Source organism: Citrobacter sp. JGM124 (assembly GCF_018257795.1).
In the GTDB taxonomy this organism is placed as follows: domain Bacteria; phylum Pseudomonadota; class Gammaproteobacteria; order Enterobacterales; family Enterobacteriaceae; genus JGM124.
This window is the reverse complement of the sequence record NZ_JAERJD010000005.1, coordinates 1-57,671: the sequence shown is the minus strand read 5'-3', so window position 1 is coordinate 57,671 and position 57,671 is coordinate 1. Positions and strand designations below refer to the sequence as shown.

Sequence of the window (57,671 nt, the reverse complement as noted above, 5' to 3'; positions counted from 1 at the left end):
CCGTCCATCAGAATGGTTGAACGGCTCGCCAACCGTGGGTTCAGGCCGCGGATACCTAAATTAAGTGCCAAGTCGTGGCTACCTGTACCGCTGTTTTCCGGCGCATTAACCCCAGGGATACGGTTGAGAGCTTCCCGTAACGTTGCAGCCCCCGTTTTGGCAAAATCTTCACGACGAACCACATCGCGGGCACCAGCATGCTCAAAGACATCATTTTCACGAGCATCCCCCAGCCAGTCCCCGACAACGGTCATTGAATCTTCTTTGGACGCTGGAATAACTTCCAGCGTCCAACTGTTATTCCCCAATGACTTTACCTGCAGGTCACTTCCCTTCAGCAATTGTTGCAGGCCATTTTCCACCGGATAGTCGCCGTGTAAGCCGTTGCTTTGCTTACCACGCGTCAGGCTGGCATCTACCGATAATATCGCCCCACTCTCGGCAGCATACTGATTAAGCGCTTTATCAAGAGGGCCTGCAGGAATGTTAACCAGTACGGCAAAAGAGGATAACGGGAACCCGACCAGCGATAGCATGCTCAGGCGAACTACATTAGCCAAAGGCGTTGTTTTACGAAAACCACGTGCAGGCGTCATACCTTCTCCATCATCATTTTTGTTGTATTCAGCGATGAGTCGAACGGGAAGGATAAAAAGGACAATCGAAATGAGAATTATTTTTCTTACCGTGGAAGGATAGTCACTAAATATCTTGTAATGTATTGAATTTTAACCGGTAATGTTTGTGAGATAATATTAAGCGTGCCGTCAGGGTCCCTCAGTGAGAAAGTACCGCTTAAACGTAAGTCAGCAACGGCCGGATCACAACGTAATACCCCACGGCGGTAACGGCCCAGGGTGGCAACTACCTCTCTCAGGGGCTTATCACTAAAGCTCAGACTGCCCTGCACCCAGCTGCTCCGTTCTTCATCCAATGGTGTGACGGAACCAAATGCTGATGCGCTGAACAACAAGCTCTCTCCGGCCTGTATCACTCGTTTCCTGCCCATGTCATCAGCGAGAGCAACTTCCACCGCATGCTGTTGCACATCCAGCTGTGTAACATCATCCTGCTGCTGAACCGTGAATTGGGTGCCTAATGCCGTCAGTCGCCCCTGACGGGTAATCACGCGGAAAGGACGCTGCTGGGTATCTTTCCCCGTAGTGATGGCGATTTCACCATACCAAAGCAGCACCGTTCGCTGGCGTCCATCAAACTGCACATTGGCTGCACTTTGGGTATTCAGCATCAGCCGGGATCCATCTTCCAGCCTTAACTGACTCACTTCACCTTTTGCAGTACGGTAGTCGGCCCGTAGCCCTTCGCCCATTTCAGATTGCCAAAGACGCCAGCCGCCGCCAATACCCAGTAACAGCAATAGCCCTTTCATCACATGGCGTCGAGTGATCTGGGTATCTTGCAGCGCCCGGCTTGCGATATTGCCAGGGACATGACTGAGCTGGCTACGCAAATTTTCTACTTGTTGCCAGGCCCACTGATTATCCTGATCCTGTTCATACCACTGTTGCCAGCGTGCTTCCTGCTGGGGATTAGTTGGTTCACCACTTAACACAGCATACCAGTGTGAAGCTGATCGTAATGCCTGACGACGGGAGTCAGTCAACGACGAGGTCATAAGCCATGCTCCAGGCGGAATAGCAGGCAATGTTCAACGGCTTTCGCAACATACTTTTTCACGGAGCTCACAGAAACGCCAAGCTTTAACGCAATCTCCCTGTAACCAAGTCCATCCAGTTGCGAAAGCAGAAAAGCCTGCCGAGTTTTCATATTAAGACCATCGAGCATATTATCGATAAGCTGTAGTGTTTCCAGCTGACTTTCACGATCTTCCAGTGAAGGTGCCAGTGATTCTGGTAGCTGTACCAGCATTTCCAGGTAAGCTTTTTCCAGCGCATTGCGACGGAAAAGATCGACCATCACCCGTTTGGCAATAGTGCAGAGAAAAGATCGTGGGTCACGAATGGCTGACAGTGAATCACTCCCCATAACCCTGAGGAAGGTATCCTGGGCAATATCATCTGCATCAAACGCTGACTGGAGCTTACAGGTAAGCCAACTTTTTAACCAGCCGTGATGAGTGCCATAAAACGATTCAAGTGCTACAGAGGCCGTGGTTGCGGTGCGGTCAGACATACTGGAAAGTATCGAAAGTTAATTATCACGCAGCCATATTATTATGAGAATAGTTCTCATTACAATTGAAATTTTCTTATCCCTTACACTGCGCTTTTAAATATTTTTAGCCTTTGGGGTACTGTTCAATGACGAACATTAAAGATATGTTATTACATATCTTTAATGTTCAGAGTATTTTCTATGAAAATTAACAGTGTTATTGCCATGTCACTGGCAGTATCCTCCTTCGGTTGCCTGGCATTCAGTTCACAGCCGAGCGTGATGGCTGGTGAGGGTATTGATAACGTCCGTTCACTGGAGAATCATATTCTGGGTAGTTTTTACAGCCAGAACAGTGTGACCGGACCAACGAACCTGTTCGGTACTTGTGATGCTTCCCCAGTCCCTGGCTGTGCCTGCTCTTTCTGTACCATGCTACGTAGTCATAATCGCTGAGAGTCGGTTTAATCCTTTGCTCCCAGACAGGGGCAATGTGTCATCCTCACTCAGAAAAGATGTTCCTGATGCACCCAGACGGCGGCCTCCACCCGGGATTTCAATTTCATTTTTTTCAGCAAATGCTTCACATGAACTTTTACCGTACTTTCAGTAATATCCAGGCGACGCGCGATCATTTTATTGGGTAATCCCTGGGCGATAAGCTTCAGGATATCCCGCTCGCGTGGCGTGAGCTGATTAATATCCCGGTCTGAAGTGACGCGGTTGGCACGTAAACTGGCAGCCAGCACAGGCGTTAATGCTTCGCTTAAAACAATTTCACCCGCTGCGGCTTGTTGTAGTGCTTTAAGCAGTTCTTCTGGCTCCATGTCTTTCAGAAGATAACCATCTGCGCCTCTTTTAAGGGCATTAACAACATCCTCTTCATGATTTGAGACGGTAAAAACCACAATACGACCGGAAAGGGGTTTCTCACGCAGGCAGTCCAGAGTTTCCAGCCCGTTCATACCGGGCATATTCAAGTCCAGCAGGATCAAGTCCGGATCAAATGCCTCAGCCAACTGTACGCCCAGCTCTCCATTACCTGCCTCACCAATAACCGCCAGTTCGGGGGCCATGCTGATCAGCTGTTTAACACCAGTACGTAACATAGGATGATCGTCAATCAGCAAAATAGTTGAAGCTTCCGCATTACTCATGATGTGCTCCTGTGTCTATTTCAGGAATAAAACTTACGATGATTTCAGTCCCCCCATTGAGGCGGGTTCGTACCAGACAATCACCTTGCAGACTTTGCGCACGGTCCCGCATGATAATCATGCCGTAGTGGTTCTGACGTTCAGCGTTGTCAGATATCCCTCGCCCATTATCCCATACTGTTAAGGTCACTTGGTCTTCACAAAATAGGACGCTGACACCGCACGCGGTTGCCCCCGCGTGTTTCAGGCTATTATTAAGTGCCTCACGCGTGATTTGTACCACGTGAATCGCCTGAGCTGATGATATCAGCCGCGGCGGGAGCTGATAATCCAGCGTCACAGGGAACCCTAGCTTTTCACTGAATTCCCGGCAACAAGCCTCCAGTGCAGGGCGCAGACCCGGCTCAGTAAGTTGTAAGCGGAAAGTAGTCAGTAATTCCCGCAGCTGTCGCCAGGATGTGTTCAGTTCACTCCGCATTTGCCCCAGTAACGTTTGCATCTCTTCTGGCAGTTCCGTGCCTTGCATCTGTAAGCAACTGAGCTGTATTTTCAGGCAAGAAAGCGACTGCGCAATGGAGTCATGCAATTCCCGGGCGATGGCTGAACGCTCCTCCATAACCACCAGCTGCTGTTGCCGTTCGTATTGTCTATCAAGTGCCAGTGTGACGGTCAGTTGCTCCATCAGCGTCAGAATAAGCTGCCGCTGATCACGAGTCAGTTTACAGCCCTTGGGCAACAGACCCAAAACCAAGCCATACTGCATATGCCCATCGGCCAAACGCCATTTCTGGGCCGTAGTTTCACCCGGTGGTAAGGTGGTTTCAGCGGTGCAAAGTTTGCAACCACTCACTTCACAGTGGCGATCCGGTTGAAAGATATGCTCCTCATAATGTTCTTCATCCTGATATCTGTTAATACGTAGTTCAAGATTCCGTAAGGGTGTTAAGTGTTGTAACTCATTCAGAACGGAAGAGAGACGCTGGCATAGTGGTGCGGGTGAATGCAGCCGACGATTTGCCTGGTAGAGAAAGGAAAGTATCTGATTTTTTTGCTCAAGCCCGGCCGTTTTTTCTGATACCCGTTGTTCAAGGCTGGCATAACTTTCCGCCAACTCAGCCGACATGCTATTTAACGCAATGCCCAGGGTCGCCATCTCATTCCCCCCTCGAATATTGCAACGACGAGTGAAATCCCGCTGCCCAATGGCCCGGGCCATTGACAGTAATGTTTTCCAGGGTCTTATCAGGTGAGAGCGTAACCAGATAATAGTGAAAATAATCAACAACCCCATAAGCACAGCCATGCCCAACTGTAGCTGGATAATGCGCAACAAACGCATTTCGGTCATATCATCAAAACGTGTGACTAACTGATCAATACGCCCGACAAAGTCCGTCACATGAGACTGAACTTGCTCAATACTGTTTGCCTCTCGCAGTGCGGGCTCAAGCTCATCATGCCAGTAGTATTGTAACGCGGTTAATCTTGCTTCCTGCCCCCCTTCTTTTGCCGCCAGCTGTAAGTCAGGACTCGAGATGATAGTTTCCATCTCTTGTAACAGGGGGATGTCCTGTTCACCCAGAGGAATGGCGGCAAGCAGACGATAACTTTGCATGCGCATCGATCCGGCTTTATTGATGGCATGTGCATTCCCCTGAATGCCTTGTGCCATCCAGCCAGAAAGGCTCATACCTGCCACACCCAACAGTGCCAGCAACAGAACAATTAATGCCAGCTGGTTAAACAATGTGATTGGCGATAGCAGACGTTTAAGCATCGGCAGTGAAGCTCCTGAATAAAGGGAAAGCCAATCAAACATTTTCAAACATCATTCGGAGTATACATATACTCCTTAAGGATTACCCATTAATTGCTGGCTGCCACCTGTGGAGATAACAACCGAATAGTGATGGGTTTTAGTTGTTTGAAAAACCAACCTATTCATCGTTTTTAATCTTACTCATAAAGGATAACGAGCATTTTTCCACCGTTGATCTGATGGTTTGTCCCTTGATTCATATCAATTGTTATTCCTGATTAGCCTCTAAGGTGACGATAATTACCACCACTGTTATTGAGGTTTCTATGTCTCTGCCACCAGATAGTCCCCAGAAAATACGATCGCTTATCACCGAATGGCGACCGGAAGAACCGGCATTCTGGCAACGTAAGGGGCACCACATTGCCAGCCGTAATCTATGGATTTCTGTTCCTTGCTTGCTGCTGGCATTCTGTGTGTGGATGTTATTCAGTGCGGTTGCCGTCAATCTGAATAAAGCAGGCTTCAATTTTACGCCTGACCAGTTATTTATGCTGACTGCACTGCCCTCTGTTTCTGGTGCCTTGTTGCGGGTACCTTACTCCTTTATGGTACCGATCTTTGGCGGACGTCGCTGGACGGCATTCAGTACCGGTATCCTGATAGTGCCTTGCATATGGTTAGGTGTTGCGGTGCAAAACCCGGCAACGCCATTCAGTGTATTTATCATTATTGCGTTACTGTGCGGGTTTGCAGGGGCGAATTTTGCCTCCAGTATGGGGAATATCAGCTTCTTCTTCCCAAAAGCAAAACAGGGTGGAGCGCTAGGTATTAATGGGGGGCTGGGTAATATGGGGGTCAGTGTGATGCAACTTGTTGCCCCGCTGGCCATTTCGCTTTCCATGTTTGCCGTCTTTGGTGGAACAGGTGTCGAGCAGGCTGACGGCTCCATGATGTATCTGGAAAATGCTGCATGGGTTTGGGTACCGCTACTGGCTATTTTTACCCTTGCGGCATGGTTCGGGATGAACGACCTCGCCACCAGCAAAGCGTCTTTAAAAGATCAGCTACCCGTGCTTAAACGAGTCCATTTGTGGATTCTGGGTATTCTGTATCTGGCAACCTTCGGTTCGTTTATTGGGTTTTCTGCGGGGTTTGCTATGCTGGCAAAAACCCAGTTCCCGGACGTTAATATTCTGCACTTTGCTTTCTTCGGACCACTACTTGGGGCATTGGCTCGTTCTGCCGGGGGTGCAATTTCAGACCGTTTTGGTGGGACGAAAGTCTCGCTAATCAACTTCATCTTTATGGCGATATTCAGCGCATTGCTTTTTGCCACCTTGCCAGATAAGAGTACCAACGGCAATTTCATTGCTTTCTTCGGCGTGTTCTTGATGTTGTTTCTTACCGCGGGTATGGGGAGTGGTTCCACCTTCCAGATGATCTCAGTCATCTTCCGTAAATTAACCATGGATCGGGTGAAAAACCAGGGGGGGAGTGACGAGCAGGCATTGCATGAGTCTGCCACGGACACGGCTGCCGCACTAGGCTTTATCTCTGCTATTGGTGCCATTGGTGGGTTCTTTATTCCTAACGCATTCGGTATCTCACTTTCACTCACTGGCTCCCCAGCAGGGGCAATGAAAGCCTTCCTCGCGTTTTATATTATTTGCATCGTGATAACCTGGGCAGTTTATGGCCGTAAAAAAGTAAAATAATACGGTGTTCTATTGCTCTTGGTATTATCCCAGGCGTGGCTTCAGCCACGCCTTTTTTATCTGAAATCATCCCATTTAAGAACCCGGTTGATACGCTTGCTGAACCGCTTTATCGGAGTTACCCCTTAATACCCTGCCCCTCACGGCAGCGGGGGAAACCTTCACCATTAACGATATAAAATCTTTTATTTTCAATTAATTAAAAGCCTACTCCCCTTAATACTTTGGTGGTAGATCGCCCCGCGGTAACTGACCGCGCCTCATCGGCAATTGATCGTTATCAATTATCCACACTGTTATACGGGATACCGTGCAAACCAAATCAGCAATGTCGTATTGATAAGACAGAGCCACCAGGCTCCACATCAGGAGAATCCCGATGAGCAAATTTCTTGACCGGTTTCGCTACTTCAAACAGAAAGGTGAAACTTTTGCCGATGGACATGGCCAACTGCTTGATACCAATCGTGACTGGGAAGAAGGTTATCGCCAGCGGTGGCAGCATGACAAGGTGGTCCGATCCACGCATGGTGTGAACTGCACGGGCTCCTGTAGCTGGAAGATCTATGTAAAAAGCGGCCTCGTCACTTGGGAAACCCAACAGACGGATTACCCGCGAACCCGCCCTGATATGCCTAACCATGAGCCACGCGGTTGCCCACGCGGCGCAAGTTACTCTTGGTACCTCTACAGCGCCAATCGGCTGAAATACCCTTTGATGCGTAAGCGCTTAATCAAACTGTGGCGGGAAGCAAAGAAACTGCATAATGATCCAGTGGATGCCTGGGCCTCAATCATCAACACCCCGGAACAGGCTAAAAGCTATAAGCAAGCACGCGGCCGTGGGGGATTTGTACGCTCAAGCTGGCAAGAAGTGAATGAACTTATCGCCGCTGCCAACGTTTTTACCGCAAAAACGTTTGGTCCCGATCGTATTGCTGGCTTCTCACCAATCCCCGCCATGTCTATGGTCTCTTACGCTTCTGGCGCTCGCTATCTTTCCCTGATTGGCGGCACTTGCCTGAGCTTTTACGACTGGTACTGTGACTTACCCCCCGCATCCCCCATGACCTGGGGTGAGCAAACGGATGTCCCGGAATCGGCTGACTGGTATAACTCCAGTTATATTATTGCCTGGGGCTCTAACGTTCCCCAGACACGTACACCTGATGCCCACTTCTTTACCGAAGTACGCTACAAAGGCACCAAAACCGTTGCAATAACCCCAGACTACGCAGAAATTGCCAAGCTGTGTGATCAGTGGCTGGCACCAAAACAAGGTACCGATGCAGCACTGGCCCTTGCCATGGGCCACGTTATGCTGCGGGAATTCCACCTTGATAATCCCAGCCAGTACTTTATTGATTATGTGCGTCGTTATACCGACATGCCGATGCTGGTCATGCTGGAAGAACGCGATGGCTTCTATGCCCCTGGCCGCATGTTACGCGCTTCTGACTTGGTTGATGGCCTGGGACAGGAGAACAATCCGCAATGGAAAACAGTGGCAATAAATAATCAGGGTGGGGAGCTGTTAGCCCCCAATGGTTCTATTGGTTACCGCTGGGGCGAGAAAGGTAAATGGAATCTGGAACAGCGTGATGGCACCAGCGGTGAAAATATTGAGCTACGTCTGAGCCTGCTTGGCTGCCATGATGATGTGGCTGAAGTAGGTTTCCCTTACTTCGGCGGTGAAAGCAGTGAACATTTCAACAAGGTAAAACTTGATAACGTCTTGATACATAAATTGCCAGTAAAAAATATTCTGCTGGCAGATGGCTCTACCGCGCGAGTCGCCACCATTTATGATCTGATGCTGGCAAACTATGGCCTGGAACGAGGGCTTAATGACGAAAACTGCGCATCGAACTACGACGATGTGAAAGCTTATTCCCCAGCCTGGGCCGAGAAAATCACTGGGGTTTCACGCCATAACATTATCCGTATTGCTCGTGAATTTGCTGATAACGCGGATAAAACCCATGGCCGCTCGATGATTATCGTCGGTGCAGGTCTGAACCACTGGTTCCATATGGACAGTAACTACCGTGGCTTGATTAATATGCTGGTATTCTGCGGTTGTGTCGGTCAGAGTGGTGGGGGCTGGGCTCACTATGTGGGACAGGAAAAACTTCGCCCGCAAACCGGCTGGACTCCCCTGGCATTTGCACTCGACTGGCAACGTCCGCCACGCCATATGAACAGTACCTCATTCTTCTACAACCACTCCAGCCAATGGCGTTATGAATCACTGACGGCGGAAGAGTTGCTGTCACCACTGGCGGATAAATCTCGCTATAGCGGTCACTTGATTGACTTTAATGTCCGTGCCGAACGCATGGGCTGGCTCCCCTCTTCCCCCCAGCTTAATACCAACCCATTAACGATTGCAAAACAGGCGCAAGCCGCCGGGATGAGCCCGGCTGACTATACCGTTCAGCAGCTGAAAAATGGTGATATCCGTTTTGCGTCGGAACAACCCGATGCGGGCAACAACCACCCACGTAACTTATTCGTCTGGCGCTCTAACCTGTTGGGCTCTTCCGGTAAAGGGCACGAGTACATGCTCAAATATCTGCTGGGTACCGAACACGGAATTCAGGGCAAAGATTTGGGCACCGAAGGCGGCGTAATGCCAGAAGAAGTCGAATGGGTCGATAATGGGCTGGACGGAAAGCTGGACTTAGTGGTGACCCTGGATTTCCGTCTGTCCAGTACCTGCCTGTACTCGGATATTGTACTGCCTACCGCAACCTGGTATGAAAAAGACGATATGAATACCTCGGATATGCATCCGTTTATTCACCCTCTTTCTGCCGCGGTTGACCCGGCCTGGGACTCAAAAAGTGACTGGGAAATCTATAAGGACATTGCAAAGACCTTCTCAGAAGTTTGTGTTGGTCATTTAGGCAAAGAGACCGATGTGGTGACCATGCCCATGCAGCATGATTCCGCCGCGGAACTGTCACAGCCACTGGAGGTGATGGACTGGAAAAAAGGCGAATGTGACCTTATCCCCGGGAAAACAGCACCACATCTGGTGACAGTTGAACGTGATTACCCAGCCACTTACGAACGTTTCACCTCAGTAGGCCCGTTAATGGAAACCCTGGGCAATGGTGGGAAAGGTATCGCCTGGAATACCCAGAGCGAAATGGATCTGCTCCGCAAGCTTAATTACACCAAAGCAGAAGGCCCCGCCAAAGGTCAGCCGATGATTAACTCGGCAATTGATGCCGCAGAAGTGATTCTGACCCTGGCACCAGAAACGAATGGTCAGGTCGCCGTAAAAGCATGGGCTGCCCTGGGTGAATTCACCGGCCGTGACCATACCCATCTTGCTATCAACAAAGAAGAAGAGAAAATCCGCTTCCGTGATATTCAGGCCCAGCCACGCAAAATTATCTCCAGCCCAACCTGGTCAGGCCTTGAAGATGAACATGTGTCCTACAGTGCAGGCTATACCAATGTTCATGAGCTGATCCCATGGCGAACCCTTTCTGGTCGCCAGCAGCTTTATCAAGATCATCCCTGGATGCGTGATTTTGGCGAAAGTCTGCTGGTATATCGCCCACCGATTGATACCCGTTCGGTGAAAGGTGTCATGAACAAAAAACCTAACGGTAATCCGGAAAAGGCGCTGAACTTCCTGACTCCGCACCAGAAATGGGGGATTCACTCCACTTACAGCGATAACTTACTGATGCTGACTCTGTCACGCGGTGGTCCGATTGTCTGGATGAGTGAAATCGATGCCAAAGCATTGGGTATCGAAGATAACGACTGGATTGAAGTCTTTAACAATAACGGGGCACTTACCGCCCGCGCAGTCGTCAGCCAACGGGTACCGGAAGGCATGACGATGATGTACCACGCCCAGGAACGCATTGTGAACCTGCCAGGCTCTGAAATTACTGGCCAGCGTGGCGGGATTCATAACTCAGTGACCCGCATTAGCCCGAAACCGACCCATATGATTGGGGGATATGCACAGCTGGCATATGGCTTTAACTACTACGGCACCGTCGGTTCAAACCGTGATGAGTTTGTCGTGGTACGTAAAATGAAAAATATTAACTGGCTGGATGGTGAAGGCAATGACCAGAAACAGGAGAGCGTAAAATGAAAATTCGTTCACAAGTCGGCATGGTGCTGAATCTTGACAAGTGCATCGGCTGTCATACCTGTTCGGTGACCTGTAAAAACGTCTGGACTAGCCGTGAAGGTACGGAATATGCGTGGTTTAACAACGTTGAAACCAAGCCTGGCCTCGGTTACCCCAACGACTGGGAAAATCAGGAAAAATGGAAAGGTGGCTGGATCCGAAAAATAAATGGCGCGTTACAGCCGCGCATGGGTAACCGTGCATCACTGTTAGGTAAAATCTTCGCTAACCCATATCTGCCGGGTATTGATGATTATTACGAGCCTTTCGATTTTGACTATCAGCGGCTGCATAACGCCCCGGAAGGAAAGCATCAGCCTATTGCTCGCCCACGATCGCTGATTACTGGGCAGCGCATGAACAAGATAACCGCCGGCCCAAACTGGGAAGAAATTTTGGGTGGGGAGTTTGATAAACGCTCCAAAGATCAGAACTTTCATGATCTCCAGAAAGCGATGTACGGCCAGTTCGAGAATACCTTCATGATGTATTTGCCACGCTTGTGTGAACACTGCCTGAATCCGGCCTGTGTGGCAACCTGCCCAAGCGGGGCTATCTACAAGCGCGAAGAAGACGGTATCGTTCTGATTGACCAGGATAAATGCCGTGGCTGGAGGATGTGTATTACTGGTTGCCCGTACAAGAAAATTTACTTCAATTGGAAAAGCGGCAAATCTGAGAAATGTATTTTTTGCTATCCCCGAATCGAAGCCGGAATGCCGACTGTATGTTCCGAAACCTGCGTCGGCCGCATTCGTTATCTGGGCGTGTTGTTGTATGACGCGGATGCCATTGAACAAGCTGCCAGCACTGAAAACGAGAAAGATCTCTACGAACAGCAACTGGGTATTTTCCTCAATCCTCATGATCCCGCCGTGATCGCGCAAGCGCTAAAAGATGGCGTGCCACAAAGTGTTATCGATGCGGCTCAAAAATCGCCGGTATATAAAATGGCGATGGACTGGAAGCTGGCTCTGCCACTGCACCCCGAATACCGTACCTTGCCCATGGTTTGGTATGTCCCGCCATTGTCTCCTATCCAATCTGCGGCGGATGCTGGCGAATTGCCGCATACCGGTATTCTGCCGGATGTAGAAAGCCTGCGTATTCCGGTGGAATATCTGGCGAACTTACTCACTGCAGGTGATACCGCCCCAGTGCTACAGGCGTTAAAACGCATGATGGCCATGCGCCACTATAAACGTGCCGAGACGGTAGAAGGGATTATAGATACTCGCGCCCTGGAAGAGGTCGGACTGACGGAGGCCGAAGCTCAGGAGATGTATCGCTACCTGGCAATAGCTAACTACGAAGATCGCTTTGTGGTGCCATCCAGCCACCGGGAGCTGGCCGCAGAGGCTTTCCCTGAGCGTAATGGCTGTGGTTTCAGCTTTGGGGATGGCTGCCATGGCTCAGACAGCAAATTCAACCTGTTCAATAGCAAACGGATTGATGCCATTGATGTGTCCAGTAAGACGGGGTCACAGTCATGATTGAACTTCTGGTCATTTCCCGGTTGCTTGAGTATCCGGATACTGCCTTATGGCAGCATCAACAGGAGCTGTGTGAAGCAACAGCCACAGGAGGGGCGCTCAATGCCCAACAAGCGGCCCAATTGCATCATTTTATTTCTGTTTTTTGCCAGCAAGAGGTGCTGGATGCACAGGCAAATTATAGCGAACTGTTTGACCGGGGCCGGGCAACCTCATTGTTATTATTTGAACATGTGCATGGTGAGTCCCGGGACCGTGGGCAAGCCATGGTCAACCTAATGAACCAGTACCAACAGGCAGGTATGGAGATCGGTAGCCGTGAGCTGCCGGATCACCTCCCGCTGTACCTGGAGTATCTCTCTCAATGTAACGAGCCAATGGCGCGTAGTGGTTTGCAAGATGTCGCCCCGATTCTGGCGTTACTGTCAGCACGCCTTAAGCAACGTGAAAGTGATTATGCCGTGCTGTTTGATGCCCTACTTAGCCTGTCAGAAAGTGACGTCGCCGTTGAGCGTGTCAGCCAGCAAATTGCCGGGGAAGTCAGGGATGACACACCACAGGCTCTCGACGCCGTCTGGGAAGAAGAGCAAGTGAAATTTGTTGCGGATGCCGGGTGTGGGGAGTCTGAGATAAGTCGCCACCAGCATCGCTTTGCCGGTGCCGTTGCACCGCAATATTTGAATATTGGAGGACAGTAACAATGCAATTTCTCAATGTGTTCTTCTACGACATTTATCCGTATATCTGTGGTACCGTCTTTCTGGTGGGGAGCTGGCTGCGTTATGACTACGGCCAGTATACCTGGCGAGCCAGCTCCAGCCAGATGCTGTCCCCCAAGGGCATGAACCTGGCTTCAAACCTGTTCCACATCGGAATCTTAGGCATCTTTTTTGGACACTTCTTTGGCCTGCTGACACCACACTGGGTATATGAATCTTTCCTGCCCATCGAAATGAAGCAAAAAATCGCGATGGCGGCGGGCGGGGTTTGTGGAGTAATGACCTTGCTAGGCGGCTTGTTGCTACTGAAACGCCGGTTGTTCAACCCCCGTATCCGGGCAACGTCTTCCACTGCTGATATTCTTATCCTCAGCCTGCTGATGATTCAGTGTATCCTGGGCTTGCTGACCATTCCGTTCTCTGCACAGCATATGGACGGGGGGGAGATGATGAAGCTGGTAGGCTGGGCGCAAGCGGTCGTTACCTTCCATGGTGGCGCCTCTGAGCACCTGAATGGGGTCGCTCATATCTTCCGGATCCATTTGGTTCTGGGCATGACACTGTTTCTGCTCTTTCCTTTTACCCGTCTGGTACACGTCTGGAGCGCGCCCGTTGAATATCTGACCCGCAAATATCAGATTGTTCGCGCCCGCCGCTGATCATCTCGGCTGTCCTGAAAATATCTGGCTACGTCCAGATATTTTTTTGCCTGTAATATACAGCACGCAGGCAGATCACCTGATCCGGGTGCAATGCCTGTTACAGGTTCAGGCCAGTACCGGCTCCCTCCCAGTCACCTGCCCACTATTCCATGACAGTGGTTCCTGATTCAGGGAATACATGACAAGCCAAGTAAAGCTGATACCACACCGGTGACATATCTGGGTTAATAGCCTAATACTTATAGCATCGGGCCTGTACTTGGCACTGGGCGGGCTACCATCTTCGGGCGATCAGGCCAGCAACAACGTTACAGCATCAAAATGCTTCATCGATCACAATATAGTAATTTTAACGGGCTACATATTTCCAACCCCACTGTTACGCGTATACAGTTATGCGTAACAGTAAAATGAAAAGAGGCTCTATGAACAATTTATTTGATCTGTCAGGAAAACGGGCACTGATCACGGGTTCAGCCCGAGGTATCGGCAATGTCCTGGCCAAAGGTCTTGCCCAGTATGGTGCAGAAATTATCATTAATGACCGGGATCAACAGAAAGCTGACATGGCCGCACGTCTGTTAGTGGCTGAGGGATACTCAGCAACAGGTTATGCATTTGATGTTACTCAGTCCGTACAAGTAGAAACCGCCATTGCAGAAATCGAAAAAAATATCGGCCCAATTGATATATTAATTAATAATGCCGGGATTCAACGTCGTCATCCATTTATAGAATTTCCTGAACAGGAATGGGATGATGTTATTGAAGTAAATCAGAAAGGTGTTTTCTTGGTTTCGCAACAGGTCGCTAAATATATGATAAAGCGATCAGCCGGTAAAATAATAAATATAGGTTCAATGCAAAGTGAACTGGGACGTAAAACTATTACGCCTTACGCGGCAACAAAAGGTGCCGTAAAAATGCTCACGCGTGGTATGTGTGTTGAACTGGCAGAACATAATATTCAAGTGAATAGCATCGCCCCCGGATACTTTGATACAGATATGACTGAAGCGCTGGTAAATGATGAAGCATTCTCTTCCTGGTTATATCAGCGAACACCTGCCGCACGTTGGGGTAAGCCGGAAGAGCTCATTGGTGCCGCCGTATTCCTTGCATCCTCAGCATCTAACTATGTTAATGGACATATGCTGTTTGTCGATGGAGGAATGCTGGCCGCAGTATAATTAATTACGTAACAATTTAAATCTCAATAATTAATTACTGACGTTATTACAACGTCAGTATTCACCTGTGTACACCAAGGATTAAATATGCAAACGCCCGTGAAATTACCCGCTCGTCGTTGGTGGTATTTGATGCCCATTATTTTTATTACCTATAGCCTGGCTTATCTTGACCGTGCTAATTATGGCTTTGCAGCTGCAGCAGGTATTGAAAATGATTTAGGTATTACAAAAGGTACTTCTTCATTAATTGGTGCACTCTTTTTTCTTGGCTATTTTTTCTTTCAAGTTCCCGGCGCAATATATGCAGTAAAACGTAGTGTAAGAAAAATGATTTTTTTCAGTCTCATCTTATGGGGACTCTGCGCTACAGCAACAGGATTCGTCAGTAACATTCCGATGCTGATGGTGATTCGTTTTACGCTCGGGGTGGTTGAGGCAGCCGTCATGCCCGCCATGCTGATTTACGTAAGTAACTGGTTTACTAAAACAGAACGATCACGGGCCAATACCTTTTTAGTTCTTGGAAACCCGGTTACCGTGCTGTGGATGTCCATTGTTTCTGGTTATCTGATTCAGTCCTGGGGCTGGCGGGAAATGTTTATTATAGAAGGCATTCCGGCTGTACTTTGGGCCGGCATCTGGTGGCTTCTGGTTCGGGATAAACCTTCTGAAGCATCATGGCTGAGCAAAGAAGAAAAACAGACGCTCCAGCACGTTATGGACAGTGAACAGGGGAATATCAAACCCGTTCGTAATTACGGTGAGGCCCTGCGGTCGCGTAATGTCATTATGCTATGTGCGGTACATGCACTCTGGAGTATTGGTGTATACGGTTTCATGATGTGGATGCCGTCCATTCTTAAAAATGCCGCACAAATCGATATTGTGTCTGTTGGCTGGCTCGCGGCAGTGCCTTATTTTGCTGCAATTACGCTGATGCTAACCGTCTCCTGGCTCTCGGATAAATTCCAGAACCGCAAACTGTTTATTTGGCCGCTGCTGCTGATAGCCGGGATCGCATTTTTCTCTTCATGGCTGATAGGAGACCAGGCTTTCTGGGTCTCGTATGCACTATTAGTCATCGCCGCGGCTTGTATGTACGCACCTTATGGACCTTTCTTTGCCATTATTCCTGAATTGCTCCCTCGCAATGTATCAGGTGTTGCTATGGGGTTAATCAACAGCTTTGGAGCATTAGGCGCATTCCTTGGTGCCTGGCTGGTTGGGTATTTAAATGGCATAACAGGTGGGCCCGGTGCCTCCTATACCTTTATGGCCGTGGCACTGTTTGCATCAGTGATTCTCATGTATAGCGTGCGCGGGAATGCAGCTCAACCCGAGATGTCAGCGACAAGTCATTGAGTTGCAGATTAACAGGTGATGCCACTCATGGTAATGTTCCGGTAATAACACCACTCATGTGCTGTAGAGAGCCGGATGAAAAACCAACGAATGACATTGCAGGATATAGCGAACCTTGCCGGGCTCAATAAAATGACGGTCAGCCGTTATTTACGTGACCCGGCACAGGTTTCTCAACGTAGCCGTGAGCTTATTTCAAAGGCAATGGAGGAAACCAGTTATATTCCGAATCGGGCTCCGGAGATATTACTCAATGCTCGCAGCAAAACCATTGGGGTATTAATCCCCTCTTTTCGTAATCAGATTTTTGCCGACGTTCTGGCTGGTATAGAGTCCATTACCTCCGAACATAATTACCAGACCTTAATTGCTAACTATGAGTATGACCCTCTCCGGGAAGAGAAAGAGGTTCTTAATCTACTGTCCTATAATATTGATGGCCTGATATTAACCAGCCGCAAACATAGCGATCGCATGATCAAGTACCTACAGGCATGCGGTATCCCGGTGGTAGAACTGATGGATATCGGTGGTCATCAGCTTGATCTCCAGGTCGGCTTTGATAACGAAAAGGCCGCCTGGGATATGACCAATGCCTTTTTGGAAAGTGGTAAACGTCGAATTGCTTTTTTTGGATCAATGGACGATCCTCGTGACTTAAGTCGTTACCATGGAACTGAAAAAGCTTTGGCGGTTCATAATCTTAAACCTTTCCATATGGCGCCACACGCCATCTCCTCCGTCGATCTGGGTCGCCAGATGTTTTTACAGTTTCAACAACAGCACCCAGAAGTTGACGCTATTTTTTGTACCAATGATGATTTAGCGGTGGGAGTTTTGCTGGAGTGCCAGAAACAGGGAATCAACGTTCCGGAAGAGATAGCCATTGCCGGTTTCCACGGGTTAGACATTGGCCGGGCACGTTTGCAAAAAATAGCCAGTGTTATCACACCACGTTATGAGATGGGTAAAGTGGCGAGTGAGGCACTTATTAAACGCCTGTCTGGGGCAGAAACGGCGGAACGTATCGATCTTGGCTACCAGATTTATTATGGTGACACACTGTAAGCCAAGGACTGCCCGTTACCTCAGAGAGGCTATTCCCCTCTGAGGCAACGTATATTCAGTCAGGCAAGGCAGAATTACGCCCCTGATTCACATCTTTTAATAACAAATTAATGCGCTGATCAGCAAACATCTCTGCCAGGGTAACGGTCAGTTTTCGGCGCCAGTTGGGGTATTGATCCGTGGTGCCGGGGATATTCACCGGGGCCGCCATATCCAGCCAGTCTTCAGGCTGTAAACCGAGTAATGCGCTGGCGCTCCCAGCGAGATAGCCATGCATGCCATGATTAAGCTCCCGGCTCATTGACAACGCAGAGGCCTGATCCCCCATAGACTTGGGCACATAATTATAATGATGCAGAACATCCAGTAGCCCTTGTTTGGATTGTTCACGATCCTGATAAAGCTGTTTCAGTATTTGAGGATCAGGATAAATACCCAGCGTATTCCCGAGGGTCAGATCATCGCATTGCCAGTAGCCACGCAGGGTGGGCAAATCATGTGTCGTAATGGTGGCCATTGCTTGATGGGTATAATCCTGCGGGGCCCGGAAGTGATTACCAGAGTCATGCTCGAAATAGAGCACCTTGTAAGAATAAACACCGTAGTCCCGCAGTTTATGGATAATTTCTGTTGGTACAATGCCCAGATCTTCACCGATCACCATGCACCGATGTCGCTGACTCTCAAGCGCTAAAATCGCCAGCAGGGTATCCACGGGATATTGCACGTAAGCCCCGTGATCCGCCGTGCGATCACGGGGGATCCACCACAACCGTAGTAAACTCATAACATGGTCAATACGCAACGCCCCACAACTGGTCATATTGGCACGCAATAGATCAATAAATGGCTGGTAAGCACGGTCTTCCATAATATGAGGATCCATTGGAGGTAACCCCCAATTTTGCCCTAAAGGCCCTAAAATATCTGGCGGCGCTCCCACAGAAGCCTGGAGACAGTATAGCTCCCGATCACACCAGGTTTCAGCCCCCCCTTCAGCGACCCCCACCGCCAGATCACGGTATAAACCCAGTGGCATATTACGTGCCTGGCTGGTACGGAAACAATCATCAAACTGGCTGGCGGCTAACCACTGCAGCCACAAATAGAAATTCACATCTTGCTGATGTTCATCGCAGAATGCCGCCACCGCTTCACTATGGCCATCACGATATTGTTCCGGCCATACCGGCCAGCCCCACATCATAGGGTCATTCATGCTGAGGTGTGCATGAAGAGCATCAAAGGCGGCCTGTTGGTACAGACTGACGCCACCTTCTGCCACAAACTGCTGAAAGCTCTGCATGCGTTTATCCCCGGCTTCCCGGGAAAGAAACAGGGGAAAGGCCAGACGTAGTGCGGTCAGTTTCAGTTGCATGACTTGGGGATAATCTACCCATTCAGTGGCCCGAACGCTGGCTAACGTATCCTGGGTTACTGGCTGTTGCCACCAGCCCTGTACAGCCTCACTGTGCTGGAATTCTTCCACGCGATTCACATCGATATAAATCACATTCAGCCAGCGTCGGGAAGAAGGGCTATAAGGACTGACACTTTGTGGATTGGCTGGGTACAGGGCATGAATAGGGTTAAGACCAATGAAGGCCCCACCCCGGGATTCAACCTGTTCCAGCATATGGTTTAAGTCACCAAAATCACCAATTCCCCAATTCTGTTCAGAGCGTAGTGTATAAAGCTGTACACAAGCCCCCCACAACCTCTTTCCCGTTTGTAACGCTTCGGGCTCATAACAACGTTTTGGAGCAACAATAACCGTACACTGCCACTGTTGCGCCCCCTGTTTCAGACACAGATGGTGATAACCCAAGGGCAACGATGCCCCCAGGTTCAGGGTGCTCTGGCCACAAAGATAGCCTTCAGTCTGTGTGCCATCTTCTGTCTGAAGCAGCCAGTGATAATCACCAGAACCTGCTACCGATAGCAGGGCCAGACTACCAACAGTATAAATTTTGACACCGGGTAAAGGGGATGTTTTCCTCTGACGTTCATAGACGGCCTGTTTGCCGCCCATCGCCGCCACCAATTGCTGCTGAGTCTCAGACGAAATAGCCTGCCGCTTACCATGTGCATTAATATAGCTGGCGGATATGCCTGCCAGGGTCGCTACCTGAGTGAGGGATAGACTGTCCATATGCCTCTCCTTAACGTTTCGCTTGCCAGATTCGTTGCTGGTAATCGCGAATTGAACGATCGGAACTGAACATGCCTACCCGAGCCGTGTTAAGAATGGTGCGCCGCGTCCACTCTTCTTTATTACGATACAACGTGTCTATCTCTTTTTGCGCATCACAGTAGGCAGAAAAATCTGCTAATACCAGGTAAGGATCGCCCCCTTCCAGCAAGCTGTGCAGCATCATGTCAAAGGCCTGTGTATCCCCGTCACTAAAAGCGCCACTGGCCAGCTCATCGAGTATGCTCTTCAGGTGAGCGTTCTGTTTCAGGTATTTTTTCGGTTCATAGCCTTTTGCCAGAATGGCTTTCACTTGCTCAACGGTATTACCGAAGATAAAGATATTCTCACCACCCACCTGTTCAGCAATCTCGACGTTAGCCCCATCCAGAGTACCCACGGTTAAGGCCCCATTCAGCGCCAGTTTCATATTACCTGTGCCAGACGCTTCTTTACCGGCGGTTGAAATCTGTTCTGATACGTCTGCCGCCGGGATCATCAATTCAGCCACTGAAACTCGGTAGTCTGGAATGAAAACAACCTTGATACGATCCCTGACGACAGGATCGTTATTGATCTTCTCTGCGACTTTATTGATAGCATAGATGATGTTTTTGGCTAAATAGTAACCTGGAGCAGCTTTCGCCCCAAACAGGAAAACACGAGGCACGATATCCAGACTTGGGTTATCACGAATCTGGCGATATAACGACAGAATATGCAGCAGATTCAAATGCTGACGTTTATATTCATGTAATCGCTTAATTTGTACATCAAAGATAGCATTCGGATTAATGGTTATTCCCATTACCTGCTTAACGTATTCAACCAGCTTAACTTTGTTGTCATATTTGATCTGCTGATAGCGCTGACAAAATGCGTTATCTGCGGCGAAAGGCTCGAGCCCTGCCAATGCTTCTAAATCATTTACCCATTCTACTTTCAGTGAGTCATCGATCAGCGTCGACAATGCTGGGTTACATTGTTTTAACCAACGACGGGGCGTAATACCGTTGGTGACATTGTGAAATTTGTTTGGCCATAATTGATAATATTCCGGAAATAAGTCCCTGATAATTAAGTCTGAATGTAATTGCGCCACGCCATTAACAGCAAAACCGCTGACAACACACAAATTCGCCATTCGCACTTGTTTGTCATGGTGTACGGCAAGTTTAGCCCATACTTTCTCATCCCCTGGCCACTGTTTGTCCACCAGCAGTTTAAACTGGGCATTGATCTGTTTGATGATGGCAAAGTGGCGTGGTAACAGGCTACGTACCAGTTTTTCATCCCAGCACTCGAGAGCTTCCGGCATCAGGGTATGGTTAGTGTAGGCAAAGGTTTTACTGGTTATAGCCCAGGCCGCATCCCATTCCAGTTGATGATCATCAAGTAGTACACGCAACATTTCAGGTATCGCGATCGTGGGGTGGGTGTCATTCAACTGAATGACTTCATAATCTGGCAATTCCGCTAATTTACGCCCCGCCAGGTGGTGCTTACGTAAAATATCCGCGACAGAGCAGGCACACTGAAAATATTGCTGCATCAGACGCAGACGCTTACCGGCCGTGTGATTATCATTGGGGTATAACACTTTGGTCAGTTTTTCTGCTTCGACGCCTTGTCGTTCCGCCAGCAAAAACTTCCCCTCATTGAACTTATTTAAATCAAATGGATGTGGTTGGGTTGCTTGCCATAAGCGTAATGGTTGCGCCACACCATTTTGAAAACCGAGTACCGGTAAATCCCAGGCTTCGCCGCGCAGGGTAAAATCCGGGCGCCATAGCTGCCGGCCATCGGCTTGAGTTTCAAGCTTACCGCCAAAGCCCACTTCCACAGCCAGGGCAGAATTATGGCGGAACCAGGGATAGCTTTCCCGCTGCCAGTTATCGGGCGCTTCTTGTTGCTGGCACGCATTGAAAGACTGGCGGAATAAACCATATTGGTAGTTCAAACCATAGCCCGTGGCAGGTTGTCCTACCGTGGCCATTGAATCGAGAAAACAGGCAGCAAGACGGCCTAACCCACCATTTCCCAGTGCGGGATCAGTCTCCTGCTCCAACAGGTCACTTAAACTAATCTGCTGTTCAGCCAGTAGCGCATCGACTTGGTGATACCAGCCCAAATTAATTAAATTATTGGCGGTTAAACGGCCGATCAAAAATTCCATGGAAATATAGTTAACGTGGCGATGTGGTTGCTGGGCAGTAACAGGCTTGGGTTGTACAACCATCTGTTCGGCCAGGGCTGCGCTCACCGCTTCCCACCACTGATGCTGGGTCATTTGTTGAGCAGAGGTTAAGCCAAAACGCTGCCATTGTCGGGTCAGTGCGGCGAGGAAATCGTCCTTTTTTAGCATAGGCTGTGACATAGGGCTCTCTATTCTGTGAGTGGGATAACTTACCTTCATCCTGCCAATGAGTGCAGACAAGAACATCATCCTGCCAAAGGCTTAGCTGGGGCTGAGTCGTAGGGCGTAGCTAAAATTGTGATCCGGAGCAACTTACCGCCATGAAACAGTATCCTGGAGTGTACGAACAGGGCTGTTATCAAGTCTGAGCAATGATAATATTAGGTCGTTAAAATAATGGCGCCGATGTCCGCCCCTGTTATTTTAGTACAAATTGACATAATTATTTTCAGGTCATCTTTTAACCGGAACGTATCCAAACCGGACACAGCATGTTGATCCCATCGAAACTGAGTCGCCCAGTACGGCTACAAAATACCGTGATACGTGACCGCTTGCTGCTGCAGTTATCCGAGGTCGCGAGTTATCGACTGACATTAATAAACTGTCCCGCAGGGTATGGAAAAACCACCCTTATAGCCCAGTGGGCTGCCGAACAACCTTTCCTCGGCTGGTACTCTCTTGATGAGAGTGATAATCAGCCAGAACGCTTTGCCAGTTACTTGGTTGCAGCAGTTCAGCTAGCCACTGGCGGGCATTGCAGCAAAAGCGAAGCACTCAGCCAAAAGCACCAATACGCAAGCCTGTCTACGTTATTTGCACAGCTCTTTATTGAGTTATCCGACTGGCAGGGGCAGCTCTATTTAGTGATCGATGATTATCATTTGGTAACCAACGATGCCATCCATGAAGCAATGCGGTTTTTCCTGCGTCATCAGCCAGAAAATTTGACCCTGGTCATGCTCTCCCGCACTTTGCCCCCGCTGGGCATTGCCAACCTGCGGGTACGTGACCAGCTCCTGGAGCTCGGGATGAAACAGCTGGCATTTAACCACCAAGAAGCACAGCAATTTTTCGAACGTCGCCTTCCGTCACCTTTAGCACAAGGGGAAAGCAACCAGTTCTGCGATGAGGTCGAAGGCTGGGCCACGGCGCTTCAGCTCATTGCGCTCTCTTCCCGGCAACCCAATTCCTCAGCGCAAAAATCAGTAAAACGTCTGGCCGGGCTGAATGCCAGCCACTTATCGGACTATTTGGTTGATGAGGTACTGGATCAGGTTGATAGGGACGGGCGGGCTTTCCTGTTACGTTGCTCGGTACTCCGTTCGATGAATGATGCGTTAATTGTGCGCCTGACAGGGGAAGATAATGGTCAGCAACGCCTGGAAGAACTGGAACGCCAGGGGTTATTTATTCATCGTATGGATGACAGTGGGGAATGGTTCTGCTTCCACCCGCTCTTTGCCGCTTTCTTGCGCCAGCGTTGCCAGTGGGAACTGGCCCTTGAGTTACCCAAATTACACCATGCAGCAGCAGAAGGATGGATGGCATTAGGCTACCCCGCCGAAGCAATACATCATGCCCTGGCTTTTGGCGATGTGGATATGTTACGCGATATCCTGCAAGAACATGCCTGGACACTGTATCACCGTAGTGAGCTGACACTGCTGGAGCAATGCCTGGTGGCACTCCCCTACTCTTTACTGGTACAAAATCCTGAACTGGTGTTGCTCCAGGCCTGGCTGGCACAAAGCCAGCACCGCTATGGTGAGGTCAACACCCTGCTTGAGCAAGCAGAATCCGCCATGCTGGATAGACAGATCCCAGTGGATAATATTCTGCGCGCCGAATTTGATGCACTGCGGGCTCAGGTTGCGATCAATGCAGGAAAACCAGACGAAGCAGAACAACTCGCCGCAGATGCCCTGGGAATACTGCCAGTAGCTAACTTCTATAGCCGAATTGTGGCGGCTTCAGTGATTGGTGAAGTACTCCATTGTAAAGGCGAGTTGAGCCGCGCACTGCCGATGATGCAGCAAACAGAGCAAATAGCACGCCGGCATGAGGTGTATCACTATGCGTTATGGGCACTATTGCAGCAAAGTGAGATTCTTATCGCCCAGGGATTCCTTCAAGCCGCTTATGAAACTCAGGATAAAGCCTTTGAATTAATCCATGAGCAGCACCTCGAACAGCTCCCCATGCATGAATTCTTACTGCGTATTCGTTCCCAGATATTGTGGTCATGGTCACGTCTGGATGAAGCAGAAGAAGCGGCACGTAAAGGGATTGAGATTCTGGTTAACTACCACCCGCAGCAACAGTTACAGTGCCTGGCCATGCTGGCGAAGTGTTCCCTGGCTCGTGGGGACCTGGATAACGCCAACCTGTATATTCAGCGTTGCGAAACATTGCAGCAAGACAGCCAGTACCATCTCGACTGGATAACAAATGCAGACAAACCACGAGTTATTCACTGGCAAATGACCGGCGACCAAGAGGCAGCCATTAACTGGCTACGCCACGCAACCAAACCAGGAATGGCCGATAACCATTTTTCACAGGGTCAGTGGCGTAATATTGCCCGTATACAGATTATGCTCGGGCGCTATAACGAAGCCGAAGTCATACTGGATGAGCTTAATGAGAATGCTCGCCGCCTTAACTTAACCAGTGATCTCAATCGCAATCTATTGTTAAGTAACATTTTTTATGGGAAGGTTAACCGTAAGAATGAGGCGCAACAAGCCTTGATAGAATCACTGTCATTAGCAAATCGTACTGGTTTTATCAGTCATTTTGTTATTGAAGGGGAAGCCATGGCGCAACAACTGCGCCAGCTGATCCAGCTCAATGCTTTACCTGAACTGGAACAGCATCGTGCCCAGCGGATCCTTAAAGATATTAACCAGCACCATCGGCATAAGTTTGCCCATTTTGATGAAGTCTTCGTTGAAAAGCTGCTCACCCACCCGCAGATACCGGAATTGATCCGCACCAGTCCGTTAACTCAGCGTGAATGGCAAGTTTTGGGGCTGATTTACTCAGGTTACAGCAATGAGCAAATCGCCGGAGAACTGGATGTCGCGGCAACCACCATTAAAACGCATATTCGTAATTTATATCAAAAAATGGGTGTCAGTCACCGCCAGGAAGCCATAGAGCAAGCACAACGTTTGTTGCAGATGATGGGCTATGTATAAACCAGGGTAATACGACTCTGTGGCCAGTGCGCTGAAACAGGCGGATCAAAAGATCAGCCTGCTTCAGCGCACGATGACGGTTACATTAATGACTGTTCCTGATGAATAAGAGCAATGATATTAATTCTGTTTTTTTGAACAAGAAAAGCAAATAGTTCTAATTTCATTCGTTACCTTCCTCCCTTATCATTTATCAAATCAGGCCAACAGCGCCTATTTATGAATAAGAGAATGTAAGGAATACCACCATGAAAAACATCAAAACTTTTGTTGCAGTTTCCGTCCTTTCCCTTCTGTCTTTTGGTGCCTTCGCGCAAAGCATCAGCGCCACCGCATCCACACTGGATGGTGCTGAGGCGAAAATCGCTGCCCAGGCTGCGCAGCAACATGCTGATTACACCATCACCAGTGCCATGGTAAACAACCAGGTGCATATGACCGCAGAGCTCAATAAGTAAGCCTGAACATCACCAGAAGTACGCTCCAGACTGACATTACCCCAGAAAGCCCAGAAGCCTCATCAGAGGCTTTTGGGCTTTCTCATACCTGCCTTTTTATAAGAATGGCCCCAGACATAATCGCAACACGTTAACTTCTATTTTTTTGAACAATAAAAGCAAATAGTTCTAATTTCATTCGTTACCTTACTCCCTTATCATTTATCACATCAGGCCAACAGCGCCTATTTATGAATAAGAGAATGTAAGGAATACCACCATGAAAAACATCAAAACTTTTGTTGCAGTTTCCGCCCTTTCCCTTCTGTCTTTTGGTGCCTTCGCGCAAAGCATCAGCGCCACCGCATCCACACTGGATGGTGCTGAGGCGAAAATCGCTGCCCAGGCTGCGCAGCAACATGCTGATTACACCATCACCAGTGCCATGGTAAACAACCGGGTGCATATGACCGCAGAGCTCAATAAGTAAGCCTGAACATCACCAGAAGTACGCTCCAGACTGACATTACCCCAGAAAGCCCAGAAGCCTCATCAGAGGCTTTTGGGCTTTCTCATACCTGCCTTTTTATAAAAATGGCGGCCATTCGAGGCCGCCAGAAAGACACAGAACACCAAATAAAGTGAGACAAAACCAGCAGTGGCATAACAAAAAAGCAATACGTTAACCCTTCACTCCTCCGGCAGTTAACCCTCCAACTAACCAGCGTTGGGCTAAAAGGAAGACCGCAGTAATAGGCATTGCGGATAACACTGCGGCAGCGGCGAAGTCGCCCCACAGGTAATTTTGCGGATTGAGGTACTGTTGCATCCCCACTCCCAGGGTATAGCTTTCCACATCACGTAATAGCAATGAGGCAACCGGAACTTCAGTGATGGCAGCAATAAATGACAGGATAAAGACAACCGCCAGAATAGGAACTGACAGGGGTAATAACACTAGCCGAAAGGCTTGCCATGGTGTTGCACCATCCAACGCAGCGGCTTCTTCCAGTGAACTGTCGATGGTTTCAAAGTAACCCTTGATAGTCCAGACATACAATGCAATCCCCCCCAGGTAGGCGAAAATAACACCACCGTGCGTGTTCAACCCAATAAACGGCATATACTGGCCAATACGATCGAATAGCGCATATAAGGCGACCAAAGAGAGCACTGCGGGAAACATCTGGAAGATCAGCATGCTTTTCAACAGGGTATTTTTTCCCCGAAAACGCATGCGGGCGAAAGCATAAGCACAGGTGGTGGACAGGGCAACAATCCCTATTGAGGTAATAACCGCGATTTTAACCGAATTCCATAGCCACAACAGCACCGGGAACGGGGGCGGGGTGACAGTACCGTTCGCCTGGGTCACACTAAATCCCAATGCCAGTTTCCAGTGCTCCCAGGATATCTGTTCTGGAATAAGGCTACCGGTAGCAAAGTTTCCAGACCGCAGCGAGATGGCAACCACCATCAGCAACGGGAACATGATCAACGCGATAAAGCACCACATCAAAAGATGTGTCCCTAACAGACGCAAGCGTTGAGATTTTGGTTTCACCATGGCCATCGGCATCTCCTCCTTTAGTCAAAATTCATTTTACTGGCTTTCAAATTCAGTAATGCCAGCGCAGCAACCAGGACAAAAATCAGTGTTGCAATAGCGGCGGCTAACCCAAAGTCCTGCCCGCCGCCACCTTCAAAGGCAACACGATAGGTATAGTTAACCAGCAAATCCGTATACCCCGCGGGTGTACTGGTGCCAATCATGTCCGGGCCACCTTTGGTTAATAACTGAATCAAAACAAAGTTATTAAAGTTAAAGGCAAAGCTGGCAATCATTAATGGGATCAGTGGCTTAATTAGCAACGGGAACGTGATTTTTGTGAAATTCTGGAAGGGGCCCGCCCCATCCATTGCAGAAGCCTCATACAGGTCATCAGGAATGGCCTTCAGTAACCCCATGCACAGAATCATCATGTAGGGGTAACCAAGCCAGGTATTCACGATTAAAACCATGCCTTTGGCAGTAAGAGGATCGCTGAACCATTCAGGTTTGATGCCAAACAGCTGGTTAAGCATCACGTTAACTTCACCAAAGCTTTGGTTGAATAGCCCTTTAAAAATTAAGATTGAAATAAATGCCGGAACGGCATAAGGCAGGATGAGTAATACACGATAAATGGCTTTACCTTTCAGTGCTTCCCACTGAACCAGGCAGGCCAGTACCATCCCGACGGCCACCGTAAAAACGACACTCAGCACCGAAAAGAGGACAGTCCAGATAAAAATAGAGATAAAAGGTTTCTGAATCCCTTCATCGTGTAAAACCCGCAGGAAGTTTTTCCAGCCTATGGTGATGGTGAACCCTGGGCTAAGGGTCTCATTTTCCCACTGCCCTTCAGCATTAATCGCCTGGTAAAAACCGCTTTCCCTGTTCGGGCGATATGTCACCCCTGTTTGCTGATTAATCAAGTCGCTACCATCCGCACCCAAGGTATAAAGTGGGCTAGTTTCCGCAAACTGGCGTAACGAACTCATACGTAGCTCACTGCCATTGGGAAGAATGACGACCAGCGCCCCCAGGGCCTGGCGATTTTGAGTAATCACCCGTAGTGTCGCCTGCTCTCCCGTCTGCTCGGTGGTGGTGGCCACAACAGGTAATTTCTGTTCCCCCTCGCCATTGATATTGAAAGGATCGGAAATATAGAACACATGATTATCCGGTGATGCGAGCTGTAAACGCCATTGATCCACATCAGGATAAAGGCCAAAGGAGAAGGTTTGCCCTGTCTGAAACTGCCTGCCCATTAAGACAGATTGTGCACGCTCGAAGGTCAGCTGGTTGGTACTGCTGTAGTTAGTGAAAGCAATAGCAATGGTACAAATTAAAGGAAACAGTACAAACAGCCCCATTCCTGCTATACCGGGGTAAACATAGCGCCAGGCGTAGGTCCTGCGGTTGGCAAAAACATACAACCCCAGACTCACCAGAATAAGTGTCACTATGGCAAAAAGATATTCACCCTGGGCATACATCAGCATGATCAAATAACAGGTAAACAGGCTCAGTACACCAATTACCAGCCATTTAAGGAGGTCACTCTGCCACCAGGCCATTCTCTTTTTACTGTTTTGAAATGCGGAGCGGGATAACTGCATAATGGTCCCTTTCATACTCTTGGTACTGGAAATTACAGCCCGGCAGGCTGCTCTCATTATTCGCCCGATCCTTGTGGATCGTCTTTATCAGGCTACTGCCACCCGTTTTTAAATCAGCTTCCAGCAGGTTTATCACCCGAATCACTGGCAGGCATCCCCCCTGCGAAATACGTTATTTTGCTGGAGAGATCCCTGGCCTGACAAAACCAGGGGGACAAACATCCCCCTGCCCATGAGAGCTACTCTTTGATGATGCGTGCTGCAGCATCGTCCAGTGCTGCATCAACAGTTTGACGCCCACTGATTGCGTTCAATACCGCACTACGGGTTGCATACCAGAAGGCTGCCATTTGAGGAATATTCGGCATAATTTCACCAAATTTGGCGTTCTCCATCGTCGCTGCAATGCGTGGATCTTTTGCCAGCTGTTCTTGATAGGAAATCAGTGTCACAGCCCCAAGAGGCTTGTCCTTATTAACATCAGCCAGGCCCTGGTCGGTCAGCAGGTAGTTTTCCAGGAACTCAGTGGCTAACTCTTTGTTCGGGCTGGCAGCATTAATTCCGGCCGTTAATATCCCAGCAAAAGGTTTAGAGTGCTGACCATGGAAAGTTGGCAATAGCGTCACGCCATAGTTAATGTTGCTCTTATCCAGGTTGCTCCATGCCCAGGGACCATTAATGGTCATTGCGGTATCCCCTTTATTAAAGGCAGCTTCGGCAATGGAATAATCCGTATCGGCACTGATATGTTTATTTTTCACCAGATCAACCAGGAATTGTAAGCCTGCTTTCGCTCCAGCGTTATTCACACCGACATTTTTCACATCGTAAACGCCGTTTTCAAATTTGAAAGCATAGCCACCATCAGCGGCAATAAGAGGCCAGGTGAAGTAGGGTTCTTGTAAGTTCCACATAATGGCGCTCTTACCATTCGCGCGTAGTTTTTTATCCAGCGCAGGGATCTCTTCCCAAGTTTTGGGTACTTCTTTCACTAAGTCTTTATTATAAATAAGGGATAACGCTTCAACGGCAATAGGATAGCCAATCAATTTGCCATTAAAACGTACCGCATCCCATGTGAAGGGAAACAGCTTTTCCTGGAAGGCTTTAGAAGGGTGGACTTCTGCCAGTAATCCAGACTGGGCGTATCCCCCAAAACGGTCATGGGCCCAAAAGATAATGTCCGGGCCGTCCCCTGTTGCCGCAACTTGGGGATATTTTTCTTCCAGTTTGTCTGGGTGTTCTACTGTGACTTTAATACCCGTATCTTTCTCAAACTTCTTACCAACTTCCGCCAACCCATTGTAGCCTTTATCGCCATTGATCCAGATGACCAGTTTACCTTCTTCAATTTTGGCAAACGCCGAGGAAGAGAGCACCAACGCCGTTAATGCCGAAGTAGCCAAAACGCGAGCGGTCTTACCAATACCGGATTCTGTGAAACAGTGAGTCATGGTCCAATCCTTTTATCCAATGTTGTGGGTACCGACTTTCTTGTGAATCAATAGCATTACATGGTGTAGTCTGTATTCAGACTGGGCTGGCTATGAGTCACGCAGTGAGGCGGGCAAGATAACGCTGTAATATAACGAGCTAAAAGATATTTATCCTGTTGACTGTAGTACAATTTATTACCCAGGATAGACATCACACTATCATATTGAGTCATAGATGGTTTCCCATCATCCCCCCCCCTTCTACGCCCCCCAGTGAGTTATTGTGATCCAGTTAACACTGCGACTCGTTCTGTGCTCTGTGCCACCACAATGCAGGTTGAAACTTGCGTGGTGGATCACGTATTTGCCTTTCTCCCAATGTGCCCGTTGGCGGTGAAGGGGCTCTCATCCTCCTGTCTCCTCCCCCCATGAAATAATTTGTCATGGATGATTTCCTAATACTGCCCCTATCGCACTATCACCGTTATTGAAACACCACGACCAAAGAAAATGTTGTTTCGTTCATTATCCGACCATCTCAGGACGCTGAAGCATTTACCAACGTGTCGCTCTATACTCAGGGCGCGACGCCGTCCGGGGCAACCTTGCTACAGCATGGCGGTATGGCGCGCAGCAAGAGAGTCATCAGAGTGCAGGAAGTGATCGCCGGGTATGACCGGAATGCTCTTCCGTAATTTTCTTCAGTCGGATTCACATGAAAAGTTATTTGCGAAAGCGAAGGAGTAACAGATGGCTAATGTAACGCTAAGTGGCGTTTATAAGGCCTTTGGCGAGGCTGTGATTTCTAAAGATATTAATCTGGAAATCGATGACGGTGAATTTGTGGTGTTTGTTGGGCCATCAGGATGTGGGAAATCAACACTCTTACGGATGATTGCCGGTCTTGAGGATATTACCTCCGGGGAGCTATTGATTGGGGGTAAACGGATGAACGACGTTCCCCCATCTGAGCGTGGCATTGGCATGGTGTTTCAGTCTTATGCGCTTTATCCCCATTTGTCTGTGGCTGAGAACATGTCTTTCGGTTTGAAACTGGCAGGAGTAAGGAAAGCGGAGATTAACCAAAAGGTTAACCAAGTCGCAGAAGTGTTACAGCTCGCTCACTTACTGGAAAGACGCCCTAAAGCCCTGTCCGGCGGCCAGCGACAGCGTGTTGCAATTGGCCGAACTTTAGTGGCAGAGCCTGATGTATTTCTGCTTGATGAACCCCTGTCCAACCTGGATGCAGCATTGCGAGTACAGATGCGCATTGAAATATCACGTCTGCATAAGCGCCTGCAACGAACCATGATTTATGTCACTCATGACCAGGTTGAAGCCATGACCCTGGCAGACAAAATCGTCGTACTGGATGCCGGAAACGTGGCTCAGGTGGGCAAGCCATTGGAGCTCTATCACTACCCCGCCAACCGCTTTGTTGCGGGCTTTATTGGCTCACCAAAAATGAATTTCTTGCCGGTTAAAGTGACCGCCGCGGAACCCCATCAGGTACAGATAGAGCTACCCAATAATCAACTCGTTTGGCTGCCAGTGGAAGGCACTCACGTCCAGGTTGGAGCCAATATGTCTTTGGGTATCCGTCCAGAGCATCTGTTACCAGGCGATGCTTCTGAAGTCTCGCTGGAAGGCGTGATTCAAGTGGTGGAACAACTGGGGAACGAAACCCAAATTCATATGCAAATTCTCGCAATACGTCAGAACCTGGTATACCGCCAGAACGACGTAGTGCTTGTAGAAGAAGGTGCAACATTTTCCATCGGTCTACCACTACATCGCTGCCACCTGTTCCGGGAAGATGGCACGGCCTGTAGGCGGCTGTACCAGGAGTTGGGCGTCTAGTTACCCGGATACCCGCTTTGGAGAACTGTCAGGCACGTATGCCAACAGGCAATTATAACAGGAGATAACTGATGACTACTCTGCACAAGTTACCTATAGCACTGGCTGTTGCCGCTGGTGTCCTTTCCACCCAAGCTATGGCTGTTGATTTCAACGGATATGCCCGTTCTGGTATCGGCTGGACGGGAAGTGGTGGTGAACAGCAATGTTTCAAATCCACTGGTGCACAAAGTAAATACCGTTTGGGTAACGAATGTGAAACCTATGCGGAGATCAAGTTAGGTCAGGAACTATGGAAAGAGGGTAACAAGAGCTTCTATCTGGATACGAACGTCGCCTACTCCGTATCACAACGGGATGACTGGGAATCAACTTCCCCCGCGTTCCGAGAAGCGAACCTGCAGGGTAAAGATTTAATTGATGCCCTACCAGGGTCCACCATGTGGGCCGGTAAACGTTATTACCAACGCCATGATGTCCATATGATTGACTTCTACTACTGGGATATTTCTGGCCCGGGTGCGGGGTTACAAGATATTGATTTAGGCTTTGGTAAATTATCTTTAGCGGTTACCCGTAACTCCGAAGCGGGGGGCTCCAGTGCCTGGATAGCCGAACAGCGTAAAGATGCTGAACACACAGTGAATGATGTGTATGACGTGCGTTTAGCCGGTTTGGAAACTAACCCGGGTGGATCGCTGGAACTGGGGTTTGATTATGGTCGTGCTAATACTCAGAAACATTACTCCCTGGCTCCAGATGCCTCAAAAGATGGTGTCATGCTGACAGCTGAACACACCCAAAGCATGCTGGGTGGCTTTAACAAATTTGTTGTGCAATACGCCACAGACTCGATGACGTCTTATAACAGCGGCCATTCACAAGGGACGCGCATTAATAACAACGGCCATATGACACGCATTATTGACCATGGCGCTATCAGTCTGGGTGACAAGTGGGATTTGATGTACGTTGGTTTGTATCAGGATACCAACTGGGATAACCAGAACGGCACCACTTGGTTCAGTACAGGTGTTCGCCCGATGTATAAATGGACCAGTATCATGAGCACCTTAATGGAGGTGGGTTATGACAATGTGAAGTCACAACGTACCGGTGACCACAATGGTCAATATAAGGTAACCCTGGCCCAACAGTGGCAAGCAGGGGACAGTATCTGGTCTCGCCCAGCCATTCGTGTGTTCGTCACCTACGCCAACTGGGATGAGAAGTGGGGCTACAATACGGTGACTGACAGCCCTAATCTCGGTATTGCCCAAAATGGCACCCTCAATACTGACAGCCGTGGCAAAGACAATCAATTCACCTTCGGGGCACAATTCGAAGCCTGGTGGTAACAGAAACAGAACAGCCGTCTTTCTGAGCGGCTGTTCTGCTTTGAGGGGGGATTCCCCCCACAGCGTGATGCCATCCTCTCTGCAATATTTCAGACGACCATGCACATGGCCGTCATGTGAATACAATAAAGAGAGTTATTCGTTAACGTGCCGACCTTGCCTGGACACCGTTAGCGTTGAAGTTCAAAGTATGAGGATATAACAATGAAAAAAAATATTCTGACACTCTGCCTGGTAATGGCCTTGGGAATGACAGTACCGTTGGTCGCACAATCTGCATCGGTCACCTCCCCTGCCAATGTCTCTATCGCACCTGCGATAAACACCAGCACATTGCAGCAACTACCATGGCAACCTCTAGTCCCCCCGGTGACAGAAGAGATTAAACTGACAGCCCATAGTCCGCATATCACTCAAGGGGATATTGAAGGGGCTGTCGCCGCCTTCACGTTACCTGCCGACCGCGGTGCCATGGAGGTAACTCTTAGCAGCCTGGTATCGGATAATCAGCTGTTTTCCCCCAGTGTTCTGGTCCTGGACGAACAAATGCATCCGGCAGCCTATTACCCTGCCAGCTATTTCACTTATGAGAAAGCGGGTGTCATGGTGAGTGACAGGCTGCAAGGGATGATGAAACTGACACCAGCCCTGGGCCAGAAACAGATTTATTTGTTGGTGTATACCACCCGGCAAGCACTGGCAAAAAGTACAACGTTGCTGGCCCCGGCTAAAGCCTATGCCATGGGCGTCGGTAATGCCGTGCCAGATATTCCGGACCCTATTGCCAGGCATACCCCCACCGGGAACCTGAGAGTAAAAGTCGCCGGAGAGCAAGGGATGAGCAATATCATGATTGGCTTGATACAGCCCACCCAGACAGCGACTCCAGTGGTGGTGGGCACTATGGCTCAACCTGTGACCACTCCGGCCCCAGTGGTGTCCAAACCAGCAGAACCCATGCAGAACGAGACAGAGGCCTACTTCAACCAGGCGATTAAAGATGCGGTGAAGGCGGGAAATGTAGATAAGGCATTGAAATTATTAAATGAAGCGGAGCAACTGGGGTCGAAATCTGCCCGCAAAACCTTTATTGGTAGTGTATCTCCTAAATAATTCTTGTTGCCTGCAGGTACGAAGGAACGACTGCATACCACATGAAATATGACGGGGATAAAAGGCAAGGGGTACTCCCGACACAACCAAATATGGCAGGATGATTGGTGCGTCTTGACGCACCTTTTTTTACACCGGTTTTAGTGAAACGGAATGGGTGAACAGGGTTACGTAATAGCGGATAAAAGTGTTAACGTCTCAGCCCGGGTCTTAAACTTATCCGTCTTTACCATTTTCCTCATGACGTCAGGTGATGGAGAACTATCATGCCCTTGGTTCGGGATATTAATCAGTCTTTTTGGCGCAACTCTGAAATACCATGGCTTGAATTGCGTTCTACATGGCGAAGTCTGCACGCTTATAAGCTCCACCAACATGCCCAAATCTCTTTGGGAGCCATTGTGGAAGGCGGTACCTGTTGTGTGATTGACGGAGTAAGCTTCCCACTACAAGTCGGTGATATCGTGGTTATTAAGGCGGGGTCGCCGCACAGCTGCAACCCATTCGATGGTGTTCCACGCAGTTATCATATGCTCTATCTGGATGTGGGCTGGTGCCAGAAGATCCTCGGCTATGGCTTACACGCCCTGGTCGTAACCAACCCAGTCATTCGCAACACTCAGCTTTTCCAGCAATATCTCGGTATTGTTGAGGCTATACAGCATAATGATATCAGTGTGATCCCGATTGCCATACAAAAACTGCTGCAGGGGATCCCCGGTCTGAAAACAGCTCCCAGTTTGCCACTGCGCCCGTCCAGCCAAATTTTACAGCAGCGTTTTCTCGCCAGCCCACAATCCCCTCCCACGCTGGATGCAGTGGCAGATGAAGTCGCATTATGCAAGGAGACACTGATCCGAACCTTCAAACAAGATACGGGCCTCACGCCAGGCAGTTTTTTGAATATCTCACGGATCGAATACGCTAAATCACTACTACGTCAGGGCGAAAATATTGTTGATGCCGGCAATGAGAGCGGTTTTGCCGATCAAAGCCATTTTCACAAAACCTTCGTCCGCTACACTGCTGCCACCCCAAGGCAATATGCATTAAGTAAATCAATAACAGACAATAATTAACCCTGCCACTGCCGTACTGTTACCTCAGAGAGAATTGACTGAGGTTTAATGATGATCCTATGGCATGGCCTGTTTCCGGCAGCTTTCCCACTGCTGGCTATCTCCCACTTCATGGCTCTCCTGAGCCCAGGGCCTGATTTTTTTTTGCTTACCGGGTATGCCATGCGTTACCGGGTTTCTGGCAGTATTGGGATTGTCGCAGGAATCGGGACAGGGAACGCACTCTATATTTTGCTGGCCATTGCTGGCTGGAGTGAACTACACGAGCGGCCTGAGCTTTTTAGCCTTATTGAACTTGTCGGCGCAATTTATCTGCTGTGGATAGGCTCCAGACTGTGCCGTAGCCAACCCAATGGTGTGGGGTTAAACCCAGTCACGGTAAAGCGCCCCACGCTCACGGCTCAGTACCTACTCGGGCTGGCATCGTCCTTACTGAATCCCAAAAATGCCTTGTTCTATCTGGCGCTAATGACGACATTACTCGGGTCCGATGTGACCCTGTTACAACAAAGCCTGTGTGGGATATGGATGGTCTGTGTGGTATTTATTTGGAACTTTCTCATCGTATCCTCTATTGGGCTGCCCAGGATTCAGTTCTATTTAAAGCAAAGGATCTATCTGTTTGAACGTGTAGCAGGGGGGATATTGATTTGTTTCTCGGGCACGATTCTGTGGAAGTTTTTTACCCAGCAGTGAAATAAAACAATAAGCCGGACGCGACCTTAATAATAAGGTTCAAGCGTCCAGGCTAACTCAATACCGATGAGGATGCATCTCACACTAACGCCCGTAGCTGCTCCCGCATATAAGAAGAAAAGAATTCAGGGTTTTTAATAACAAGATGGTCACCGGCATCAACCCTGCCAGCCCACTCAACGATTTTACCGGTAAAATGGCTATTCCATCCTTCTTGATTAGCCCGTGACGTTATATCCGTGCTATTAGCAGGTATACCTATCTCTTTCAAATACTTAAGTATCCCTTTGATGGTGCTCTCATCCATGGTCTGAGGCTCAGAAACGGAGGTATTCATCCCACCAATAAAATCCAGCGCTTTATCAATTACTGCTGCCATATTCTTATCCTTTAAAATTGACCAAGTAATGAATAATTGAGTTATATGACCTGATAGTTACCGGGATATCAAAGAGATAATCTTGTTTTTCATCCCTGGATCTCAATTTTAAAAAAATCCCGCTCTCGTTTTTTTCCTACGACACCCTGGGTGCTATACTTGTGTCCAGTGTTGTGCTTCTTGATATCCCCCTGCTAGTTACCGCCCAAATAGGCAACAATCTCCCGATAAGCTCTGAATATACAATCCAGATGAGTACTGTTATCTAACTGACGGAACTGCAGCTGTGAATTGCCATGCCGGATGGCAAAGTCAGCCAGTGACCTGATACTAAACAGTTCATCACGTTCAGCCCCCAGCATCAAAGCGGGCAATGGGAGAGCTGCCAACTGTTTAGCAGGATGTCGCGGAGTCAACGCATTGGCCATATTGACACTATATTTGTAGACTAAATCAGAGGTCGTCTCCCTGACTGTTTCAGGAAAATTCAAGCTAATCGCTGGATACTGCCCAAACAGATAACCGCCACTGATCCCATTGAGGATAAATGGCCACTGACGCACTTTGGCAAAACTTTCCGTTATCCCTGTAGCGGGTGTAATTTTAGCAAAAGGCCCCAGTTCAGGTGCCAGCATAATTACGCTGTCAGCTCGTTGCTGGAAGGGGTAACGCGTCAGGTAATTCAGCAGCATGCCAGCACCGCTGGAATGACCAAGCAAGTGCCGACGCGCTCCAGGGAAGCGGTTGCCCATCTCTTGCAGCAGGGTATCAACATCCTGCCATATCTGCCCTGGGTGCGTGACGGTACCCCGTTTTCCGGTTGAGTCACCGTGGCCACGAATATCAACCAGACAGACGGCAATACCAGGGATAGCATTCAGCTGATGCGCCAGTATGCTATATCCCGCAGCGAGACTGACACCACCGCCATGATAAACAATCACTACGTCATCGGGTTCATCATACTGTTGATAGAGTTGATAGTTGAGGCCATCAATATTACCGGAGATACTGTCAGCATTTGCCGCCAGGATTTCGTCGAAGTGTTTCGCCTGCGCAATAAAATGATGAAAATCGATCAAGTTGGGCTTCCATCTGCATATAAATATTTCAATACCTGATATTCAGGCTTGCTGTCCTGTTTGATGCTGCGAATAATTATCCCCTAAGCCCACCTGTCAGGCAACTGACTCACATAGCTATGTTTTTCTCTTTCACCACAAAAGAGTAGCAACAGGGTGACCAGTAAAACGGTGGAAAAGTATGAAAGGTAGTCAGGATAATGGGCGGAGTGAATATAAAAAAGCCGGCATATTAAGCCGGCCTCGTATCTGATTAATCTGCCTGGAATGGCAAAGGGGCAGGGTTAAAAACGTTCCCAGCTATCATGGTTTGTGCTGGCAGGCGCGTTTTTGCTTGATACTGTATGCTTTACCCCCTGTACGTCGGGAGACTGGGAAGCATCAATACGAAATACACTCATTAATGAAACCAGATTGGCCGCTTGATCGTTCAGGCTCTCAGCGGCGCTGGCTGACTCTTCTACTAATGCCGCATTCTGCTGGGTCACTTGATCAAGTTGTACAATGGCATCATTGATCTGATTAATCCCATGCCCTTGTTCTTCCGTCGTCACGCCAATTTCAGAAATCATTCCAGAAACTTTATGGGCCTGCTCAACCAAGTCATTAATGGTACCACCCACGGAGCTGACCATCTCAGAACCTTTGTTAACCGTGCGCAGACTCTCTTCAATTAAGCTCTTAATCTCATTTGCAGCAGAGGCTGAACGCTGTGCGAGGGAACGAACCTCACCCGCAACAACGGCAAAACCTCGTCCTGCTTCCCCTGCTCGCGCGGACTCCACCGCAGCATTAAGTGCCAGAATATTGGTCTGGAAAGCAATACCGTCAATCACACTGATGATGTCACCAATTTTCTGTGAACTGCCGTTAATATCCCGCATTGTTGATACAAGATCATTGACTGCTTTACCACTTTGGGTCGCTTTCTCACTGGTGGCTTGTGCCAGAAGATTTGCTGAACGTACCGTGTCAGTATTTTGGCTAATAGTCTGACTCATTTGTTCCATTGATGCGGCGGTTTCTTGCAAGCTGGCAGCTTGTTCTTCCGTTCGCTGACTTAAGTCCGTACTCCCTGCGGCAATTTCACTCGCGCCGGTGGAAATCGAGTCACTGCTATTCCTCACCTGACGCACGATTTGTTGCAGACGATCACGCATTCCATCCATTGTCGCCAACAGACTACGGTCATCGCCTGCTTTCAAGTCAACCGCCACACTGAGGTTCCCCTCTGCAATCAGTTTGGCTATTTGCACAGCATAAGCGGGCTCACCTCCCAACTGTTTTTTCACTGCACGCCCAATGGCCCAGGCGATGAATAACCCTATCATTGAGCTGATAATAGTGATCACCAGTAACAAATTACCGGCATAATGTGTTTCTTCAATGTAGCCACGGGCAATTTCTACCGTCGTATCAGCATGGTAGTTGCTCATATCTGTCAGTGTGTTGAGCACCTGTTTCTGAGGACCAATGAATTCTGTAGTCACAATTTTCCTGGCGGCATCATACTCACCCTGCGCGCTGGCAGAGATGACTTTTCGCACAGCTTCAGAGTAGGCAGGGCGGACTTCGTTAAGACGGTCAAAAAGCTCACGTGACCGCTTAATTTTTAAAGCTTTATCAAGCTCTTTCAACAACTTATTATTATCGATAATTCGCTGCTCAAGCGTCAGATTCTTCTTTTTAATGTACTCCTGATACTCCGTATCACTGTGTGGCTGAGTCGTGAATAAGACCAGATCACGAATATCATGAGCATTATCAGTAATATTATCCCTGATCTTAATAATTAACTGAAGATTGACCAAACGAGTATTGACAGCATAATCTAAATTTTGTGCCACAACTGATAACTGCATTCTGGCAAATAGTGCCACGACGAAACCAATAACTATAACTACGGCAAACCCGGCACCAAGCATGGTACTAAGTCGCATATTCTTCAATTTATCCATTATTCCCTCTAGGGCTAAATGACAATATCTCAAGATGATGAAAAGAGGTGATGGGCAACAATCAATAGCAGTAGGTTTTATTATGAGTTGCTATCACATCTAATATCGGCACTGATATGATTAGCTTTAGCGCTATGGCTAATTTTTTAGGGAAATATGGAATATTTCTTTCCATATTCTGTGGCCAAAAGAGCTTGTATTTAATAGGGGAATAACCCGGTGATTATCATCTGCCCCGGGTTTGAAAATTATCGTTCAATAATATAGCAATTACTTATCAGCAATGAAGTGGTCATCATCCCCCACAGGGATATAAACACGCACCCACTCTTTTCCTTCGATGATGTCCCAGCTATGCCCTTCACCAGCCGTATCAGCGGCAAGTAACACAGTTCCTGGTTCGATAATAAAGGTTGAGCCATCACTGACTTTAAACTTTAGTTTGCCTTTCATAGTAACGACATACTGCTTTTTGGGGGCCGGATGAACTCCTTTTTGCCACTCTTCAAAAGTGTTACTGAAATAGAGATCTTCAGAAGAAAAATTAGCCAGTGACGGAATTGATCCCCGGACGAAAGCAGAATGATTATCTGCGGTATTAATCAATTTCACCGCTGGAATATTGTGCACCATAACTTCTTTTTTTGCAGACTCAGCCTGTACCGCCATAGAAATAAGCAAGCCAATCCCCGCCCCTAAAATGAGTGATGTTTTTTTCATTATAACTCTCAGCATTAATTTTAGTATTAGATATTCCGATAAATCAGTCACCAGTATTTATTGGTAACGATTAAAAACAGTATCACAAACAATGATTGTTTCACCAAATGTTTATCAAAATGTTTTTAATTACAAAATAAAAAATAGTTAAAAAACTCATTGCGATGGACTACTTTTTCGACAATGCTTTTAGCAAATCAATAAAATGATACTTCCATCTGCTGAGTAAATAATAAATAGCCAACCAGTATGAGCCTGCCGGAAAAGCTATCATACCCAATCTACGTGAAATCCATCAGCTCAAGGCACGTGTTAAACAATCAGAGATAAAGAAAGCGACCCTGGAACAAGCAGTCGTGTTAATGGACAAAAAACCAGAGAAATTTTCTTACTAATCACGCTGAACAAAATACGACCACTTATAGGCTTTAATCACCTTTTCGATGACGACCAAAACTTATGGCATTGTAAGGATTCAGGAAAACAGCTTCCTTCATCTTTAATGAATGGTGAAAAAATTTTGCCGTTTGTACATAATATTAGAGGCCAGTTACGATGACTGAAAAGCGAAGTATTGAACTGGACAGTTCAAACTGAAATGCTGTATTTTTATCTGTTCATAACTTTGAATAACGCAAGAAAAATCACAGCAAGCTGGCTGCTGGAATATAACAGCGAAGAATATCATTATTCCCTGAAGAACCTGACACCAGAAGAACACCAATCAGTGGCCGAAAACGTGGAAACCTCAAACCTGTCAGTATACTACAACACATCCACTGACATGTATTAGCACAGGCCAGAGCAGATTACCGGCTATTTATACAAGCATCCGTCAGATTACATTTGGCTTAAATCCCCCCAGCCCAGCAGGGGTTTGCCATCAAATAATATTTCTATCAGTATCCGGTCACAGGATATTCCCCCTGATACGTTAACGCATTATTATCGTCAACTATTCATCAAGATCCGATGATAAAATATCGATTTCATCATATAGATTCTTTCAGAGCACCGTCAGATAAAGCGTCTGTAATGGTAATCCCCCCATTTTTAATAGCGGTGATAAGTAGAATCAGTTCAATCGATGAATATGCTGCGTCGGTGTACAACCATTCAGTGCCATATTTGGTCGCTCATGATGATAGAACCATTGCCATTTTGTGGCATATTTCTGCAATTCATTTAAGGATGAAAACAAACTCTGTCCCAGCCAGTCATAACGCACTGTCCGGTTATAACGTTCACTACAGGCATTTTGCTGCGGTTTTCCAGGCTGAATAAAATTGAGTCGAATATCCTGCGTTTTAGCCCATGTAATCAGTGTATTACCTGCATACTCCGGACCGTTATCACAATGAATTGAAGACGGTTTACCTTTCCATTCAATGATCTGCTCCAGCATTCTTACAACCCGTATTGCCGGAAGTGAAAAATCAACCTCAATGGCCAGTGCCTCACGGTTAAAGTCATCGATCACATTGGGTAAACGGACAGAATGACCATCCGACAGTTGATCGTGCATGAAATACATAAACCCGCTTACGTTGCATGAATACGGCTAACACAGACCAAACCCCCAGTTTCTTTGATTGTTTATGATCCTGATGATCCAGTCAGCTATCTGCTGATTTTCAGCATGAAGGGCATGCCTGTAGCGATAACAGCGCTCACTGATGAAAAAAATCTGACAGGCCTGACGAACACTGACTCCTTTAACGGTGACTGCATGCTGTGCCATCTGCTTCCGTTCTGACGGCTTCACCACTTTTTTGTCATCACCTCCTTAATGATTTCAGACTTCAGCCGCTCTTCGGCATACATCTTTTTGAGACGACGGTTTTCCTCTTCCAACTCTTTCAGCCGGGACATAAGGGCGGCGTCCATTTCTCCGAACTTTGAACGATACTTATAAAAACTGGCGCTGCTGATACCGTGCTCACGGCAAAATTCAGATACGGGTGTTCAGGCTTCAGCTTGTTTAAGAATAGCGATGATCTGGCTATCCGTGAAACGTGATTTTTTCATAGAAATCTCTCTGAATTCAGGTTAGTGGAAAATTCTATTTATGAATACACCGATTTTTCGGGGGGATTACCCATGTAATGCAGTAGTCAGTCTTTTTGTGTATCGCCATCAGGAGATGACTGATATTATTTTTAGTATTTCGCTGGCATTATTCTGTATATTCTTTTTTATTATGAATGATATTTTTTCGTTTTATTATCGAAACGGCCATCCTGCTATAGTCGTTTTCATGCGAATTAAAACTATCTAATAAGGAAAAGGTATGACGAGGGTAGCGACTCACTTCAGAAAAATGGCAATAGTGGTACTGACAGGCCTGTTATTGGCAGGTTGTGATCCCCAGGCCAATAATAGCAAGCATATTAAAGTCGGGGTCATTAACGGTGCTGAACAGGATGTCGCTGAAGTGGCTAAGAAAGTCGCCAAAGAAAAATATGGGTTAGAGGTCGAACTGGTTGGTTTTAGTGGCTCTTTGCTACCTAATGACGCGACCAACCAAGGGGAGCTTGATGCCAATGTCTTCCAGCATCGTCCTTTCCTTGAGCAGGATAATAAAGCCCATAACTACCATCTGGTTGCCGTGGGTAATACCTTTGTTTTCCCCATGGCTGGATATTCCAAAAAAATTAAACACTTGGATCAATTAGCAGATGGTTCCACCATTGCAATCCCTAATGACCCGACCAATCTCGGCCGTGCCCTATTGTTATTACAAAAAGAAAAGCTGATTACCTTGAAAGAAGGCACCGGTCTGTTACCCACCAGCCTGGATATTACCGCAAACCCACATAATTTAAACATTATGGAACTTGAAGGTGCGCAGCTACCACGCGTACTGGATGATCCAAAAGTTGATGCCGCGATTATCAGCACAACCTATATTCAGCAAACAGGGCTTTCACCGGTGAAAGACAGTATCTTCATTGAAGATAAGAACTCCCCCTACGTAAATATTCTGGTTGCACGTGAAGATAATAAAGAGGCCGAAAATGTAAAAGCATTCCTGGCCTCTTATCAGTCTCCTGAAGTTGCCAAGGCAGCAGAAACTATCTTCAATGGGGGGGCAGTACCTGGCTGGTGATCTCTTTTTGCTGTGCCGGCGTTACAAGCTGGCACAGCAGCCCAGTGTTCGGCCGCCGCCACAAGATATTGGTCTTTCTGTAACTTACTATAAAATATAAAAATAAAATCATATAATCGGTAGTTGTGAGTACACACTTACATTAATGACTGCCCCCCCCTTCCTCCCTGCGCACAGTTCAGCATATCAAAACCAGTACTAGAGACTGGCCGCAAAAGCCATTTGCTCAAACATCACAGCAAAGAGCGCGATCAGCATGATAATAACCAGCAGACGAAGGTGGCGACGGGGTGATTTTTTCATTTCAATAGGCCTTATGAATAATAGTGTCTGAGTCGTAATGACAGGCTTAATTATAATCGTATGCCCATAAATTAAACACTGTATACCCCAATAACTTGTGCAAATTTCAGCTTTTCTCCTCCTGTTCACGCCTTCTTTCTATCACTTAACTCTGCTGCCTGAGCCAGTAAAACTGAGATCTATATCCCATTTTCGTGATCAGCCCCTAACATATGAAAAGCTTTTCATAATATGTTTGTGAAAAGCTTTTCATATATTAAGGCACGCCCCAATGAATGACAAAATAACCAGAGAGATCCTTGCCGCTCTCGGCAGCAAAGAGAATATTGTTGCCCTCGAACACTGTGCAACTCGCTTACGTATCGTCGTTAAGAACGATCAACTGGTCGCAGCAGATACGATAAAAAATATCGACAAAGTACGCGGGTACTTTTTCCAGTCTGGTCAGCATCAGATTATTTTAGGCACCGGCCTGGTTGATCAAATCCATACCCTGATGAATGGAGACATGCCAGAGGCAAAAGAATCAGTCAAACAGTCTGCCTATAATAATATGAATTGGTTCCAGAAAATAATTCGTGCCTTGGCTGATGTTTTTATTCCGCTGATCCCTGTTCTGGTCGCTACCGGGCTTTTCATGGGTATCCGTGGGCTCGCAGAACAGATGGGGCTTGTGCTGTCACCTGATATTTTGGTCCTCACTCAGGTTGTTACAGATACTGTATTTATGTTCTTACCTGCCCTGGTCGTCTGGTCGGCATTTAAGCTGTTTGGTGGCACTCCGGTAGTAGGCATAGTGCTGGGTTTAATGCTCATTGCCCCCATGCTGCCCAATGCCTGGCAGGTCGCCAGCGGTCATGCAGAAGTGCTTAAAATAGGTATTTTTCATATTCAAGGCTACCAGGGCACTATCATACCAGCCTTAATCGTGGGTATTTTTGGTGCCACCGTCGAGCGCTGGATCCGTCGCTGGATGCCAACAGTTGTGGATTTAGTATTTACTCCATTCTTAACTCTGATTATTGGTGCCGTGGCTGCTTTATTTATCATCGGCCCCATTTTCACCATTGTTGAACATGGCGTAATGAATTCAGCAAACTTTATTATTAACCTCCCATACGGGATTGGTGGTGCCATCCTGGGAGCAACGCAACAGGCGCTGACAGTCACCGGGTTACACCATTCATTAATGGTCGTTGAACTGAATTTGTTGGCTAATGGCGGTATTAATCCACTCAATACCTTAATCACAGCGTCAATGGCAGGTCAGGCAGGGGCCGCCATTGCTTTTGCTTTATCAATAAAAGATAAAAAACAGAAAACATTAATGTTTTCGTCAATCGTACCTTGCTTCTTTGGCATTACCGAACCGCTTTTGTTCGGGGTCACACTGACCAATACCCGCGTCTTTCTGGCCGGTATGATCGGGGGGGCCGTTGCGGGTGCATTTGCCATGCTAATGCATATCGCCCCTGCAGTGATGGGAGTAACTTTCCTGCCAGCGATTCCTGCCTATTTAGGCCATAACATCGGGCTTTATCTCGCCATGATAGTCATCGCAATGGTTGTCGGTATGGCTTTTACCAGGTTACTGATAAAGCCTAAAAAGCAGGCGTAAGCAGGACAAATCAGCTATGACACGGTTTATTGAGCATCCCATTTAAACCGCTTCCAATAAACCGTGTATCCAGAAGCATTAATCATATTGAAAGTCAGCGCAGGTAATTAAAAAAATGGCCAATAACCGGTTGGAACATGCACAGCAAATATTAAATAAGTATCAAGCCATTGCGCACGATCCGTTCAGGCCTGCTTATCATATTTCCCCTAAATTTGGGTTGTTAAATGACCCCAATGGGTTAATTCAGTTTAATGGCCATTACCATATTTTTTACCAATGGAATCCCTTTGCCTGCGACCACCGCCAAAAATTTTGGGGACACTACATAAGTGCTGACTTAATTAACTGGCAAGAAGTCTCCCCTGCACTGGCACCAGATACTGAATACGATGCTAATGGCTGTTACTCTGGCAGTGCATTTGTTTACCATGACGAACTGTATCTTTTTTATACTGGCAATTTAAAATACGGTGCAGATCAGCAACACAGGGCGAGCAGCCAGTGTTTAGCAAAAAGCAAAAATGGTATCGACTTTGAAAAAATCGGGATCGTTATTGATGGTCAGCCTGCTGGTTATACCTCACATTTTCGTGATCCTAAAATCTGGCAAGAGGGGGCACTATTTTTTGCCGTCATTGGTGGGCAAACAGATAAATTACAGGGGCAAGTATTGCTCTACCGTTCTGAAAATCTAACGGAATGGCAATTTTTAGGTGCTATAGCAGGCAGTGGGATCGCACCATTTGATGACTTTGGTTATATGTGGGAATGCCCGGACCTGTTTAGGCTAAACCAGCATTGGGTAATGCTAGCGTCTCCCCAAGGACTCGCACCACAGGGCATGAAATACCAGAATATTTATCAATCAGGTTATCTCGTCGGTGATCTTAATCTTGAAGATACCCATTTCTCAACACAGCATTTTGAAGAATTAGACCGGGGTTTTGAGTTCTATGCTCCACAAAGTTTTGTCGATAACCAGGGGCGGCGGATTATGCTTGCCTGGATGGGGTTACCTGAAGAAAATCGACAACCCACAGTAGAGTCCCACTGGCTACACCAAATGACTCTGCCACGTGAACTGACACTGCATAATAACAGACTGTACCAAAACCCAGTCCCGGAATTAAAAGCATTACGTCAATCACATATTACTTATCAGAACACCGTGTTTGACGGGACGCGAAGCTTCAATGGTGTGGCCGGTGATTGCTACGAACTACGGGCTGAATTTATTAACTTAACGTCAGACTTATCATTAAAATTGCGTAGTAATGGCAAAGATCAGTACACTCTGCTTCATATTGATCCCCGCCAGAACATCATTACATTAGACCGGAATCATGCAGGGTCAGGGGACGGCGGAATACGTCAATGCCAGATAGCCTCTGCTCAGTCGCTGGAGTTAGTGATTTATATGGACAAATCTTCACTGGAAATCTTTATTAACCAGGGGGCTGAAGTATTTAGTGCACGTATCTTCCCCGCCGCATCGTCAACCGGTATCTCCTTTGAAAGTAATGCGCCCTGTCATTTAATGTCACTGGATTACTTTGGCTTGCAGCATTGCGATGTTATTCAATAAGAGACATTCAGTGAATATAAAAGAAATATCAAAACTCGCTAACACCTCACCTTCCAGTGTTTCCAGGGTCATTAACTCCTCAGGATATGTCAAAGATGAGGTGAAGCAGCGTATTCTCAAAGTGCTGGAAGAGACCGGCTACCGTCCTAATGCTTTTGCCAAAGCACTACACTCGAAAAAAAGCCATACCATCGGGGTTATTTTACCGAAGATCAATGGCACTTCTTCCGGGGAAAGTGTCTCTGGTATTGACCATTTCTTTAGCTCCAGGGGCTATAGTCTGTTACTTGGTAATACTGATCATCAGGTAAAAAAAGAGCTGGAATTCCTCGATCTATTTAAAGAAAAACAGGTCGATGGCATTATTTTTATCGCCACTCGCTTTACTCCTGAGCACCAGGAGAAACTGAACAAACTGGGTATACCGGTTGTTATCATTGGTCAGGAGTCACCGGAAAATTTACCTTGTGTGCTATTTGATGAGTACCAGGCCGCGAAGAGAATGACTGAACACCTGCTAGCGACGGGCAAGCAGAGAATTGCCTTTATTGGAGTAGACAAGTGGGATATTTCTGTCGGTGTGCTGCGTCATAAAGGCTATTGCGATGCTTTAATGGAACATAATATCACCCCAGAGGATAGCCTCTTTGCCAGGGGGGATTTTACTCACCAAAGTGGTTTTATCGCCTGCCGCCACCTCTTAGAACATAATGATATCAAACCCGATGCTATCTTTGCCGCCAGCGACAAAATGGCCATTGGGGCCATGAGTTACCTTTTCTCTACTGGTTTACGCGTGCCAGAAGATATCAGCATCGGTGGCGTTGGCGGGGGGACATTGGCAGAGTTTTACAACCCTAAACTGACAACCCTGGCCTATGACTATAAGCAGTCCGGCATCATAGCCTCAGAGCTTTTGTACCAGCAAATAACCTCCCCTGCCCAGAAAGAGCCACCAGCGCATAAAACCTATGTTCCCTATGAACTGATAATAGGAAAGAGTAGTGAAAGTCAGCCTCAGGGATAGAATTGCGTCATCAACATAATAAACAATGGGGTGCTCAGGGCTGAGAGTGCCGTGGTAAAAAGCGTACTACTTGCCGTAGAGCCCTGCATGACACCAAATTTTTGGGCCATCAGATAGACGTTAACCCCAACGGCCATGGAACCCAGCAGAACCACAACTTTCGCTTCATCTGCAGGCAGGCCAATAGCCAGTGCAATCACTGCAATAATCAGTGGTTGTACCAAAAGTTTTAACAAACAAATGGCATAACTTTCCCGTAATCCTTCGCGAATGCTGTAGTGCGATAAGCTCATACCCAGTGCAATAAGTGACAGAGGGGCCGCCATGCTACCCATCATGACAACTGGCTGGCCTATCACATCGGGTAACGGGGTATGAGACAGGCTCCAGGCGGTGCCAGAGATAATGCCAATAATAATCGGATTTTTAAAAACACTGATCAGCGTTTTTAATACCCCTTGAAGAGAAAAACTGCCACTGCGCGCCCACTCAACAGATACTGTCACCAACGTCCATAAAATCAAACTATTAAAAATGAGCACCAATGCAATTGAGGGTAAGGATTCTGGCCCGAGTAATAAGGTGGCAATGGGGATGCCGAGCATAACATTGTTGGAGAATATGCCCCCAAGGGCAAAAACAGATGAGGAAACAGGATCCAGTTTAAAAAAATGTTTGGCAATAATACGCCCCATGGCATAAACGATAAAACAGCTGCCAAAGAAAGCAACCAGTAACCTGTAATCAACCGGAGGCGTTTTATAAAAACCACTCATCACATTAAACAACATGCAGGGAATAACGACATTAAAGCAAAGACGATTCAGCCCTTCATTGACGCTTAATGGCCAACCGGAAAAACGCCCTAATCCGTAACCCACGGCGATCAGTATAAACAGAGGAAGCGACAACGCGATTTGATGCATCAAATGGCTGACTAGATTTATTGTTACCACAGTAGATAAACCTTAGAAAATAGGCAGACTTCGACCTGCCTGGCAAAATTCTGCTCATATAATAGGACAGAAAGGATTCCTTGTGACAGCCCCTTAATGTTTAATTTCATCAATTAAATACACTTTTACTGGCATGAGGAAGCACCATATTAATGGTGGCCCATTACCGGCAGCCAATACCATCGTATTCAGAATAAAAAACTTGTTTGTTATTTAATTGAAAGCAGTGGTTCATCGAACCACTGTTCTTATCACGAATGACGCCGCTGTTGCCAAATAAACTATCGGCCCTTAACCCAAAAAGATCGCAGATTCTGGCGTACCGCTTCAATAGACCAAATCCAGAAGGCCGTCCCGACAAATTCAGAAATCAGCGCTTCAGAGCCTGCCGTCCATAACCAGCCAGACAGGCCAAGTAATGGTACAACTAAACCATGAGCAAAAACCGAAACACCTACACCGAATACAATCCCATGAAGTAATTTAACTCGTGGGAAATACTCCGCAATCACGCAATAAATAATTGCAATAGCGATGGAGAAGAGGATATGTACGCCATTCCCTCCCCAGTTAATGGTATACCCCATCCAGTGATAGGTCATCAGATCAACATTGGCACCTAATTTTTCCAGCAGCATCACAGGCGGAGGAGTCGTTTCCAAGGTTCTGGGCGGAATCAGTGTTTCAAACCCTGATTTCACCAGTGCTGAGAATATCCCTGCAATGATACCGATGAAAATAGCCAAACTGATATGTCTGTCAGCTTTCTTTGTTAGCTCAAATAAATTGATCATAAACCATCCTAAAAAGAAAAAGAGAAACGTGAACGTTCTCAGTGCGAAAGTCATTTTCACTACAAGTAGAAGTATATTCTGTAACTATAAGTCCGGTGAAGAAGAGATCTTATAAGCTGAGTATAGAAACACTTTCAAGTGTTGTGGATATTTTAATAACAGATGGTGCTCTTACTCATTGCAACAGATATTTACGTTATGTTATAACATATTGGTTTTGTGGCAACATACTAACCCAATAGGCAACACAGTGGATTCTCAGATTTTATCGCCAGTTCTTAGCGTGGAGCGGTTAAGCCTGGAAGCAGGCGATAACAAATTAGTCAGTGATATCAGCTTTAACCTCTTTGATGCAGAACGCGTTTGTCTTATTGGTGCCTCAGGCTCAGGAAAGTCGTTAACCGCAAAAGCGATCACCGGAACATTGCCTGCAGGAATTAAGGTAAAAGGAAATATTTCTGTAACTGGCTGTAAAGTTGGTGGATTACATGCGTCCCGTCGCCCTCGTCACAGCCGTGTCTCGATGATATTTCAAGACTCTTCAACAGCACTAAATCCGTTATCGTCTGTAGGAAAGCAGTTAGCACTAGTATTGAAAACGAATGATTCATCAATCATTCATAACTTACTCAACAAACTAAAATTAGACGATATTCCCGATCTACTTAAACGTTACCCCTCGGAATTATCAGGTGGACAACGGCAGCGCATCTGTATTGCCCTTGCTTTAATGGGGGGAAATCGGCTGTTAGTTGCCGATGAGCCGACCACCGCGTTGGATGTGATTAGCCAGCAAAAAGTTTTACAAGTCCTGGCCCATAGAAGCACTCAGCCTGATGCTCCCGCTTTATTATTTATTACTCATGATATTGCCGTTGCAGCACAGCTGTGCCAGAGAGCTATCGTGATGGAAAAAGGCCAGATTGTAGAATCTGGCAGCATGCAGCAGCTTCTTAATGCCCCTTGCCACGCTTATACAAAAAAACTGGTTCGTGCTGCGCATCATGCTCAACGACAACTTTCTATCGGCCAGTATGAGGCCACAGGCCAATGAAAATCGCCCACTCTCCAGAGAGCCAGCATTTTTTACATGTCGATTGCATTACTCAGAATCGACCAGCGTCATCATTCCCCTGGCAGAAAAAAAAAGATGGCTCCGCCATCCTTCAGAATTTTTCTTTATCCCTGAAACAGGATGAACGGGTAGGTTTGGTGGGGTGTTCTGGGTGTGGTAAATCAACATTGCTGAAAGCTATTTTAGGGCTTGAGCCACTGACTGGTGGCATGATTTATTGTGAGGGAAAAAGAGTACAACCGGGTTCGGTCGCCTCATTATTATGGTATCGCCAGCGGGTGCAATATTTGCCTCAAGACCCTGTAAGCTCGTTGCCACCAATGCAAAAAGTTAAAGACATTCTTAACGAACCACTTAACCGACTGAGAAATACAAAAAAAGACGCTATATATTTGCGTAATGCACTAGAACAAGTCGAACTGAGTCATCACGTTCTTGATAAATCCATCGCGCAACTCTCTGGTGGGCAGGCACAGCGTGTTGCCTTAGCCCGGGCACTAATTATCAAACCCGATTATTTACTTGCCGATGAACCTGTCAGTGGTTTGGATTTACCCCTTCGGGAACAAATTAAAACGCTGCTTTTAAATGTGGCGAAAGAAAATAACATGGGCCTACTCATGGTTTCTCACGATATATCAATATTAGTGGGGTTATGCGAAAGGATGTTAATTATGGCTGATGGCCAAATTATTGAGGATCGTCCCACCGCAGAAATAATTCATTCCCCTCACCATCAACATACTCGACAGCTCCTGGATGCAGTCCCAGAACTTTCACTACCGGTCGGTAACGACGGGTGATATGACCTAATATTGACAGAAATATATCAAGACATGATACCCAATTTAACTATGCAAAAAGCAACTTATGCACCTCCTTCATTATTATTAGCAAGCCAATTTATTTTCAATACCGGCTTCTATGCGGTGGTTCCTTTTTTAGCTATTTTTCTTCGGGATGATATGCTGCTTTCAGGTGCCGCAATTGGATTAGTCCTTGGCTTACGGACATTTTCACAGCAAGGAATGTTTCTTATTGGTGGCGCATTAACCGATAAACTCGGTGGGCGCAAGATCATCCTTAGTGGCTGTATTGTGCGTATTGCTGGCTATATCCTGCTGGCATCCAGTTCATCATTATCGGGAGTGATAACAGGCGCCTGTCTGACAGGGATCGGGGGGGCATTGTTTTCTCCTGCTATTGAATCTTTAATGGCTGAAGCCGGCACACAGACTGAGCGACAGGGAAAAAGGAGCCGTTCTGAATGGTTTGCACTATTTGCTATTTATGGCGAGCTGGGTGCTGTCCTGGGGCCACTACTCGGATCCCTGCTCACAGGTTATAGCTTTCAATATGTTGCCCTGGCTGGAAGTGGTGTTTTCTTTGTCGCTTTAATCGTACTTTATTTCACTCTGCCGATTTCCCCGTCAGGCAACAATAAATTAAAAATTGTCCCGTGGTGGACAGCGTTCTATCAGTTTCGTTTTGTTGCCTTTATTCTCGCTTACAGTAGTTACCTATTCAGTTATAACCAGCTTTATCTCGCATTACCTGTTGAACTACGCCGTTCTGGTGGTGGTGAAGCAGACTTAGGACCACTGTTTGTGCTGGCCTCGTTGTTGGTTATCAGCTTGCAGTTGCCCCTGGCGCGCTTTGCTCGTCGCGTGGGTTTTACCCTTGTCTTGCCTGCAGGTTTTTTACTGCTAGCGTTATCGTTTTTTAGCGTGGCGTTATTTGCAAACGAAATCCCCCCTGATAATGGATATCGCCTGGTACCTGCCATTCTATTCGTTACGCTGCTAACGCTTGGTCAGATGCTTATTGTGCCTGTAGGGATGGACATGATCCCGCTATTTTCCCGTAACAGAAATTTGGGGGCCCACTATGGTGCACTGGCGAGCATGGGAGGGATTACGGTTCTCCTCGGCAATTTTTTACTCGGCGGGCAATTAGACAAAGCGTTAATTCCTTCATCACAAGCATTTATTCCATGGATATTAATGGGTTGCCTTCCATTAATCAGTGCATTTGCTATGTGGTTTATTTGCCGAAATGTTAAAGCAACAATTTAAACTGATTAATAAGGACGAATTAATGAATATGCGTAAAGCATTATGGCCGACTGGTGGCCTTCTTTTTGCAACCATGCTGCTCACTGGCTGTTTCAATGAGGACCATGACGAGACAAAAAAATCACAGGATGGTCGTATCAAAGTGGCTCATTTACAGCCACCGCGCTCAGGCCTGACACCACTGAGCGATGATGCTTTTAAGTTATCGCGCTGGAGCACGGCTGAAACCCTGGTTACGCTCGACAGCGCAGGGGACGCACAACCAGCACTCGCCATACTCTGGCAACCCGTCAATGAAACAACATGGCGTTTTGAATTACGCCCGGATGTTCATTTTCACGATAATACCCCATTGAATGCGCAAGTGGTGGTGAATGCACTGAGCGCCGCGGCACAAGCATCACCCAAACCCAGAATTTTAGATGGTGTAAAATTAACCGCAAAAGCAGAAAATGATAATACGGTATTAGTCTCTACTGAAAAACCCGATCCGCTACTACCTCAGCGTCTGTCGAGCCCACAGCTGGCAATTCTTTCGCTCAATGCTTACAAAGAAAATGGTGTTGTTGACCCGATTAATACAGGCTCTGGTCCTTTCGTGTTACGCAGTGTCAATGGTACCAGCAGTGCCTCTCTAGACCGTTTCGATGGTTACTGGGGAGACAGAGCAAAAGCCAGCGGCATTGATGCAAGCTTTGTATCCGATGGTGCAGCGCGTGCAGCAGCCTTACGCACCAATACCGCCGATGTGATTGAAGCTATTCCCGTATCACAAGCTCCCCTGCTAGAAAGCGCGCTCGTTCATGAAGTTCCTATGCCACGAACAAATACTCTGTATCTTAATACCGGTCATGGAGTGATGAAGGATCCTGCAATGCGAGCGGCGGTACGGGATGCTATCGACCGTAAGCAGCTAGTGGATAATGTCTACGAAAAACGCGCTGATATCGCTCAAGGCCTTTTGGGTCCTGCATTACCCTGGGCAGCAAAACTTCGTCAGCCTGTCAGTCATCCTACACCGGCTGCGGTACCATCAGGTGCCACCATCACACTGGCTACTTTCAGCGATCGCACAGAGTTACCGGAGGTAGCCGTTTACCTTGCCCAGCAGCTGACCTCAGCAGGATTCAATGTGAAGCAAGTTGTCCGGGAGTATTCCCAGATTGAGGCGGACGCGCTTGCAGGGAAGTTTGATGCTTTCATTCTATCAAGAGCAACCGTGCTGGATTCAGGTGATCCCGTTGCCTACATGTACAGTGATTTCGCCTGTGAAGGCTCATTCAATATTTCTCAGTTATGTCGTCCTGAAATCGATCAAGCGCTAAAACACGCCAGCGAAACCCCCGCTGGAGAAGCGCGCCGTCAGGCGATCATGGATGCTGAGAACCTCATTCTTGCCAGTGATGCGGTCATTCCAATGTTACACGAGCGTGTTATTCAGGGAGAACGAGCCCAGTTAAAGCATGCATTACGAGACCCTCGTGAACGGACACTGATCGATAACAAAACCGAACTTGAAGAGCAACCCACCGCAGTATCAGAATAACAGAGCTATATAAAATAATGAGCGAATCACTATATTGCCAAGTTTGTACGAAAATAAACCGAGTGAAGCGGTTACCACACGGCCCATTAATTCCGCTCTTTTCACGCCTGGCAACAATGGCAGCCGTTGTGGTATTAGTGGGAATACTTCCCTGGCTTTCTGGGAATGATCCTGCATTATCGTTACTTCGGGCTCGTTCAGGAGAGCAGGAAGCCACTCCTGAGGCATTAGACGCGATTCGCCATTCTCTTGGGCTTGATCATGGTCCTTTACATTTGCTCACTAATTGGCTGAAAGGCTTACTCCATGGCGATGCTGGAAACTCCTGGATATCAGGCAGACCCGTACTTGAAGGGATGCTACAAGCCGCGCAAGTCTCGTTAACGCTGATGATGATGTCGGTATGCGTGGCATTACTCTTTGCTTCAATGATTTGCCTGCCGACACTGTTGCGTGGGTTACATCATAAAACCCATCGTTCCACAGGGGTGTTTGCCGCGTTTTTTACTGCAATGCCTGAATTTCTCCTGGCCTCTTTTTTACTCGTCATCGGGGCTGTCTGGCTTAGATGGTTCCCACCTTATGGGTGGGAAGGTATCCATTATGCTGTTTTACCCGCCCTGGCAATGGGCATTCCTGCAGGAGGCTACCTGGGGCGCATTTTTTCTGATGCGCTAGCCGCAACGTTTAGCGAAAACTGGGTAATAACCTGGCGTGTTGCAGGGATCGGTCACGTGCATATTAGCTGGGCGGTACTTAAACGGACATTATCCACAGTGATGCCATTAATTGGACTGGTATTAGTCTCTTTAATAGGCAGTGCCATAGCAGTGGAAAAAGTTTTTGCTATACCCGGTCTGGGACGTGCAACGCTAGGCGCCGTAGTTGCACAGGACTTACCCGCCTTACAGCTGGGAATACTGATCCTTCTATTGATAGCATTCATTATTGGCATGCTGGCAACCGGCACAAGGCAGATAATTTTAGGACGTGCTTTGCGTAATTACTCGATGCCATCCTCACAAGAGCCTGAAAACCATAATTCAAAAATGGCAAAAGTGATCCCATTATTATGTGCTTTGATATTAATCATTATGGTGTTCGCTGGTCTGCCTCGTGATCCTTATTCTTCTGAATTTTTACGCTTACAGGCACCTTCCATGGCCCTGCCATTCGGTGCAGATGCTATGGGGCGAGATTTATTAGCCCGGGTGGCACATGGGACGATTCATACCAGTATGCTGGCATTGCTTGTCTCATTGATATGCCTATTTATCGGATTGATTATTGGATTATTTCCTCGACTTTTCATTGGCCCCACAGAAGTAGCAAATGCCCTTCCCCCTGTCATCGCGGGTTTACTTGTGGTGTCGATAAACGGTGCAAGTGCCACTGGTGCCGCTATTGCAATAACAGCGGTTGCATGGGCACCTTTAGCAACACATACAGCAGCACTGGTGACCGAAATTAATGCCAGGCCTTATATCCGTATGTTGCCTATTCTTGGAATTGGCTGGTTTCGCCGTACTGTTTTTTACATTTTCCCTGCCATGATCGGCCCGCTTTTCCGGCACTCTATGCTACGGTTGCCTGGTATTGCACTGGGCCTGGCATCCCTGGGGTTCCTTGGCCTTGGTGCATCGCCCCCTGAGCCTGAATGGGGCAGAGTCCTTGCCGAAGGTATGCCATATTTGGAGCGTGGATTCTGGGTTGTACTGGCCCCTGCTTCAGCGTTAGCAGTACTGTCAATTCTGGCGGTCAGCCTGGCTAATATTACGGGCAAGAAGAGTCGATAAAATACAAGCCGATGATCGCGTCAAATAAGTGATGCAGCACTGACAATTTACATCAGGGGGGTGACGCACAGTAGAGAGAAACTCACATTAAGCAATATTTTTTACGCTAAACTGGGTTTTGAATGAAATCACTGTATTTTTGCGGTCGTGTATTTAATCTTGTTTTTCGGTGCAGAGCATCAGCCATTCAGCTGGTTGTGCAACGATCCACGACCTCAAAAATCATCCTGTCACTATCATCTCCATGGTAATCTGTCACTAAATAGTATTTGTAGCAATCAGGAGCTTATCTTAGCCGTTGTAGCTGCTGACAGGAAATCTGACTATAATCAGATCAGAATGTTACATCAGTGACTAACCTGTATCGTCATAATCATGCTTTTCTAATCTGTCTTATTATCGTCTTTTTGGAAAAGGCGTTTACTCTGAGGAAAAATGTATGGATATTAAAATCAGCATTGCTGATACTGATATTAAAGAACTTTCTGAAAAACAATGTGATGCCTATTTCTCAGAACTCAGGGCCAGAGTCAAAGAGGTCTATCCAGAAAGTCATCTTATTATTACGCATTATGGTGATGTCACCCATTCAACAGCCGATGGATTCCATGATAATGATAAAGTACGCATTGTGATCCATGAACTGCAGCAAGATGTATTTTCGCATGGGTACTGGCGTAAATAATTCTGTCGTTTACTTGTACACCTCCTCAATGGCTACCGGCCCGGAACGTTGTTCAGGGAAGCATATTGAGGAGAATTGCAGGGGATATTTCCTTAAATATCACAAGACCTGAACGCAAAAAACTCCAGTCATCAGTCCGGGGCTATTGCTTGTCTGATACCTGCCTGTTCCCTGTTCTCGCATAAGGTAACTCCACACTACCATCCACCGGAACGTTTCACGTCTTAATTTGGCATGGGGCCAGGTGGGGCTACTACATTAGCTCTGATGCCGTCCGGACTGTTCAGTCTCATGCTCATTGTATGCCCCTCTCCTTCCTCGCCTGCCACCTTGTTCCTGTAATATCAAACCCCTGATAAACTTTCTCAGAGGGCATAAACGCAAAAAACCCCGGCCGTCAGACTGGGGTTTTTGCTTAATTTGATGCCTGGCAGTTCCCTGTTCTCGCATGGGGAGACCCCACACGACCACCGGCGCTATGGCATTTCACTGCCGGGTTCGGCATGGGGCGGTGGGACCTCCACGCTACAGCCGCCCCTCCTCAGGCTTTTAACCTGATACCGCGCTGGCTGCGCCCGGTCAGTCAGTCACATACTGACGCATGCTCCTTCATAACCTCCCCTGCCGCCTTGTTCCTGCAATATCAAACCCATGATAAACGTTCTCAGAGGCCATAAACGCAAAAAACCCCGGTCTTTCGACCGGGGTTCTTGCTTATTTGATGCCTGGCAGTTCCCTACTCTCGCATGGGGAGACCCCACACTACCATCGGCGCTACGGCGTTTCACTTCTG

General features: G+C 47.5%; 44 protein-coding genes and 2 pseudogenes (1 of these 46 running past the window's edge). 28 read left to right on the top strand and 18 right to left on the bottom strand.

What is annotated here, in order from left to right:
• The 3 genes from fecA to fecI form a co-directional block, all read right to left on the bottom strand.
• A protein-coding gene (gene fecA, locus JK154_RS08190) for a TonB-dependent Fe(3+) dicitrate receptor FecA (RefSeq protein WP_211992037.1) crosses the window boundary here: on the bottom strand, positions 1 to 596 show its start. It extends 1,726 nt beyond the left edge of the window; the window shows 596 of its 2,322 coding nt (coding positions 1-596); it begins with the start codon at positions 594 to 596; its stop codon lies beyond the left edge, outside the window.
• Between the two features lie 86 nt (positions 597 to 682).
• Entirely contained in the window at positions 683 to 1,636 is a 954-nt protein-coding gene (gene fecR, locus JK154_RS08185) for a ferric citrate uptake sigma factor regulator FecR (RefSeq protein WP_211992036.1), read from the bottom strand.
• Positions 1,633 to 2,154 carry a ferric citrate uptake sigma factor FecI gene (gene fecI, locus JK154_RS08180; protein ID WP_211992035.1) on the bottom strand — a complete coding sequence of 174 codons (522 nt, stop codon included), beginning with the start codon at positions 2,152 to 2,154 and terminating at the stop codon, positions 1,633 to 1,635. Before fecI ends, fecR begins: the two co-directional genes overlap by 4 nt.
• 183 nt (positions 2,155 to 2,337) lie before the next feature.
• Here fecI and JK154_RS08175 point away from each other — a divergent pair, with 183 nt between their 5' ends.
• The gene (locus JK154_RS08175; RefSeq protein ID WP_211992034.1) at positions 2,338 to 2,592 is read left to right on the top strand and encodes a hypothetical protein; all 255 of its coding nucleotides are present in this window, start codon (positions 2,338 to 2,340) and stop codon (positions 2,590 to 2,592) included.
• A 50-nt stretch (positions 2,593 to 2,642) separates the two neighbouring features.
• On the opposite strand, the gene narL is transcribed toward JK154_RS08175, so the two are convergent.
• Positions 2,643 to 3,293, bottom strand: a complete 651-nt coding sequence (gene narL, locus JK154_RS08170) for a two-component system response regulator NarL (RefSeq protein ID WP_211992033.1) — start codon at positions 3,291 to 3,293, stop codon at positions 2,643 to 2,645.
• Positions 3,286 to 5,070: a nitrate/nitrite two-component system sensor histidine kinase NarX gene (narX, locus tag JK154_RS08165; protein ID WP_211992032.1), complete on the bottom strand. Its 1,785-nt coding sequence runs from the start codon at positions 5,068 to 5,070 to the stop codon at positions 3,286 to 3,288. The genes narL and narX overlap by 8 nt, the downstream gene beginning before the upstream one ends.
• 308 nt (positions 5,071 to 5,378) lie before the next feature.
• On the opposite strand from narX, the gene narU reads away from it, so the two are divergent.
• The 8 genes from narU (at position 5,379) to JK154_RS08125 (ending at position 17,432) form a co-directional block, all read left to right on the top strand.
• A complete protein-coding gene (narU, locus tag JK154_RS08160; protein ID WP_211992031.1) occupies positions 5,379 to 6,770 on the top strand; it encodes a nitrate/nitrite transporter NarU in 1,392 nt (463 codons plus the stop codon).
• 379 nt (positions 6,771 to 7,149) lie between these two features.
• Entirely contained in the window at positions 7,150 to 10,896 is a 3,747-nt protein-coding gene (locus tag JK154_RS08155; protein ID WP_211992030.1) for a nitrate reductase subunit alpha, read from the top strand.
• Complete coding sequence (gene narH / locus JK154_RS08150; RefSeq protein ID WP_211992029.1) at positions 10,893 to 12,428, top strand: nitrate reductase subunit beta; 1,536 nt, start codon at positions 10,893 to 10,895, stop codon at positions 12,426 to 12,428. Before JK154_RS08155 ends, narH begins: the two co-directional genes overlap by 4 nt.
• Complete coding sequence (gene narJ / locus JK154_RS08145) at positions 12,425 to 13,126, top strand: nitrate reductase molybdenum cofactor assembly chaperone (protein WP_211992028.1); 702 nt, start codon at positions 12,425 to 12,427, stop codon at positions 13,124 to 13,126. The genes narH and narJ overlap by 4 nt, the downstream gene beginning before the upstream one ends.
• 2 nt (positions 13,127 to 13,128) lie before the next feature.
• On the top strand, positions 13,129 to 13,806 hold the full coding sequence (gene narI / locus JK154_RS08140; RefSeq protein ID WP_211992027.1) for a respiratory nitrate reductase subunit gamma: 678 nt from the start codon (positions 13,129 to 13,131) through the stop codon (positions 13,804 to 13,806).
• Positions 13,807 to 14,234: 428 nt separating this feature from the next.
• Positions 14,235 to 14,999 (top strand): gluconate 5-dehydrogenase, encoded by a 765-nt coding sequence (idnO, locus tag JK154_RS08135; RefSeq protein ID WP_211992026.1) that lies wholly within the window; start codon positions 14,235 to 14,237, stop codon positions 14,997 to 14,999.
• An 87-nt stretch (positions 15,000 to 15,086) separates the two neighbouring features.
• On the top strand, positions 15,087 to 16,364 hold the full coding sequence (locus JK154_RS08130; protein WP_211992025.1) for an MFS transporter: 1,278 nt from the start codon (positions 15,087 to 15,089) through the stop codon (positions 16,362 to 16,364).
• A gap of 75 nt (positions 16,365 to 16,439) precedes the next feature.
• Entirely contained in the window at positions 16,440 to 17,432 is a 993-nt protein-coding gene (locus tag JK154_RS08125; RefSeq protein WP_211992024.1) for a substrate-binding domain-containing protein, read from the top strand.
• 55 nt (positions 17,433 to 17,487) lie between these two features.
• Here JK154_RS08125 and malQ read toward each other — a convergent pair whose 3' ends face one another.
• Complete coding sequence (gene malQ, locus JK154_RS08120) at positions 17,488 to 19,584, bottom strand: 4-alpha-glucanotransferase (protein ID WP_211992023.1); 2,097 nt, start codon at positions 19,582 to 19,584, stop codon at positions 17,488 to 17,490.
• A gap of 10 nt (positions 19,585 to 19,594) precedes the next feature.
• The gene (malP, locus tag JK154_RS08115; RefSeq protein ID WP_211992022.1) at positions 19,595 to 22,000 is read right to left on the bottom strand and encodes a maltodextrin phosphorylase; all 2,406 of its coding nucleotides are present in this window, start codon (positions 21,998 to 22,000) and stop codon (positions 19,595 to 19,597) included.
• Positions 22,001 to 22,311: 311 nt separating this feature from the next.
• Between malP and malT the strand changes: the two genes are divergently transcribed.
• The 3 genes from malT to JK154_RS08100 all read left to right on the top strand — a co-directional run bounded on the left by malT (position 22,312) and on the right by JK154_RS08100 (position 25,950).
• On the top strand, positions 22,312 to 25,023 hold the full coding sequence (gene malT / locus JK154_RS08110) for an HTH-type transcriptional regulator MalT (RefSeq protein WP_211992021.1): 2,712 nt from the start codon (positions 22,312 to 22,314) through the stop codon (positions 25,021 to 25,023).
• A 248-nt stretch (positions 25,024 to 25,271) separates the two neighbouring features.
• Positions 25,272 to 25,481 (top strand): DUF1471 domain-containing protein, encoded by a 210-nt coding sequence (locus JK154_RS08105; protein WP_211992020.1) that lies wholly within the window; start codon positions 25,272 to 25,274, stop codon positions 25,479 to 25,481.
• A gap of 259 nt (positions 25,482 to 25,740) precedes the next feature.
• Positions 25,741 to 25,950, top strand: a complete 210-nt coding sequence (locus JK154_RS08100) for a DUF1471 domain-containing protein (RefSeq protein WP_211992019.1) — start codon at positions 25,741 to 25,743, stop codon at positions 25,948 to 25,950.
• Positions 25,951 to 26,142: 192 nt separating this feature from the next.
• Here JK154_RS08100 and malG read toward each other — a convergent pair whose 3' ends face one another.
• The 3 genes from malG to malE form a co-directional block, all read right to left on the bottom strand.
• On the bottom strand, positions 26,143 to 27,033 hold the full coding sequence (malG, locus tag JK154_RS08095) for a maltose ABC transporter permease MalG (protein ID WP_211992018.1): 891 nt from the start codon (positions 27,031 to 27,033) through the stop codon (positions 26,143 to 26,145).
• Between the two features lie 14 nt (positions 27,034 to 27,047).
• On the bottom strand, positions 27,048 to 28,625 hold the full coding sequence (gene malF, locus JK154_RS08090) for a maltose ABC transporter permease MalF (protein ID WP_211992017.1): 1,578 nt from the start codon (positions 28,623 to 28,625) through the stop codon (positions 27,048 to 27,050).
• A 239-nt stretch (positions 28,626 to 28,864) separates the two neighbouring features.
• Entirely contained in the window at positions 28,865 to 30,079 is a 1,215-nt protein-coding gene (malE, locus tag JK154_RS08085) for a maltose/maltodextrin ABC transporter substrate-binding protein MalE (protein WP_211992016.1), read from the bottom strand.
• A 732-nt stretch (positions 30,080 to 30,811) separates the two neighbouring features.
• On the opposite strand from malE, the gene malK reads away from it, so the two are divergent.
• The 5 genes from malK (at position 30,812) to JK154_RS08060 (ending at position 36,167) form a co-directional block, all read left to right on the top strand.
• A complete protein-coding gene (malK, locus tag JK154_RS08080; protein ID WP_211992015.1) occupies positions 30,812 to 31,921 on the top strand; it encodes a maltose/maltodextrin ABC transporter ATP-binding protein MalK in 1,110 nt (369 codons plus the stop codon).
• Between the two features lie 71 nt (positions 31,922 to 31,992).
• Positions 31,993 to 33,279, top strand: a complete 1,287-nt coding sequence (locus JK154_RS08075) for a maltoporin (RefSeq protein ID WP_211992014.1) — start codon at positions 31,993 to 31,995, stop codon at positions 33,277 to 33,279.
• A gap of 204 nt (positions 33,280 to 33,483) precedes the next feature.
• A complete protein-coding gene (malM, locus tag JK154_RS08070; RefSeq protein ID WP_211992013.1) occupies positions 33,484 to 34,392 on the top strand; it encodes a maltose operon protein MalM in 909 nt (302 codons plus the stop codon).
• Positions 34,393 to 34,658: 266 nt separating this feature from the next.
• Positions 34,659 to 35,471 (top strand): helix-turn-helix domain-containing protein, encoded by an 813-nt coding sequence (locus tag JK154_RS08065; RefSeq protein ID WP_211992012.1) that lies wholly within the window; start codon positions 34,659 to 34,661, stop codon positions 35,469 to 35,471.
• 51 nt (positions 35,472 to 35,522) lie between these two features.
• Entirely contained in the window at positions 35,523 to 36,167 is a 645-nt protein-coding gene (locus tag JK154_RS08060; protein WP_211992244.1) for a LysE family translocator, read from the top strand.
• A gap of 79 nt (positions 36,168 to 36,246) precedes the next feature.
• Here the strand turns inward: JK154_RS08060 and JK154_RS08055 are convergent, their stop codons facing one another.
• The 4 genes from JK154_RS08055 to JK154_RS08040 form a co-directional block, all read right to left on the bottom strand.
• On the bottom strand, positions 36,247 to 36,546 hold the full coding sequence (locus JK154_RS08055; protein WP_211992011.1) for a DUF1889 family protein: 300 nt from the start codon (positions 36,544 to 36,546) through the stop codon (positions 36,247 to 36,249).
• Positions 36,547 to 36,740: 194 nt separating this feature from the next.
• Positions 36,741 to 37,628 carry an alpha/beta fold hydrolase gene (locus tag JK154_RS08050; protein ID WP_211992010.1) on the bottom strand — a complete coding sequence of 296 codons (888 nt, stop codon included), beginning with the start codon at positions 37,626 to 37,628 and terminating at the stop codon, positions 36,741 to 36,743.
• 284 nt (positions 37,629 to 37,912) lie between these two features.
• Positions 37,913 to 39,586: a methyl-accepting chemotaxis protein gene (locus tag JK154_RS08045; RefSeq protein ID WP_211992009.1), complete on the bottom strand. Its 1,674-nt coding sequence runs from the start codon at positions 39,584 to 39,586 to the stop codon at positions 37,913 to 37,915.
• Between the two features lie 270 nt (positions 39,587 to 39,856).
• A complete protein-coding gene (locus JK154_RS08040; RefSeq protein ID WP_211992008.1) occupies positions 39,857 to 40,306 on the bottom strand; it encodes a hypothetical protein in 450 nt (149 codons plus the stop codon).
• Positions 40,307 to 40,883: 577 nt separating this feature from the next.
• On the opposite strand from JK154_RS08040, the pseudogene JK154_RS08035 reads away from it, so the two are divergent.
• Positions 40,884 to 41,099: pseudogene (locus tag JK154_RS08035) on the top strand (integrase core domain-containing protein); the annotation flags it as partial.
• A 282-nt stretch (positions 41,100 to 41,381) separates the two neighbouring features.
• Here the strand turns inward: JK154_RS08035 and JK154_RS08030 are convergent.
• A pseudogene (locus JK154_RS08030) lies at positions 41,382 to 42,334 on the bottom strand (transposase).
• A gap of 262 nt (positions 42,335 to 42,596) precedes the next feature.
• Here JK154_RS08030 and nlpA point away from each other — a divergent pair.
• From nlpA to JK154_RS08010, 4 genes are all read left to right on the top strand, one after another.
• The gene (nlpA, locus tag JK154_RS08025) at positions 42,597 to 43,415 is read left to right on the top strand and encodes a lipoprotein NlpA (protein ID WP_211992006.1); all 819 of its coding nucleotides are present in this window, start codon (positions 42,597 to 42,599) and stop codon (positions 43,413 to 43,415) included.
• Positions 43,416 to 43,989: 574 nt separating this feature from the next.
• Positions 43,990 to 45,336 carry a PTS transporter subunit EIIC gene (locus tag JK154_RS08020; RefSeq protein ID WP_211992243.1) on the top strand — a complete coding sequence of 449 codons (1,347 nt, stop codon included), beginning with the start codon at positions 43,990 to 43,992 and terminating at the stop codon, positions 45,334 to 45,336.
• Between the two features lie 115 nt (positions 45,337 to 45,451).
• Positions 45,452 to 46,924 carry a sucrose-6-phosphate hydrolase gene (locus JK154_RS08015; RefSeq protein WP_211992005.1) on the top strand — a complete coding sequence of 491 codons (1,473 nt, stop codon included), beginning with the start codon at positions 45,452 to 45,454 and terminating at the stop codon, positions 46,922 to 46,924.
• 10 nt (positions 46,925 to 46,934) lie between these two features.
• The gene (locus JK154_RS08010) at positions 46,935 to 47,951 is read left to right on the top strand and encodes a LacI family DNA-binding transcriptional regulator (RefSeq protein ID WP_211992004.1); all 1,017 of its coding nucleotides are present in this window, start codon (positions 46,935 to 46,937) and stop codon (positions 47,949 to 47,951) included.
• On the opposite strand, the gene JK154_RS08005 is transcribed toward JK154_RS08010, so the two are convergent.
• Complete coding sequence (locus JK154_RS08005) at positions 47,942 to 48,877, bottom strand: AEC family transporter (RefSeq protein WP_211992242.1); 936 nt, start codon at positions 48,875 to 48,877, stop codon at positions 47,942 to 47,944. The genes JK154_RS08010 and JK154_RS08005 overlap by 10 nt on opposite strands.
• Before the next feature lie 311 nt (positions 48,878 to 49,188).
• Positions 49,189 to 49,701, bottom strand: a complete 513-nt coding sequence (locus JK154_RS08000; RefSeq protein WP_211992003.1) for a DUF1440 domain-containing protein — start codon at positions 49,699 to 49,701, stop codon at positions 49,189 to 49,191.
• A gap of 262 nt (positions 49,702 to 49,963) precedes the next feature.
• Here JK154_RS08000 and JK154_RS07995 point away from each other — a divergent pair, with 262 nt between their 5' ends.
• The 6 genes from JK154_RS07995 (at position 49,964) to JK154_RS07970 (ending at position 56,878) form a co-directional block, all read left to right on the top strand.
• A complete protein-coding gene (locus tag JK154_RS07995) occupies positions 49,964 to 50,755 on the top strand; it encodes an ABC transporter ATP-binding protein (RefSeq protein ID WP_349291101.1) in 792 nt (263 codons plus the stop codon).
• A complete protein-coding gene (locus tag JK154_RS07990) occupies positions 50,752 to 51,579 on the top strand; it encodes an ABC transporter ATP-binding protein (RefSeq protein ID WP_211992001.1) in 828 nt (275 codons plus the stop codon). Before JK154_RS07995 ends, JK154_RS07990 begins: the two co-directional genes overlap by 4 nt.
• A gap of 33 nt (positions 51,580 to 51,612) precedes the next feature.
• On the top strand, positions 51,613 to 52,851 hold the full coding sequence (locus tag JK154_RS07985; protein ID WP_249215836.1) for an MFS transporter: 1,239 nt from the start codon (positions 51,613 to 51,615) through the stop codon (positions 52,849 to 52,851).
• 22 nt (positions 52,852 to 52,873) lie between these two features.
• Entirely contained in the window at positions 52,874 to 54,397 is a 1,524-nt protein-coding gene (locus JK154_RS07980) for an ABC transporter substrate-binding protein (protein ID WP_211992000.1), read from the top strand.
• Between the two features lie 17 nt (positions 54,398 to 54,414).
• On the top strand, positions 54,415 to 56,193 hold the full coding sequence (locus tag JK154_RS07975) for an ABC transporter permease subunit (protein ID WP_211991999.1): 1,779 nt from the start codon (positions 54,415 to 54,417) through the stop codon (positions 56,191 to 56,193).
• A 439-nt stretch (positions 56,194 to 56,632) separates the two neighbouring features.
• Complete coding sequence (locus tag JK154_RS07970; protein ID WP_211991998.1) at positions 56,633 to 56,878, top strand: DinI-like family protein; 246 nt, start codon at positions 56,633 to 56,635, stop codon at positions 56,876 to 56,878.
• A 587-nt stretch (positions 56,879 to 57,465) separates the two neighbouring features.
• Here the strand turns inward: JK154_RS07970 and JK154_RS07965 are convergent.
• On the bottom strand, positions 57,466 to 57,671 hold a 206-nt coding region (locus tag JK154_RS07965), incomplete at its 5' end, for a hypothetical protein (protein WP_211991997.1).

What these genes read in the sequence shown, in the direction of transcription:
- JK154_RS08045 (WP_211992009.1), bottom strand. Translation starts at nt 39,586, where the DNA reads ATGGATAAATTGAAGAATATGCGACTTAGTACCATGCTTGGTGCCGGG.
- fecI (WP_211992035.1), bottom strand. Translation starts at nt 2,154, where the DNA reads ATGTCTGACCGCACCGCAACCACGGCCTCTGTAGCACTTGAATCGTTT.
- JK154_RS08005 (WP_211992242.1), bottom strand. Translation starts at nt 48,877, where the DNA reads ATGCATCAAATCGCGTTGTCGCTTCCTCTGTTTATACTGATCGCCGTG.
- JK154_RS08155 (WP_211992030.1), top strand. Translation starts at nt 7,150, where the DNA reads ATGAGCAAATTTCTTGACCGGTTTCGCTACTTCAAACAGAAAGGTGAA.
- JK154_RS07970 (WP_211991998.1), top strand. Translation starts at nt 56,633, where the DNA reads ATGGATATTAAAATCAGCATTGCTGATACTGATATTAAAGAACTTTCT.
- JK154_RS08015 (WP_211992005.1), top strand. Translation starts at nt 45,452, where the DNA reads ATGGCCAATAACCGGTTGGAACATGCACAGCAAATATTAAATAAGTAT.
- JK154_RS07975 (WP_211991999.1), top strand. Translation starts at nt 54,415, where the DNA reads ATGAGCGAATCACTATATTGCCAAGTTTGTACGAAAATAAACCGAGTG.
- malP (WP_211992022.1), bottom strand. Translation starts at nt 22,000, where the DNA reads ATGTCACAGCCTATGCTAAAAAAGGACGATTTCCTCGCCGCACTGACC.
- JK154_RS08175 (WP_211992034.1), top strand. Translation starts at nt 2,338, where the DNA reads ATGAAAATTAACAGTGTTATTGCCATGTCACTGGCAGTATCCTCCTTC.
- JK154_RS07980 (WP_211992000.1), top strand. Translation starts at nt 52,874, where the DNA reads ATGAATATGCGTAAAGCATTATGGCCGACTGGTGGCCTTCTTTTTGCA.
- malT (WP_211992021.1), top strand. Translation starts at nt 22,312, where the DNA reads ATGTTGATCCCATCGAAACTGAGTCGCCCAGTACGGCTACAAAATACC.
- JK154_RS08105 (WP_211992020.1), top strand. Translation starts at nt 25,272, where the DNA reads ATGAAAAACATCAAAACTTTTGTTGCAGTTTCCGTCCTTTCCCTTCTG.
- JK154_RS08075 (WP_211992014.1), top strand. Translation starts at nt 31,993, where the DNA reads ATGACTACTCTGCACAAGTTACCTATAGCACTGGCTGTTGCCGCTGGT.
- malF (WP_211992017.1), bottom strand. Translation starts at nt 28,625, where the DNA reads ATGCAGTTATCCCGCTCCGCATTTCAAAACAGTAAAAAGAGAATGGCC.
- narU (WP_211992031.1), top strand. Translation starts at nt 5,379, where the DNA reads ATGTCTCTGCCACCAGATAGTCCCCAGAAAATACGATCGCTTATCACC.
- malG (WP_211992018.1), bottom strand. Translation starts at nt 27,033, where the DNA reads ATGGCCATGGTGAAACCAAAATCTCAACGCTTGCGTCTGTTAGGGACA.
- JK154_RS08055 (WP_211992011.1), bottom strand. Translation starts at nt 36,546, where the DNA reads ATGGCAGCAGTAATTGATAAAGCGCTGGATTTTATTGGTGGGATGAAT.
- narJ (WP_211992028.1), top strand. Translation starts at nt 12,425, where the DNA reads ATGATTGAACTTCTGGTCATTTCCCGGTTGCTTGAGTATCCGGATACT.
- narX (WP_211992032.1), bottom strand. Translation starts at nt 5,070, where the DNA reads ATGCTTAAACGTCTGCTATCGCCAATCACATTGTTTAACCAGCTGGCA.
- JK154_RS08065 (WP_211992012.1), top strand. Translation starts at nt 34,659, where the DNA reads ATGCCCTTGGTTCGGGATATTAATCAGTCTTTTTGGCGCAACTCTGAA.
- narL (WP_211992033.1), bottom strand. Translation starts at nt 3,293, where the DNA reads ATGAGTAATGCGGAAGCTTCAACTATTTTGCTGATTGACGATCATCCT.
- JK154_RS08020 (WP_211992243.1), top strand. Translation starts at nt 43,990, where the DNA reads ATGAATGACAAAATAACCAGAGAGATCCTTGCCGCTCTCGGCAGCAAA.
- malK (WP_211992015.1), top strand. Translation starts at nt 30,812, where the DNA reads ATGGCTAATGTAACGCTAAGTGGCGTTTATAAGGCCTTTGGCGAGGCT.
- JK154_RS08125 (WP_211992024.1), top strand. Translation starts at nt 16,440, where the DNA reads ATGAAAAACCAACGAATGACATTGCAGGATATAGCGAACCTTGCCGGG.
- JK154_RS07985 (WP_249215836.1), top strand. Translation starts at nt 51,613, where the DNA reads ATGATACCCAATTTAACTATGCAAAAAGCAACTTATGCACCTCCTTCA.
- JK154_RS08040 (WP_211992008.1), bottom strand. Translation starts at nt 40,306, where the DNA reads ATGAAAAAAACATCACTCATTTTAGGGGCGGGGATTGGCTTGCTTATT.
- malE (WP_211992016.1), bottom strand. Translation starts at nt 30,079, where the DNA reads ATGACTCACTGTTTCACAGAATCCGGTATTGGTAAGACCGCTCGCGTT.
- malQ (WP_211992023.1), bottom strand. Translation starts at nt 19,584, where the DNA reads ATGGACAGTCTATCCCTCACTCAGGTAGCGACCCTGGCAGGCATATCC.
- JK154_RS08060 (WP_211992244.1), top strand. Translation starts at nt 35,523, where the DNA reads ATGATCCTATGGCATGGCCTGTTTCCGGCAGCTTTCCCACTGCTGGCT.
- JK154_RS07990 (WP_211992001.1), top strand. Translation starts at nt 50,752, where the DNA reads ATGAAAATCGCCCACTCTCCAGAGAGCCAGCATTTTTTACATGTCGAT.
- idnO (WP_211992026.1), top strand. Translation starts at nt 14,235, where the DNA reads ATGAACAATTTATTTGATCTGTCAGGAAAACGGGCACTGATCACGGGT.
- fecR (WP_211992036.1), bottom strand. Translation starts at nt 1,636, where the DNA reads ATGACCTCGTCGTTGACTGACTCCCGTCGTCAGGCATTACGATCAGCT.
- JK154_RS08130 (WP_211992025.1), top strand. Translation starts at nt 15,087, where the DNA reads ATGCAAACGCCCGTGAAATTACCCGCTCGTCGTTGGTGGTATTTGATG.
- JK154_RS08000 (WP_211992003.1), bottom strand. Translation starts at nt 49,701, where the DNA reads ATGATCAATTTATTTGAGCTAACAAAGAAAGCTGACAGACATATCAGT.
- narH (WP_211992029.1), top strand. Translation starts at nt 10,893, where the DNA reads ATGAAAATTCGTTCACAAGTCGGCATGGTGCTGAATCTTGACAAGTGC.
- JK154_RS08100 (WP_211992019.1), top strand. Translation starts at nt 25,741, where the DNA reads ATGAAAAACATCAAAACTTTTGTTGCAGTTTCCGCCCTTTCCCTTCTG.
- malM (WP_211992013.1), top strand. Translation starts at nt 33,484, where the DNA reads ATGAAAAAAAATATTCTGACACTCTGCCTGGTAATGGCCTTGGGAATG.
- narI (WP_211992027.1), top strand. Translation starts at nt 13,129, where the DNA reads ATGCAATTTCTCAATGTGTTCTTCTACGACATTTATCCGTATATCTGT.
- nlpA (WP_211992006.1), top strand. Translation starts at nt 42,597, where the DNA reads ATGACGAGGGTAGCGACTCACTTCAGAAAAATGGCAATAGTGGTACTG.